The organism is Pectobacterium araliae (genome assembly GCF_037076465.1).
GTDB classification, from domain to species: Bacteria; Pseudomonadota; Gammaproteobacteria; order Enterobacterales; family Enterobacteriaceae; genus Pectobacterium; species Pectobacterium araliae.
On sequence record NZ_AP028908.1, the window covers coordinates 4,379,103 to 4,436,773 of the forward strand.

General features: G+C 53.2%; 39 protein-coding genes and 1 pseudogene (1 of these 40 only partly in view). 26 read left to right on the top strand and 14 right to left on the bottom strand.

Going from position 1 to position 57,671, the window contains the following annotated elements:
- The first annotated feature begins 199 nt into the window (after nt 1-199).
- Genes tssI through AACH44_RS19960 form a run of 6 tightly spaced genes read left to right on the top strand, consistent with a single transcriptional unit; the run spans nt 200 to nt 7,219 of the window.
- On the top strand, nt 200-2,227 hold the full coding sequence (gene tssI / locus AACH44_RS19935; RefSeq protein ID WP_261849641.1) for a type VI secretion system tip protein TssI/VgrG: 2,028 nt from the start codon (nt 200-202) through the stop codon (nt 2,225-2,227).
- A complete protein-coding gene (locus tag AACH44_RS19940; protein ID WP_261849640.1) occupies nt 2,224-3,021 on the top strand; it encodes a DUF4123 domain-containing protein in 798 nt (265 codons plus the stop codon). The genes tssI and AACH44_RS19940 overlap by 4 nt, the downstream gene beginning before the upstream one ends.
- Nucleotides 3,021-5,015, top strand: a complete 1,995-nt coding sequence (locus tag AACH44_RS19945; protein ID WP_261849639.1) for a T6SS phospholipase effector Tle1-like catalytic domain-containing protein — start codon at nt 3,021-3,023, stop codon at nt 5,013-5,015. Before AACH44_RS19940 ends, AACH44_RS19945 begins: the two co-directional genes overlap by 1 nt.
- Nucleotides 5,015-5,722 carry a DUF2931 family protein gene (locus tag AACH44_RS19950; protein ID WP_425606663.1) on the top strand — a complete coding sequence of 236 codons (708 nt, stop codon included), beginning with the start codon at nt 5,015-5,017 and terminating at the stop codon, nt 5,720-5,722. The genes AACH44_RS19945 and AACH44_RS19950 overlap by 1 nt, the downstream gene beginning before the upstream one ends.
- Before the next feature lie 39 nt (nt 5,723-5,761).
- Nucleotides 5,762-6,469, top strand: a complete 708-nt coding sequence (locus AACH44_RS19955; RefSeq protein WP_261849637.1) for a DUF2931 family protein — start codon at nt 5,762-5,764, stop codon at nt 6,467-6,469.
- Between the two features lie 39 nt (nt 6,470-6,508).
- On the top strand, nt 6,509-7,219 hold the full coding sequence (locus tag AACH44_RS19960) for a DUF2931 family protein (RefSeq protein ID WP_261849636.1): 711 nt from the start codon (nt 6,509-6,511) through the stop codon (nt 7,217-7,219).
- An 85-nt stretch (nt 7,220-7,304) separates the two neighbouring features.
- Here AACH44_RS19960 and AACH44_RS19965 read toward each other — a convergent pair whose 3' ends face one another.
- Entirely contained in the window at nt 7,305-8,513 is a 1,209-nt protein-coding gene (locus AACH44_RS19965; RefSeq protein ID WP_261849635.1) for an MFS transporter, read from the bottom strand.
- Nucleotides 8,514-8,641: 128 nt separating this feature from the next.
- On the opposite strand from AACH44_RS19965, the gene yhjD reads away from it, so the two are divergent.
- From yhjD to AACH44_RS19980, 3 genes are all read left to right on the top strand, one after another.
- The gene (yhjD, locus tag AACH44_RS19970; protein ID WP_261849634.1) at nt 8,642-9,658 is read left to right on the top strand and encodes an inner membrane protein YhjD; all 1,017 of its coding nucleotides are present in this window, start codon (nt 8,642-8,644) and stop codon (nt 9,656-9,658) included.
- A gap of 166 nt (nt 9,659-9,824) precedes the next feature.
- Nucleotides 9,825-10,757 carry a sugar kinase gene (locus AACH44_RS19975; RefSeq protein ID WP_261849633.1) on the top strand — a complete coding sequence of 311 codons (933 nt, stop codon included), beginning with the start codon at nt 9,825-9,827 and terminating at the stop codon, nt 10,755-10,757.
- 360 nt (nt 10,758-11,117) lie between these two features.
- Nucleotides 11,118-12,698 (top strand): methyl-accepting chemotaxis protein, encoded by a 1,581-nt coding sequence (locus tag AACH44_RS19980; protein ID WP_261849632.1) that lies wholly within the window; start codon nt 11,118-11,120, stop codon nt 12,696-12,698.
- 154 nt (nt 12,699-12,852) lie between these two features.
- Here AACH44_RS19980 and AACH44_RS19985 read toward each other — a convergent pair whose 3' ends face one another.
- From AACH44_RS19985 to bcsE, 6 genes are all read right to left on the bottom strand, one after another.
- Complete coding sequence (locus AACH44_RS19985; protein ID WP_261849631.1) at nt 12,853-14,358, bottom strand: M16 family metallopeptidase; 1,506 nt, start codon at nt 14,356-14,358, stop codon at nt 12,853-12,855.
- Nucleotides 14,359-14,716: 358 nt separating this feature from the next.
- A complete protein-coding gene (locus AACH44_RS19990) occupies nt 14,717-16,009 on the bottom strand; it encodes a dicarboxylate/amino acid:cation symporter (protein WP_261849630.1) in 1,293 nt (430 codons plus the stop codon).
- Nucleotides 16,010-16,327: 318 nt separating this feature from the next.
- Complete coding sequence (locus tag AACH44_RS19995; protein ID WP_261849629.1) at nt 16,328-17,476, bottom strand: adenylate/guanylate cyclase domain-containing protein; 1,149 nt, start codon at nt 17,474-17,476, stop codon at nt 16,328-16,330.
- Between the two features lie 357 nt (nt 17,477-17,833).
- Entirely contained in the window at nt 17,834-19,495 is a 1,662-nt protein-coding gene (bcsG, locus tag AACH44_RS20000) for a cellulose biosynthesis protein BcsG (RefSeq protein ID WP_261849628.1), read from the bottom strand.
- A 1-nt stretch (nt 19,496) separates the two neighbouring features.
- Nucleotides 19,497-19,715 (bottom strand): cellulose biosynthesis protein BcsF, encoded by a 219-nt coding sequence (bcsF, locus tag AACH44_RS20005; RefSeq protein ID WP_425606664.1) that lies wholly within the window; start codon nt 19,713-19,715, stop codon nt 19,497-19,499.
- On the bottom strand, nt 19,715-21,319 hold the full coding sequence (gene bcsE / locus AACH44_RS20010) for a cellulose biosynthesis protein BcsE (protein ID WP_261849626.1): 1,605 nt from the start codon (nt 21,317-21,319) through the stop codon (nt 19,715-19,717). Before bcsE ends, bcsF begins: the two co-directional genes overlap by 1 nt.
- Before the next feature lie 331 nt (nt 21,320-21,650).
- Here bcsE and bcsR point away from each other — a divergent pair, with 331 nt between their 5' ends.
- The 7 genes from bcsR to AACH44_RS20050 all read left to right on the top strand — a co-directional run bounded on the left by bcsR (nt 21,651) and on the right by AACH44_RS20050 (nt 33,899).
- Nucleotides 21,651-21,860 carry a cellulose biosynthesis protein BcsR gene (gene bcsR, locus AACH44_RS20015; RefSeq protein WP_261849625.1) on the top strand — a complete coding sequence of 70 codons (210 nt, stop codon included), beginning with the start codon at nt 21,651-21,653 and terminating at the stop codon, nt 21,858-21,860.
- Between the two features lie 2 nt (nt 21,861-21,862).
- Complete coding sequence (bcsQ, locus tag AACH44_RS20020) at nt 21,863-22,600, top strand: cellulose biosynthesis protein BcsQ (protein WP_261849624.1); 738 nt, start codon at nt 21,863-21,865, stop codon at nt 22,598-22,600.
- Nucleotides 22,597-25,296, top strand: coding sequence for a UDP-forming cellulose synthase catalytic subunit (gene bcsA / locus AACH44_RS20025; protein ID WP_261849623.1), 2,700 nt, complete (start codon nt 22,597-22,599; stop codon nt 25,294-25,296). Before bcsQ ends, bcsA begins: the two co-directional genes overlap by 4 nt.
- Nucleotides 25,297-25,370: 74 nt before the next feature.
- Nucleotides 25,371-27,728: a cellulose biosynthesis cyclic di-GMP-binding regulatory protein BcsB gene (bcsB, locus tag AACH44_RS20030; RefSeq protein WP_261849622.1), complete on the top strand. Its 2,358-nt coding sequence runs from the start codon at nt 25,371-25,373 to the stop codon at nt 27,726-27,728.
- A 6-nt stretch (nt 27,729-27,734) separates the two neighbouring features.
- Nucleotides 27,735-28,847: a cellulose synthase complex periplasmic endoglucanase BcsZ gene (gene bcsZ, locus AACH44_RS20035; protein ID WP_261849621.1), complete on the top strand. Its 1,113-nt coding sequence runs from the start codon at nt 27,735-27,737 to the stop codon at nt 28,845-28,847.
- On the top strand, nt 28,829-32,308 hold the full coding sequence (gene bcsC, locus AACH44_RS20040) for a cellulose synthase complex outer membrane protein BcsC (RefSeq protein WP_261849620.1): 3,480 nt from the start codon (nt 28,829-28,831) through the stop codon (nt 32,306-32,308). The genes bcsZ and bcsC overlap by 19 nt, the downstream gene beginning before the upstream one ends.
- 598 nt (nt 32,309-32,906) lie before the next feature.
- Nucleotides 32,907-33,899 carry a hypothetical protein gene (locus AACH44_RS20050; protein ID WP_338659418.1) on the top strand — a complete coding sequence of 331 codons (993 nt, stop codon included), beginning with the start codon at nt 32,907-32,909 and terminating at the stop codon, nt 33,897-33,899.
- Nucleotides 33,900-34,024: 125 nt separating this feature from the next.
- Here the strand turns inward: AACH44_RS20050 and ggt are convergent, their stop codons facing one another.
- From ggt to AACH44_RS20065, 3 genes are all read right to left on the bottom strand, one after another.
- Nucleotides 34,025-35,761, bottom strand: a complete 1,737-nt coding sequence (ggt, locus tag AACH44_RS20055; RefSeq protein ID WP_261849651.1) for a gamma-glutamyltransferase — start codon at nt 35,759-35,761, stop codon at nt 34,025-34,027.
- Nucleotides 35,762-36,084: 323 nt separating this feature from the next.
- A complete protein-coding gene (locus tag AACH44_RS20060; protein WP_103943619.1) occupies nt 36,085-37,434 on the bottom strand; it encodes an MFS transporter in 1,350 nt (449 codons plus the stop codon).
- 213 nt (nt 37,435-37,647) lie between these two features.
- Nucleotides 37,648-38,562 carry a GntR family transcriptional regulator gene (locus tag AACH44_RS20065; RefSeq protein WP_261849617.1) on the bottom strand — a complete coding sequence of 305 codons (915 nt, stop codon included), beginning with the start codon at nt 38,560-38,562 and terminating at the stop codon, nt 37,648-37,650.
- A gap of 141 nt (nt 38,563-38,703) precedes the next feature.
- On the opposite strand from AACH44_RS20065, the gene AACH44_RS20070 reads away from it, so the two are divergent.
- Entirely contained in the window at nt 38,704-39,726 is a 1,023-nt protein-coding gene (locus AACH44_RS20070; RefSeq protein ID WP_261849616.1) for a zinc-binding alcohol dehydrogenase family protein, read from the top strand.
- Between the two features lie 13 nt (nt 39,727-39,739).
- Nucleotides 39,740-41,185 carry a tagaturonate reductase gene (locus AACH44_RS20075; RefSeq protein ID WP_261849615.1) on the top strand — a complete coding sequence of 482 codons (1,446 nt, stop codon included), beginning with the start codon at nt 39,740-39,742 and terminating at the stop codon, nt 41,183-41,185.
- A gap of 56 nt (nt 41,186-41,241) precedes the next feature.
- Here AACH44_RS20075 and AACH44_RS20080 read toward each other — a convergent pair whose 3' ends face one another.
- Both AACH44_RS20080 and AACH44_RS20085 read right to left on the bottom strand, forming a co-directional pair.
- Nucleotides 41,242-42,153 (bottom strand): EamA family transporter, encoded by a 912-nt coding sequence (locus AACH44_RS20080; protein WP_261849614.1) that lies wholly within the window; start codon nt 42,151-42,153, stop codon nt 41,242-41,244.
- Nucleotides 42,154-42,315: 162 nt separating this feature from the next.
- Complete coding sequence (locus AACH44_RS20085) at nt 42,316-43,524, bottom strand: aldose 1-epimerase family protein (protein ID WP_261849613.1); 1,209 nt, start codon at nt 43,522-43,524, stop codon at nt 42,316-42,318.
- 392 nt (nt 43,525-43,916) lie between these two features.
- Here AACH44_RS20085 and AACH44_RS20090 point away from each other — a divergent pair, with 392 nt between their 5' ends.
- From AACH44_RS20090 to AACH44_RS20115, 6 genes and pseudogenes are all read left to right on the top strand, one after another.
- Nucleotides 43,917-45,167, top strand: a complete 1,251-nt coding sequence (locus AACH44_RS20090; protein ID WP_261849612.1) for a valine--pyruvate transaminase — start codon at nt 43,917-43,919, stop codon at nt 45,165-45,167.
- Between the two features lie 544 nt (nt 45,168-45,711).
- Nucleotides 45,712-46,230 carry an Hcp family type VI secretion system effector gene (locus tag AACH44_RS20095; RefSeq protein ID WP_338659294.1) on the top strand — a complete coding sequence of 173 codons (519 nt, stop codon included), beginning with the start codon at nt 45,712-45,714 and terminating at the stop codon, nt 46,228-46,230.
- A 118-nt stretch (nt 46,231-46,348) separates the two neighbouring features.
- Nucleotides 46,349-48,203, top strand: a pseudogene (locus AACH44_RS20100) (type VI secretion system tip protein VgrG).
- Between the two features lie 63 nt (nt 48,204-48,266).
- Nucleotides 48,267-48,707, top strand: coding sequence for a DUF1795 domain-containing protein (locus AACH44_RS20105; RefSeq protein ID WP_261849310.1), 441 nt, complete (start codon nt 48,267-48,269; stop codon nt 48,705-48,707).
- Nucleotides 48,708-48,724: 17 nt separating this feature from the next.
- Nucleotides 48,725-52,867 (top strand): RHS repeat-associated core domain-containing protein, encoded by a 4,143-nt coding sequence (locus AACH44_RS20110; RefSeq protein WP_338659419.1) that lies wholly within the window; start codon nt 48,725-48,727, stop codon nt 52,865-52,867.
- On the top strand, nt 52,864-53,235 hold the full coding sequence (locus AACH44_RS20115; protein ID WP_338659314.1) for a hypothetical protein: 372 nt from the start codon (nt 52,864-52,866) through the stop codon (nt 53,233-53,235). The genes AACH44_RS20110 and AACH44_RS20115 overlap by 4 nt, the downstream gene beginning before the upstream one ends.
- Nucleotides 53,236-53,295: 60 nt before the next feature.
- Here AACH44_RS20115 and AACH44_RS20120 read toward each other — a convergent pair whose 3' ends face one another.
- Entirely contained in the window at nt 53,296-53,520 is a 225-nt protein-coding gene (locus tag AACH44_RS20120; RefSeq protein ID WP_129709937.1) for a SymE family type I addiction module toxin, read from the bottom strand.
- A 78-nt stretch (nt 53,521-53,598) separates the two neighbouring features.
- Nucleotides 53,599-53,970: a helix-turn-helix domain-containing protein gene (locus AACH44_RS20125; protein ID WP_261850223.1), complete on the bottom strand. Its 372-nt coding sequence runs from the start codon at nt 53,968-53,970 to the stop codon at nt 53,599-53,601.
- Between the two features lie 152 nt (nt 53,971-54,122).
- On the opposite strand from AACH44_RS20125, the gene AACH44_RS20130 reads away from it, so the two are divergent.
- Entirely contained in the window at nt 54,123-57,017 is a 2,895-nt protein-coding gene (locus tag AACH44_RS20130; protein WP_338659313.1) for a DNA primase, read from the top strand.
- A 44-nt stretch (nt 57,018-57,061) separates the two neighbouring features.
- Nucleotides 57,062-57,671, top strand: the 5' portion of a protein-coding gene (gene xerC, locus AACH44_RS20135; protein WP_338659312.1) for a site-specific tyrosine recombinase XerC. It continues 434 nt past the right edge of the window; the window shows 610 of its 1,044 coding nt (coding positions 1-610); the start codon lies at nt 57,062-57,064; its stop codon lies off the right edge, out of view.

A 57,671-nucleotide genomic window follows, 5' to 3' on the forward strand; every position in this document is an offset into this window, starting at 1 on the left:
GGAACATTTTCATTATTCTGCCTACTGCTCCCCTTCCATCATACGTTTGCCCACTGCGACGTGAACCCCTCTTTTAAACGTAATTCTCATCCCACTTAGGTTTGCTAGGTATTTCATTTTTCATCAGGGTAGCGGCGGAACGCGTCGGCACGTGCGGCACCGTGGCAGCAGGATAAGAATAACAATAAGGAGAAAGCCAGTGGCAAACAGTACAGGATTACAGTTCACCGTAAAGGTCGGTGCGTTAGAGGCAGGCACCTTTGCGGTGGTGGATTTCAGGCTGGATGAGGGACTGAACCGGCCCTTCAGCCTGGCGCTAAGTCTGGCGAGCGCGTTGCCAGATGTGGATTTTGGCGCGGTGCTGGATCAGCCGTGCGAGCTGATGATTTGGTATGAAGGTGAACTGAAGCGCCGGGTCAGCGGAATTGTCAGCGGCTTCACGCAGGGCGACACCGGATTCCGGCGCACGCGCTATCAGATGGACGTCCGCCCGGCGCTGTGGCGATTGGGATTACGTACCAACGCCCGTATCTTTCAGGCACACAAACCAGAAGCGATTATCAGCATTCTGCTGGAAGAGGCGGGCATTAGCGACTACGCCTTTGCGCTGCGCCATGAACACGCGCCACGGGAATACTGCGTGCAGTATCGGGAAAGCGATTTGGCGTTTGTCACCCGTCTGGCGGCGGAAGAAGGACTGTATTTCTTCCTCGAATACGAAGAAGGAAAACATCGGCTGGTGTTTGCCGACGATGCGGGGGCGCTGACCAAAGGCCCCGAGCTGTTCTTCAATCTGGCGACACAGGGGCTGAGCGAAGGCGAATATGTCCGGCGTTTCCACTACGCGGAACGGGTAAGCACAGCCGAAGTCGAGCTGAAGGATTACAGCTTCAAGACGCCGGCTTACGGGCTGTCGCACAAGAAGATGAGCGGTGAGCTGGCGCACCAGCGTGAAAGCTATCAGCACTACGACTATCCGGGTCGTTATAAGCACGACCCGAGCGGCAAGGCGTTCAGTGGCTATCGGCTGGATGCGCTGCGGGCTGGGGCGGTGACGAGCGAAGGGGAATCCAACTGCGCCGGGCTGATGCCCGGCAACACCTTTACCCTGACGGAGCACCCGAATGCGACGCTGAATACGGTATGGCAGACGGTAAGCGTGACGCACGTCGGGCAGCAGCCGCAGGCGCTGGAAGAGGAAAGCGGCGGCGAACCGACCACCATGAGCAACAGCTTTGCGGTAGTGAAAGGCACAACAACGTGGCGCGCGGCCATGCCCTACAAACCGATGGTGGACGGCCCGCAAATCGCGACGGTGGTTGGCCCGGCAGGGGAAGAGATTTATTGCGACCAGTATGGTCGGGTAAAACTGCAATTCCCGTGGGACCGCTATGGCGCGAGCAACGACCAGAGCTCGTGCTGGGTGCGGGTCAGTCAGGGCTGGGCAGGTGGCCAGTACGGCATGATCGCTATTCCGCGCATCAGCCATGAAGTGATTGTCAGTTTCCTTGAAGGCGACCCGGATCAGCCGATTGTGACCGGGCGTACCTTCCATGCCACTAACCGCCCTCCTTACGACCTGCCAGCGCACAAGACGCGTACCGTACTGCGCACGGAAACGCATCAGGGAGAAGGATTCAACGAGCTGCGTTTTGAAGATCAGGCCGGGCAGGAAGAGATTTACATTCACGGGCAGAAAGATCTCAACGCGCTGATTGAAAATGACGTCGTCTGGCACATCAAACACGATGCGCATACGGATATTGATAATGAGCGCGTGACCCGCGTCAAAGCCAACGATCATCTGACGGTTGAAAACGAGAAACGTGACCATGTTAAAGGGGATCTCTCACTGACCGTCGATGCCTCAATGCACCAGAAACTGGGGCAGGCTTTGCTGGTTGAGGCGGGTCAGGAAGTACATGCGAAAGCCGGCGCTAAGATAGTACTTGAGGCTGGCGCGGAGTTGACGCTGAAAGTTGGGGGAAGCTTCATCAAGATCGATCCCAGCGGCGTGAGCATCATTGGTCCGGCTATCAATATTAACTCTGGCGGCAGTGCTGGCAGTGGCTCAGGGTGGGCAGGTCAGATACCTGCGCTACCGGGTGGCGTGGCAGTACCTCCGGCCCCACCCGCAACGCTACCTGCCCCTGCCATTCATAAAAGCATGGAATCAATGTCTCCGCTTGTTAAGCCTTGCCCGCTCGCAACGGGAGGTAAAGCATGAGCCTGAATACCTGGCGAGCAGAGCATGAAGGGACACTCTTTGCGATCGTCGATGGGGCGGCGGATGACTCGGCGGTGGCGCGTTTCTATGAACTCAGCGAGGGGGAAGCTTTTCCGCTCTTTGCTGGTACGTCGTTTAGTGATCAAGCTGCGCTCGGTCCTTGGCTGCTCGCGAATCCGTCTTCCGCATTCGTGGCGAATTCCGCCGCGCTGAGTGGTTTTTATCTGGTCAGCGAACAGCCAGCTGACGTGGTTCGCCGTCACTGGCAAAGCCTGATACAGGTGATCCGTGAAGGGGAAGTCGTCTGGTTCCGTTTCTCTGAACCTCGTATCTTCCTGCCGATGTTCTGTGCCATGAGCCCAGCAGAGCAAGATGCCGTTCTGGGGCCGTGCAATGGACTCTGGATCAACGGCAGCGGGTTTACGCGTAATCCTGATACCCCATTTTCCCCCTCGTTAGAAATGCCCTGGTTTCATATTCGTCCGCATCATCTGGCGCCGCTGTATGACGACGAACGCCACGCCTATATTCTTCGTCGGCGTCTGTGGCAGGTCATGACAAGCATGATGGAGCGCCATGCAGATCCGGCAGGCACGATTTTGCCGGTTCTCAGGCAAGCCAATGCGGAAAAGCTTCAGGAAGATGTGCTTGATGGCGTAGTGGCGGGAGTCTTGGCCTTGCAGGTCGGGCTTTCTCTGGAGAGTATTCGTGCGCCGCTGATGCTGACTGAAGCAGAATTCGCTCAGGTCAACCACTGGATGGTGCAGCATGATGAGTTGATAGGAGTTAACTGATGGCAGCCGATCCTTACTGTATTCCCTGCGAACGCTACGATAACTGGATAGAAATTGATATTCGTGATGAGCATAACCGTTCGTTTAAGGGGCTGAAAGCGACACTGACTGACGAGACAGGAAAGTCCAAAACGGTGACGCTCAACGACAGGCCGACGCTGGTTCACGGTTTTGCGGTTGGCCCGATAACCGTGAAACTGGAGACGCGACCCTGGCTCAAGGCGGCGCAATCGCGTGAGGTATTGAAGGAAGGGCAAAGTGCCGTGCCTGGCTATGTGGCAGAGAAACTCGGGCATGAGGAAACCCCACGTGAACATGTTAAGGCCACCACGGGCGACCTGTGCCTGACCGCACCTGAACGGCCATTGCCAGAAGCGCATCAGGAAGGAAAAGCAGGCGGTGTCCGTTTCTTTACCAAACATTCCTATGTTGTCGAGGTTAAAGGCTACCAGATCAATGTGCTGCGCATTGGCGTGTTCTTTGATGGCACGGGAAATAACACCTATAACGCCGAGTCCGGCCTTAAAAAAGTGGAGCAGTGGCTGGCAGAAACCTGTTCCGATCCGGCACAGCGGGAGAAAGAACTGCGGGGCTGCCAGATGGGGCAACTCCCGGTGAGTGACAGTGCGGCGAATGACATTACTAATGTGGGGAAACTGTACGAACAATATATTTTTGGGGCAAAGACATTAAGTGCCCATAGCTATATCAGTGGTATTGGTACCCGCGATCCGGTAGCCGGAAAGGATGGTATGGAATACCAAACGGACGATATGCTGACAAAGGCGGTAGATATCGATTTTGGTGGTGAAAATACCTCCATCGTTGGCAAGGTGAACCTGGCCTGTGAACAAAAGATTGTTGCTGCGATTAAACGTGATTTAAGGGAGATATTACCTAATATTGATTGCATCCATCGTATCGTGTTCGATGTGTTTGGTTTTAGCCGTGGGGCAGCCGCGGCGCGGCATTTTGTTAACGTCATCGACCAAAAGGCCGATCACCCGCTGGTGCGGGCAGTGGCAAGTACACCCACAATCCGTCTTAAAGCCGGGTTTGACTGGGCGGATCGGGATGATGTGCGCATCGCCTTTGTCGGGATTTTTGATACGGTTGCCTCATCGTATCATCCCAGCGTCAACATCCGTTTACGTGACGATTGTGCCGAACGGGTCGTGCATTTAACCGCGCTGGATGAGGTGCGAAAGCACTTCCCCTTAACTCGCGTCACGCCTACCGCGATTGGTACCAGTATTCCCCCGCACTTTACCGAACTGGCACTACCGGGTGCGCACTCCGATCTTGGCGGCGGGTATTACAGCCGCTGGAGCCTGCCGAATCCAAACAGCGATCCGGCTCTGACGGAGTGCCTTGAACTGGAACGCTTTATGTGTGAAGAACTGGTTTCTACGCCGGATACAGAAAGCCGCGCCTATCGTCAGGCACGCGCCTATGCCGAAGAGAAAATTGCGCAGGGCTGGGTTGATCGGCTTCATCCGCATTTGCAGCGTGCGGCCATTCCCCCTGTAGGGGCAATCAGCTTGATCCCCTATTCGTTTATTCGACTGAGTAGGAACGGTAATGTAGGGCATAAAAAGTCTGTGTATGTAGAGGTCATGATGAGCCGCGTGGTGGAAGGGGAATATTCCCGCATTCCGCTCCATATGATGATGGAAGCGGGGCGTGCCGTTGGTGTGCCGTTTAAGGCGTGGGACCCCACAATAAGTGGACATACTCTTGAGTCTGGAGCCATCAAATTGCCAGCGGTAAATCTGGCTAAATTGGATGAGATCTGGGCGTTAGCCGCAGCGGAAAAAGGCGTGATAAAGAACCTGGGCCAGCAACTCTCTGCGGCGGTTTATCGGGCGTTGCGCCATGACTATATACACCGCAGCGCTAGCAATCAGGGCATCGCCAGCCCGGCGAAGACCAACAAACAAGAAACCACCGTGAGCAAGGAACGGCGGCATATCATCGGCAATCAGGAGGCATGATGCTTAGATATTTTATTATGGCGGTGGGGCTTTGTGTTTCATTGGCTGCCTGTGCGACAACACCTGCGATCTCGGCTTTTGCATGGAGTTATGGTTCAGGTAGCAATGTCGATAGTTTTTGTACGACGAAAGCTACTTTTTATCATAACGGGAAAATCGTATTCAGTTATCCCGGTGGGGGATGTAACGCTGGTGCACCGTACAAAGATATCATTGATAGAAAATATTACTGGGCGGGAGGAGGGGGTCTACCTACTGATGGCGTACCTATCCCTGACAAGGCTTCAATAGAGATGGTGTCCTTCTACGATCGCAAGCGTTACCGCATCACAGTGAATTTACCGGCAGATTTAGCCCAACAAATGCAGCAGCGCTATCAGGTTGGTGAGCGAATAGACCAACGCAACTGGCTCTATTTTGGCCTGGCACCCGGAGGCTATTATGAGGTGCTATTGTTTGGAGATTTACTTGGCGTCAGCCCAGATCTCTTGCTCGCCCGTGGCATCGCCGAAGAGGTCACTGATAATTGGTACGATAAAAAATTCCCAATAGGCGTAAGCCAATACACGGTGACGCTCCAAGATTTCGACAAAGAATACGGCGAGCTATTTAAACAGCACCCTATCCCATTAGGCATGGACTGGGCACCGATCATGGATGCCTACCGTGCCAAGCAACCCAAAACGGATCAGCAGCCGGTGAAGTAATAGCAAGGAACGGCGGCATATCATCGGCAATCAGGAGGCATGATGCTTAAACAATTTATTATATTGCTGGGGCTATGTGTCTCATTGGCCGCCAGTGCGACAACACCTGCGATCTCGGCTTTTGCATGGCGATATGGTTCAGGTAGCAATATCGATAGTTTTTGTACGACGAAAGCTACTTTTTATCATAACGGGAAAATCGTATTCAGTTATCCCGGTGGGGGATGTAACGCAGGTGCACCGTACAAAGATATCATTGATAGAAAATATTACTGGGCGGGAGGAGGAGGTCTACCTACTGATGGCGTACCTATCCCTGACAAGGCTTCAATAGAGATGGTGTCCTTCTACGATCGCAAGCGTTACCGTATCACGGTGAATTTACCTGCTGATTTAGAACAGCAGATGAGGTCGGTTTATCAAATTCAGGAACGCTACGATCGCCGCAATCGCCTGTATTTTGGTCTGGCACCCGGCGGTTATTATGAGGTGGTCTTGATGGGGCGCGGACTTGGCGTCAGTCCCGACCTATTGCTTGCCCGTGGCATTGCCGAAGAGGTCACCGATGACTGGAGAGATAAAGTAATACCTTTAGAAAAACAATATGAAAAGCGTTGGGCTGATTTCGACAAGGAATACGGCGAGCTATTTAAACAGCATCCCATCCCATTAGGCATGGACTGGGCACCGATTATGGATGCCTACCGTGCCAAGCAACCTAAAACGGATCAGCATCCGGTGAAGTAATAGCAAGGAACGGCGGCATGTGATCGGCAATCAGGAGGCATGATGTTTAGATCCATTATTATGGCCGTAGCGCTATGCATTTCGCTGGCAGCTTATTCAACCCCGAGTCCAAGGGATGCGGTTAGCTGGAGTTATGGTACTGGCAGTAATATCGATATCACTAGCAATACTCGAACAGAGTTTTATCGTGATGGGAAACTCGTTTACGCCGATCGTGAGGCTGGTGGCGGGGCTGGTGGACAGTTGAGTGACCGGATCACTGGCAAGCGCTACTACTGGGCGGGAGGAGGAGGATTGCCTACCGAGGGCGTCGTTGTTCCTGACCGAGCATTGATAGAGATGGTGTCCTTCTACGATCGCAAACGTTACCGTATCACAGTGAATTTACCGGCAGATTTAGCCCAACAAATGCAGCAGCGCTATCAGGTTGGTGAGCGAATAGACCAACGCAACTGGCTCTATTTTGGCCTGGCACCCGGTGGCTATTATGAGGTGCTCTTATTCGGGGATTTACTTGGCGTCAGTCCCGACCTATTGCTTGCCCGAGGCATTGCCGAAGAGGTTAACGATGATTGGAGAGATAAAGTAATACCTTTAGAAAAACAATATGAAAAGCGTTGGGCTGATTTCGACAAAAAATACGGCGAGCTATTTAAACAGCATCCCATCCCATTAGGCATGGACTGGGCACCGATCATGGATGCCTACCGTGCCAAGCAACCCAAGACGGATCAGCAGCCGATTAAATAACACGATATCACTGGTGCAACAGACTCGACGAGGGTCTGTTGCGTTGCCTTCTGGCGATCGGGAGGCATGATGTTCAGATATTTTATTATGGCCGCCCTCCGCCTTCTGCCGTGCGCTGCATCAGTCTCCACGTCAGCGCCAGACCGCCTAGCCCTAATAGCGCCGCTGCCAGATAAATAGAAGCAATACCGGTATAGGCCATCAGTACGCCCGCCACCGGTCCGACGATACCCAGCGATAAATCGAGGAATATCGTATAGGTTGCCAACGCGCTGCCCTGATTCTGCGGTGATACCGCCTTGACGGCGACAACGCCTAATGCCGGGAATACCAGAGAGAAACCCGCCCCTGCGAGGAACGCACCGACTTCTGCCATCAGCGGCTGCGTCGCTCCCCAGACCAGTAGCAACCCGACAATCTCAACCACAAAGCACGCCATCGCCACGCGCAATCCGCCAAATCGCTGAATACTGTTAGGAAACACCAGCCGTGCGCCGACAAAGGCACAACTGAAAATGGTCAGCGTCAGCGCCGCACCTTCCCAATTCCGATCGGCATAAAACAACGTGATGAAGGTGGCGATCACACCAAAACCCGCAGAGGCAATCGCCAGAATAATCCCGTAAACCCAGACTTTCCCCAGCACTTCGCGGAAGGGAATCTTTTTCCCCGGTGCGACCTGCACTGCGGGGCGCGGCAGCGCGAAGATAATTGCCACCGCTGCGATCAGAATAATGCTCACAGAGAGCAGTTTTAACCCACCAATATGGTTGAGCCAGACGCCGAGCGGTGCGCCAATTGCCATCGCGCCGTAAGTCGCAATGCCGTTCCATGAAATCACGCGGCCGATGTGCCGGGAACCGACTACGCCAACCCCCCAGAGCGTTGCGCCTGTACCGGCAAAGCTCTGTCCGGCGCCTAGCACAACGCGCCCGAGGCACAACAGCAGCAGCGTGATGGCGGGAAAGCCGTCACTAAAAGCAGCGAGCAGGTAAAATACCCCGCTCAGCATGACGCCGACCAATCCCCAAACGACGATGTTCTTCGGCCCTTTTTCATCCGCGCTGCGGCCCGCATGAGGGCGGCTCACTAGTGTGGAGAAATATTGCAGGCTGATGACCAACCCAGCCCAGAATGCGCTATAGCCGAGGTGGTCATGCACATACCCCGGCAGTACCGCCAGCGGCAGGCCAATATTCAGATAGCTGGCAAAGTTGAAGGCCACAATCGAAACGATGCGTAAATTGAGGCGCAAACCGTTCAGCGCCGGTTCGGATGGGGAAGGTGTTGGCATGGAAAATTCACTCGCTTAACGTCCGTGTATGACGCACGTTCAGAAAATATCGAAAAGTAACATTCTTATATTGTTGGTTATAATCAACCCTATGCTACTAAATTAATCCCGAACACAGGAGAAACGCAATGCCTGTACCGGCAGACCCGGAACGTCAATCAACATCGTCAACCCCAGAAGGGGATACATCGCCACAGAAGCCCCTCTCGTTTCTGGGCAAAAGCAAACGTCTGGCCGCACGAATTCAGGCGATCCCCAGCGTGGCACACCTGATTCGCGCAGGCGAACGTTTCAACGATCGGATGGGCAACCAGTTTGGCGCGGCGATTACCTATTTTTCCTTTCTGTCGCTGATCCCTATTCTCATGGTGTCTTTTGCCGCCGTGGGCTTCGTGTTGGCCTCCAACCCCGACCTGCTGACGGGGCTGATTAACCGAATCGTCAACAGTATCAGCGATCCCAATCTGGCCAATACGCTGAAAAGTACCGTCAACACCGCCGTGCAACAGCGTACCACCGTCGGGCTGACCGGGTTGCTGATCGCACTCTATTCCGGTATCAGTTGGATGGGAAACCTGCGTGAAGCGATTCGCGCCCAATCGCGCGACGTATGGGAACGGAACCCGAAAGATGAAGAGAAGATTTACTTTCAGTACACGCGAGATTTCCTGTCGCTGACCGGTCTGGTCATTGCGCTTATCATCACGCTTTTCCTGACCTCCGTTGCGGGTACCGCGCAAAATATGATCGTCACCGCGTTGGGGTTGGATGGCATCGAGTGGCTACGCCCCGCGTTAACGTTGATTGCCTTGTCAATCTCCATCTTTGCCAACTACCTGTTATTCCTATGGATATTTTTTGTTTTACCGCGTCATAAGCCCAAGCGAAAAGCGCTCTTTCGCGGCACGCTGATTGCCGCCGTGGGTTTTGAAGCCATCAAATTCGCGATGACCGTCGCGCTGCCTAAACTGGCCAGTTCTCCTTCAGGAGCCGCGTTCGGGTCGGTCATTGGCCTGATGGCGTTCTTCTATTTCTTCGCGCGCCTAACGCTGTTCTGTGCTGCGTGGATCGCAACGGCGAACTACCAAGGCGATATTTCGACAGACCAGAACGAGCAAGAGAAAGAACCGCCCTCTCCTCGCTAAAAACAGCGGGAAAGCGCTGGTTTTCCGATCTGCGTCATGAAAAAATAAAACATCGTTTTAAGGCTATTGACTCAGTCTCACGTAATGTTGAGACTGAGGTTAATTTCGCGTTTTTATACCCTAATAATTCGCGTCCCAGGGTACCTTTTCAAACAGGCCAAAAGTGATGACAACAACTAACATTGCCGTAATCGGCGAATGCATGATCGAACTGTCGCAGAAGGGCACGGATCTTAACCGTGGATTTGGCGGCGATACGCTGAACACTGCCGTTTACATTGCCCGTCAGGTAAACGCTGAGAAACTGGGCGTGCATTACGTGACCGCACTCGGTACCGATAGCTTCAGTACCGAGATGGTTGCCGCCTGGCAAAACGAAGGGGTGAAAACCGACCTGATTCAGCGGCTGGACAACAAACTGCCCGGTTTATACTTCATTGAAACCGACGATAGCGGCGAGCGTACATTCTACTATTGGCGCAACGATGCCGCTGCTCGCTACTGGCTGGACAGCCCGGAAGCAGAAAAAATCGGTCAGGCGCTGGCTCAATTTGACTATCTCTACCTGAGCGGCATCAGTCTGGCGATTCTGAACGCCGAAAGCCGTCAGCGTCTACTCGCCCTACTGCGCGCCTGCCGCGCCAACGGCGGTAAAGTGATTTTTGATAACAACTACCGCCCACGCTTGTGGCAGAGCAAGGAAGAAACGCAACAGGCCTACACCGACATCCTGTCCTGTACGGATATTGCCTTCCTGACGCTGGATGACGAAGACATGCTGTGGGGTACGAAGCCGCTGGAAGCCGTGCTGGAACGGACGCACGGTTTGGGCGTTAGCGAAGTGGTCATCAAGCGCGGTGCCGATTCCTGCATCGTGTCAGAGCGCGGACAAGAGTTGGTTGATGTCCCTGCAATAAAATTGCCAAAAGAGAAAGTGGTCGATACCACCGCAGCGGGCGACTCCTTCAGCGCGGGCTATCTGTCAGTACGCCTGAACGGCGGCAGCACGCAGGAAGCGGCACAGCGCGGTCACCTGACGGCCAGCACAGTCATTCAATACCGTGGCGCGATCATCCCGCTTGACGCGATGCCTGCGTAAACGGTACGAAATAGAGTACATTCACTCTCATCATGATAGAAGCAACCATGATGAGAGGATTACCGATAATCTGAAGCGAGCATAAGGCTCGCTTTTTTTATCTTTCTACTTCGTCCGTTTCCATTGCCAGAGGGCGGTTTTATTCCCGCCAATTTCCCGCTGCAACAACTCAACACGCGGATTAATTTTTCATTACAATTCATACACAATATTTTTAACATTCATGCATTTTTGCATTCAAGAGCACTCTGCCACTTGTCGATATTCTTCATGTACGAGGTTAATTTCGTCATATTGCAGATCATGCCGCAAGGCCATCTGTGTTTACAGCATCAGGCGGTTATAATTTGAGAGCAATCTATGAATAGATGGAGTGTTAAAAAAAAGCTGGCAATGATGATCGCGGCAATCATTATCTCTTTTATGATATTGGCTGCATTTTTGCTTTCCCGCCAGACTGCCACCACGGCAGAATTACAACGTTTGTATGAAAAAGACTATCAAGCTGCATCCATCATCGGCCAGATTGATGGTCTGCTTACTCGTGTGGATATCAATATCCTCCGAATGATCGCTATTGGCGATCCGGCATCAATTGCTGCCTGGAAAAACCAAAACACCGAGAATTTTACCAAGGTAGAAGCCCTGCTAAATAAGCTAAAACCCATTATTGATAGCAGTATGACGTCATCTTTTGACGGATTAATATCATCGTATACGTTAATGCGTAAAGGGATGGAGCATCAGGTACAGGCCGTTGAGTCTGGCGATATAAAAAGTGCCAGCGAAATTAATAAAAATGAAGTTAAAACACCTGCGGATAAAACATTTGGTGAATTGTCTGCATTGAAAAAATCTCAGGACGAATTAGCAAACGAGAAGGTTGTTGAGCAACAACATATTGATGTTACTACTCGTATCATCTCACTACTCGCTGCTGGCATCGTTACGCTAGCATCGGTTGTGCTGGGTGCTGTGATTCTACGCAGCTTGCTTCGTCAACTGGGAGGAGAACCTCTAACAGCGTCACAGGCCGTCAACCTGATGGCACAAGGCGATCTTTCGAACCCGATCCCAGTGAAGGAGCACGACCATGTAAGCCTGCTAGCCCAGTTGAAAGAGATGCAATCGTCCTTATCAGGGATAGTCACCAGTGTTCGCAGCAATGCTGAAAGTCTGGCGACCGCCAGTATCCAGATCTCTCAGGGCAACCAAGACTTAAGTCAGCGTACGGAAGAACAGGCCAGCGCACTGCAACAAACCTCCGCCACAATGGAACAGTTAGGCTCCACAGTCAGCAATAACGCCGAAAACGCACGTCAGGCTAATCAGTTGGCATCTGGTGCATCAACACTGGCAGCGGAAGGTGGCCAGATGGTCGAACGCGTGATAGCAACCATGAAAGACATCAACGATAGTTCGAAAAAAATCTCGGACATCATCAATGTGATTGACAGCATCGCCTTCCAGACGAATATTCTGGCGCTGAACGCGGCAGTTGAAGCCGCACGTGCAGGTGAACAAGGGCGTGGATTTGCGGTTGTCGCATCCGAAGTGCGCAATTTGGCACAACGCAGTGCCAATGCCGCCAAAGAGATCAGCACATTAATTACCAACAGCGTCGGACAGGTTGAGCAAGGCAGTCGATTAGTGGATGAAACGGGAGCAACCATGACGCGGATTATGACTGCTATCAATCAAGTGACTGATATCGTGTCCGAAATCAGTGCATCAAGTCTGGAACAGAGTTCAGGGGTGAAACAGGTGGGACAAGCCATCACCCAGATCGATACCGTCACGCAGCAAAACGCCGCACTGGTGGAAGAGAGTGCCGCCGCAGCGGAAAACCTGAAAGAACAAGCCCAGCAACTTGTACAAGCGGTCGCCGTATTTCAGGTGACACAAACCGCCACTCAACCGCGTTTGTATTTGGGAATGTAATCACCGCCAACACGATAATCACTGACGTTCACGGATGTCAGTACCATCCGTGTTAACAAACTGCGGCGGCGCCAAGTCGTGTAGAAAAACGTGGCGCCGCCGAATAAACTGGCCTGAGAATCATACGGAAAAAATCGTTCCCACGGCCTTCGTTTTACTGTGCTACAGGCGGTACGGGATCCTGCGGTTTTCTTTCTTCAGACGCTGCCGCAGACGCGCTGGCAACAGGTTCGACGGCTGGCGTCATAATCTGATCGTAGGTTTCCTGCAACGCCTTCATATTCGCTTCGGGTTCACCCGGCTGTTGGATCAACATCATCGTCGTATCTTGTACCAGTTGCTGGTGCAGTTCCTGATTCAGGATATCGAGCGTTAAGGCTGACAGATAACTCTGGCGCAGTTTCTGATACTGCTCAGGCGCAATATCCACCACACCATTTTGCTGGGATCGCAAGCGCTGATCCATCAGGATGTCCGTGCTGGTACGCGCATAGGTGGCAAACAGCTTGTTCAGCTCGTCCGTCTTGCGCGCGATCAACGCGTCAAACTCTGGTTGTGTCAGCCCTTTTTCACGCAGCGCCGCCAGCTCACGTGCCATAAACGTCACACCCGGCTCAACGCTCTCACTATTCGGTACATCCATATGAATTGCACACTGAGAACGGGTATAAAACACGTTGCAGTCGAAACGGAGGTTGTTACCCTTCAGCGGGCTCTTCTCCAACACCTGCTGTAGATGCCAGAACATCGCTTCCCGCGTCATATCGCCCAGCCAGTAGCGAACCAGCGCCTGCGATTCACGAATCGGATGCCACGGCGCATCCCACATCAGCGACAGCGTATCCTGCTGGGCATTGTTATTCATCAGGCTGATCGCCTGTGGTGGCAGCGGGCTTAGTGTCGGCAGTGGCGCGGGTACTTCGCGTTTTCCTTCCAACGGGGAAAAGGCTTTACCGATCTGTTCGAGCACGCTGCGGTTATCCACATGCCCAACGATGTAAAGCGTCATCACATCTGGCGTATACCAGGTTTTATAAAATTGCTGAAGTTGCTCGCCATTCAGCGGCGGTTTGACGTCTTGAGCAGGATCGTGCGCCAACAGGGCTGACCCTTTCAGGCGATAACGCCAGCTCGGATCTTGCGGGTTAATCGGAAAGGTGGTCACCTGATCGGGAACCTTCAGCGCAGCTTGTAGCCTTTTTTCGTCGAACGTCATCTGCCCTGCGCTTTCCGCTAGCCACGTCAACGCTTCTTTCAGCAGCTCAGGACGATTATTCGGCAAGCTCAGGTTATATGACGTGAAATCGTACGAAACAATAACCGGGGGCAGGACGCGTGAGCCGTTAGCGTCACGCATCCACATGGAAGGTAACTGGGCAGCAGACAGCTTATCGCCGGGCGCGAGAGCCAGACGGGGAAGAAAATGGGCAAAGCCCACCTGCTGGGCGTTTTCCAGCAACGATCCGGCATTAACAACCAGACGCAGCTCAACCCGATCGCCGGGGCGCTGTGGCGTGGTTAATAACTGCCAGGTAAAACCATTGTCCAGTTTACCCTGCTGCCAGGCAGGATCGGGCTGTAGTGCTTCAGCCTGCACGCTGCCGCTGACCATGGCCAGCAACATACCACCAACGAAAAGCGCCTTTTTGGTGCCCTGCATGTGAACCCCTACTTATCGCTATCCAACATAATAATGTGGTTATTGTTGATCATTATGGTGACCTTGCGTCTGCCACCGCACACTCTCGTGGATATATCACGGAAAAAATTGAAGACGCGAAGTGTACCATTCCCTTGGACAGCGCGCTTTTGTCTATGTCACTTCAGGAGGAGAAATAATCTGCAAAAAAGGTAGAAATAGTCATATTTAACAATATTTTTACGTTTGGGGATGTGCAAAAAAGGAGGGGAGACCGCTGGGTTGGTGCCGCTTGCTTACAAACCAAAAATTTACAGACAAAAAAATTCCCTACGGAGCAGAACGCCGTAGGGAATTGATTTAGAAAACGATGCTGAAATTACGACTGTGCCGTCGGCGTGGCCGCATTATCGTTCTTATTGTTACCGGACAGCACCGCGTCCAGTTTCTTCTCATCCAGCTCGCGGCAGTATTTTGCTACCACGATAGTCGCCACACCGTTACCAATCAGGTTGGTCAGCGCACGAGCTTCTGACATGAAGCGGTCAATACCCAGAATCAACGCCAGACCGGCAACAGGCAGATGGCCTACGGCAGACAGCGTTGCTGCCAGCACGATAAATCCACTTCCCGTCACGCCTGCTGCGCCTTTAGAGGACAGCAGCAGCACCACCAGCAGGGTAATCTGATGCCAGATATCCATGTGGCTGTTGGTTGCCTGAGCAATAAACACGGCTGCCATCGTCAGATAGATCGAGGTGCCATCAAGGTTGAACGAATAGCCCGTAGGAATCACCAAACCGACGACCGATTTTTTACAACCGACCTTTTCCATCTTCTCCAGCATACGTGGCAGTACGGATTCAGAAGAGGACGTACCCAGTACGATCAGCAGTTCTTCACGGATGTAGCGAATGAATTTGAAGATACTGAAGCCCGTCGCTTTCGCAATGCTGCCCAACACCAGGAAGACAAACAGAACACAGGTGATGTAGAAGCAGAGGATCAGTTGCCCTAACTGCACCAGCGTACCCACACCATATTTACCGATGGTAAAGGCCATCGCACCGAACGCACCCAAAGGCGCCAATTTCATGATCATGTTAATGACGCCGAAAATGACCTTGGAGAAGCTGTCGATCACATCAAAAATGACTTTGCCCTTTGGCCCCAGACGGTGCAGCGCAAAGCCAAACATCACAGCAAACAGCAGAACCTGCAAGATATTACCGCTGGCAAACGCCCCGACCACGCTCGCCGGGATCACATCCATCAGGAATGGAATCAGCCCCTGTTGCGAAGCCTGTTGGGTATAGACCGCCACCGCAGACGCATCAAGCGTACTCGGGTCGATATTCATACCCGCGCCAGGTTGTACGACGTTGACCACGACCAGACCGATAATCAGCGCAATCGTACTCACAATTTCAAAATACAGCAGAGCGGCCGCACCAGTACGACCGACCGACTTCATACTTTCCATGCCTGCGATACCGGTGACGACCGTACAGAAGATGACCGGCGCAATAATCATTTTAATTAATTTAACAAACCCATCGCCCAGCGGCTTCATTTGCTCACCAAGCTGAGGGTAGAAATGTCCCAACAGTATCCCTATCGTAATGGCGGCAAGAACCTGAAAATAAAGACTTTTAAAAATTGATGTTTTCATACATACGTCCTATGGTGGGGAAAACACAGGAGGGGAATAGGGTACGAAAATGCCGCCTGTGATTGCGCCGAAAAGTAACATTGCAATAACAAGCTGAGAATGTTTTATAAGTTTAGTTTGTGAACGACAGGTTAAAAACAAGAGCTGAATCACGTCAGCAAAAGTTATAAAGAAACATCAATGCAATTTATTTGTAACAGATACCCGTTTTTACAGCAGAAAAAGTCCGTAAAAAGCCCTCAAATCCCCGCAATACGGGGAAGGTGCCATTCAGGAAACATCGCCATGAAAAGTAACATTTCCGTTACCTCTTGATACTCAGGACGACGCGATGAGAAAATGAATACCGCATTTTTTATCACGCCGCGCCAGTTGCATGGCAAAACGCGCCTGTGACAAACGCAGCGCCGCCTCCTCGGGTCGAGGGTCGGTAATCGTTAGGATACCGGCGCTGACAGCCCGAGCAGGATGCGCTCCCGTAGGTAAAAAGGGAGCATTGAGCGCCAGCATCACGTGTTGCGCCCAATCTTGCGTTTGCCTGGCAGATTCCAGCGTCTTCCCGATGATGGCAAACTCATCACAATCAAGACGTGCCAGATAAAGGCTCCCGACCTCATGTTGTTCTTCTATCACCACGCGGAGTTGCTCAGCCAACGCAACCACATCGCCCTGGCTGGCGGAGGCATCAAGCCCAAAAACGAGCAGGCTAAACGGGGTGGCCTCCGCCAGACGCTGTTCAAGGCGTCGTATAAACTGCGCGTTGTCCGGCAAACCCGCCCCTTCCGTTTCGGCAGAAAGTGACTGCGCCAGCAGTTGTTGATTACGGTTGTAACTGCGCACCAGCGCGCCTAGCTCATCATCCTGATGCCAAGGGGGCAGCGTGAGGGGTCGGTGAAGCATCGCGTCCGGCGGTAGACTCTGTAACTCGACAATAATCCCACGCAGCGGGTGTATCAGCAGACGGTTAATACACCAGGTAATCGCGATCGACATAATCAACGCCAGCAGCAGATATGTCGCCAACATGGTTGAAAAAGTGCTGACGATAAATTGATACATCCGATAGGAATCTGCCTGCAAGACCAGATGCGCCAGCGGTGCCGAATATTGCGTCTGCGGCGGCGAATAAAGCGGAATAGAGATACGGATCGGCAGCTTAAAGACCCGCGCGATCCAGTCCGGCACCGGGCGTTCTCTCGGGAAATTGGCGTGTAGCGTCTGAAAATCATCCGGCAGCAATACATCTGCCCGGCTAAGAAAAGCAACCGGCAGCAAGCTATCCAGAATATTGCCAGCACGTTGCACCTCCCCTTGTAGCACCGCATCCGTCAGAGGTTGGCGCACAGAATAGGCGATGCTCTCCAACTGTTTGGCATAATCTTCACGGCGCTGATGAACGAAGTGAAAGAGCTGTATGACGATGAACAGGCTGATCGTCACCAGTGCCACGGCAGACACGGCTGTCATCTGTTTAATCGTTAATGAACGTCTGAGCCGCAAGCGCTTTCTCCGTCAACCTTTTATGTCGATCTGAATATCTGACCAATACACAGCGCGAAAAACGCACCGCCACGCGCACCAGTAATGTGCGGCAACAGTATAAGGCAGCTTACCGCCGCCTCAACGCTGTTTTCTGCTGGTGCTCAGGGGATTTCATCTTAATCCTAGGCTCCCGTAACGCGGCCTCAGAATAGGGGATATCCCCTGCATAAGCCAGCATGGCTATTCAGAGGCAGAGTGCAGAGTGAAAATAACGGGCGATGAAGAAAGGCGGGCGGCAGCAACTTCGCTGCCGCCCAATAGGACGTGTTCTGACAGTAAGCGCTATTGCGGGTATGGCACCCAGTCTCCGCCGTTCAAACGAATGTAGGGTTTTCCCTGATATTGCATCACGATCGCGTTCTCATTCTCCGAAATTGCTTCCGTTTGCGGCAGTGTGCTCGCCAGCGTTTGCCAATCCACAGAAGGCGCGGTGAACACTTTGCCGTCCACCATCCGCGCGACCAGTTCCGAAATCGCCAGATAGCTACTCGGTGACGTAATTTCCAGCGCGTCGCCCTGATGCGGGGCCTGCAAACCAAACAATTTCACGCCGACAGGAATATGTGTGATGCTTGGGCTGGGAATATCACGTAGCCCAGACATTTGCATCTTATCACCAGCCAGCGCCGCGCCATGCTCTGGTACAACCACCACCATGACTTTGCGACCCGATTTCTGCAACACGTCAAAAAAAGCATCCAGTTGATCAAACAGAATCTTCGCCCGTGGCGCATAGTCCGCCGACTGATTGGTGCCCACGAAGCGGTTACCATCATGCAGCGGAATCAGGTTAAAGAAGGTCGCGTTACGCGTCGTCGTCGCTTTATTTCGCTCACCCAGCCAACGAGTTAACAACTCCAAATCGTTATAAATCGGCTCGCCGTCGAACGAGCTAATCTGGTGGCTGATGCCTTCCTGCGACAGCATCGGAATCTGAATGTCACCCTCTTCACGCACCTCACGCAGGTAATTCCCAAAGGTGCCGGAATGATCGAGCATCAGTTGCTCTTCAAAACCCAGCTTCACCAAATTACTGAACAAGAAGCACTGCTGGTTCACTGGCTGGTACAAGTCAGTGTGAGACTGTTGACCACAGCTTGCCCGCAGCAGGCGAATGGACGCCGGTCCGCTATATGCGGTAGCAGAGTTAAACTGCCGGAACAGGATATCGAACTTCTTCCACAGCGGATGATTGTCCAACTGCGCCACTTCTATATCCGACCATGCCAGCGAACAGATATTGATAATCAGGAGATCAAAGGGCTGTGCATCCTGTGGCAACGCGGCAGGAAATGCCGTAGTGCGCGCCTTTTCTCGCGTATAAAACTGGTTCAGATAAGCGGTGAGGTTCGCGTTTGTTGGCGGTAACGTTGCCTCAGGCAACGCGGTGTCTCCGCCCGTTGGGGAAGCCGCTGCCGAGGATGTGGGCGTCGTCGAAGCCGCAGGCATCAGCGAAACAGCAGGACCGGCCAGATTGACAACGTTTAGCCACGCCAGCGCCGCCACGGTAAACACCGTAATACGAATCCACTGCGCGAAGAACAGGTAGGCCACAATAATGACCACCGCCGCACCGACCATTTGCCAATTAATGAAACGATTTAACAGCTCCAATAAATAGGTGGCGCTAAAGCCAGCAACCTGCGTCCCTTGGCTGAGAATACTGTTGAATCCCGGCAGCCAGGTATCGTGGTAAAAAAGCCCGATACCAAGCGGAATGGCAATAATATGACGCCAGCGGTGCAGCGTGGCATTGGGGATCGGGAACAGCAAAAATGCCAGAAATACCAGGTTAAGCAACGGATGAAAATTCAGGTATCCAAACCATAGCAGGGCAAATTTCAGCAAGAAATACACATTCCAGGCACCGAGCCCACGCCAGTAGCGCCACATATCCTGCTGTTTTTTCGCATCCTGTTGTTGCTTACGTGTTTTTTCGCCCATTTTATTTTTTAGTCTCTGCTGAAGTCGGCGTGGTTGAGACCGTCTTGGTTGAAGAAGGGCTGCGCATCCAGACACTGGCGGGCTTCAGGTAGCGCGGCGACAGTAGCCTGTTTTTCCAATACTGAAGCCAGTGGGGAATCACACGGTGCGCCAGATAGCCAAGTGTAAAGAAGATGATTGCGCTTAATAGCACCAGTTGTACGATATCAATCAGATTCATCATGAGGATTCTCCCGGTACACGGGTCGGTAAATCGGGAGCCAGTAAATCATGATCCCGTAAATCAATAGCAATAGGCTCACGCCGCGGCGTCTGGCTGCGAGGTGCAGATTCGGTCTGCTGCAATTGGACGTAATCATTAATCTGCTGTTCCTTCCCGGAAGTGCTGTCCTGCACCAACGATTTGATTTCCGCTAAAATCTGTAAATCTTGTGACCACACAATCCGATTGCTGAACACTTCATCCACTGGCAGACGGAAGATGGATTTCAACGCGATATCCAATTCATTCAGACGACAATTGGACAGAAATAAAAACAGCCGACCTTGCGCAATCGTAACGACATCACCAAAACGCCGCAGCGTGCACAGCGTCAGTACCTGCGCCGCGCGTACCCCCGGAACAGGGCGTAATGCCACCAGCACGCCTTTGCTGCCTTCAGGCATCAACGTACTATTAATCAACATCTGCACAGACTGCCGAAAAGTCTCAGGCGGCTGATAGCCCTTAATCTGCAACGGCCGCATGGTGGTCAGCAGAACGTCGACATCGACAGGAACATGTTTAGTAAAGCGCTGCCCTTGCACGCTTTCAATCCGCGTCAGGAAGCGAGATAGCGGTTCTGAATGGGAGACAATAAGATTGGTACCACACGCCAATAACAGGCGTTCGTCGCTGGCGCGCAGGCAGGGCTTCATTTCCCGCACGACAATCTTCAGCAATTCACCACGCTGCCGCCGCAGGCTATGAACCTGTTTGACGAGTGTATCCACCTGACTGGTTTGGCTAAGTGCAAAAACGAGGGTTGCAGCATGTGTCAGCATGCCGGTCTGAACCAAAATGGTGTTGTCGTCCATTAACTGCCAGTTTTCCGACAGCGCAGGGGCGCCTTCCATCACACTCTTTTCCATTAGGAACAGCCCATCATCATCCAGAGACGGCATGAAGGCAGGTCCTTCTTCCGTCAGCATGTGCCATCCGTCGTTATCGGATTGCAGCATTTGCACCTGATTCGCCCGCACGCCCCTTTCCGTTGCCCACCATGACACCAGATATTGTGCGCGATCCTGTTGCCATTGCAGACTGGCCAAACCGTAAAGCCCGCGGTGTTGGGAGATCAGCATATTCCTCAAGCGGGTGACGCCGCTGCTGTGACTGATGACCACCAGCGTACACTGACGCTGGTGTAGCCATGCCGCCGTGTCATCCACCCAACGCTGGAGCCTTTCCGGCGAAATATCCCGCCACAAGCTGGCAGGAGCATAAAGCACTAACAGGCGATGTTTCGGACGTAATGCACGCATCACGTCGTCGGTTAGACTCAGCAATGCAGCTTTATTTTCAGGTAGTATGTAGCAAGATAATTGTTTTGATTTAGTCGTCTTTGTTTCGTCAGTAGATAACGCCGTCAACAGCGCATCAGATCGTTCTCCACAGCCGATTAACGCCAGTTTCGCATCATTATTTTGGCTGTGCATAACCTGCCGACAAAATAATGCGGCATCAACCTGTCGGTCAATATTAACCCAATAAAATCCCGCCAGTTGGAGCGTAGCCAGTTCATCCCAAAGGTGACGGATACCTAATGAAAAGTTCTGTTTCATAGATTGATTTCTTTTCCGTTAATGGCGGAGGGCTGCCAATCAAAATAAACTCTAGCAGCCCCCAGAGGGATCACAACTGTCCGTTATGAATTATTCCTATCCTCTGATAAATCATCTCCATGACTATTTTTCCCGCTGCACATTGCAATCGTGAATTCGTTGCTATAGTTAATTGGCACACCTGATTACATTATTAAAGACAGCAGAGGCGTGAACTTTCGTCGGCCTGACTATTCGTTATGGGTGCAATAAAAGAACCACTCTATCTACCACGCAGATGTTTCCTTTTATCGCGATCAAGATAGTGGATAGCCTATTTCAGAGGCATGGAATGAATAACGAACCGACTCGTATAGATACCTGCGCACGCGCCAATTTAACCGAAAACGCAAGAGCCGATGACGATCTCCGGGTCCTCAGTCAGGCTTTTTCTTTGCCTGAAATAAGCTATATCGATATTTCCCGTCAGGCGCGTCTGAGCCAAATGATGGCTCGCTGGCCGCTGCTGGATGAATTAAAAGAACCGGCTGGGAGCAACTGACAATGCCCGTTATTGCATTGCAAGGAATCCGCGGAGGCGTAGGCACCACCTCGATAACCGCCGCACTGGGATGGGCCTTCCAACGGCTAGGCGAATCCGCACTGGTGATTGATTTCTCACCGGACAATTTGCTACGCATTAACTTTAATATGCCGTTTGAGCAGCGTCGCGGCTGGGCGCGGGCGGAGGCCGACGGTGCACCGTGGCAAACCGGTGCCATGCAGTATCTCCCCGGCCTGGATTTTCTGCCGTTTGGTCGCCTGAACATGCAGGAAGTCGCCACGCTTCAACAGCATTACCACCAGCACGCCGCGATCTGGCAAAACAATCTGGCTCAGCTCAACGCGGCGGGTCGTCATCGCTGGATACTGATCGACGTGCCAGCCGACAATAGCCCGCTCACGCGACAGGCCTTAGCCACCGCAAACACCGTTTTCCAGGTGGTGGTAGCCGATGCCAACTGCCATTCACGCTTACATCAGCAGGCGTTACCGCGTCAGTGTCATTTTCTGGTCAATCAATTTTCTACCCTCAGTACACTCCAGCAGGATTTACACCAGCTCTGGCTGCACACGCTGTCACACCTGCTACCGCTGGTGGTACACCGTGACGAAGCCTTGTCAGAATCACTGATGCTAAAACAACCGCTGGGCGAATGCCGCCCGGACAGCGTGGCGGCGGAAGAGATCATGACGCTGGCAAACTGGTGCCTGATTCACGTGAAGGAAAGCGGCGTATGAGCGGCATCCTGCGCGTATTCCTCGTTCCGCCCGCCAGACAGGCGATACAGCAGCGCTATCGCGGCTATCGTCAGCAGGGAGCTTCCGCCTTTGCTGCCTTTCTCGCCACGCTGTTTGCAATACTCGGCTGGATCTTCCTGCGGCTAGAGTCTGACAGTTGGCAACAAATTCGCGTACAGCGAACCTATTGGTTCCCGCACATTTCACCTCAGCGCCCGCGTCCAGCCGATGTGCTTCGCTATCTGACACAGGGCATTTGGCTGTTGACCATCAAAAACGGCCAGTTGCCGACATCACAGCGCAATGTCTTCTCCGCGCTACCGCGCTGGCGGCAACGCTACATGAACGCGCAGCAAAAGCTGTTTACCCGCTTTAGCCACGCCCATACTGACGATCGTGAAGACCATGAGTCAGGCTCCGCCAAGACGAGCCGCGTACAAAGGCTGGTGACGGTAGTGCTGAGCCTGATGTGCGCAGCGTTGGCGCTGCTGTGCATCACGCAGCCGTTTGATTTGCTATCGCAGTTTATTTTTATGGCGCTGCTGTGGGGCATCGCCATGCTCGTTCGCAACATGCCAGGGCGCATGCCGACGCTCATGATGATCGCACTCTCTTTCACGGTGTCGTGTCGTTACCTGTGGTGGCGCTATACCGAAACCCTGAACTGGGACGACCCCGTCAGCCTGGTATGCGGCCTGTTGCTGCTCGCCGCAGAAACCTACGCCTGGGTCGTATTGGTTCTGGGTTATTTTCAGACGATCTGGCCGCTGAACCGTCATCCCGTTTCGCTGCCGGAAGACAGCAATACGTGGCCGACCGTCGACCTGATGATCCCGACCTACAATGAACCCTTGAGCGTGGTGAAACCGACGGTGTATGCCGCACTCGGTATCGACTGGCCTAAAGATAAGCTCAATATTTATATTCTGGATGACGGCGGCCGCGCCGAATTTAACGCCTTCGCAGAAGAAGTCGGCGTTCATTACATCGCCCGCACCACGCACGAACATGCCAAAGCCGGTAACATCAACAATGCCCTAAAGCAGGCGAAAGGCGAGTTCGTCGCCATTTTCGACTGCGACCACGTCCCTACCCGCTCCTTTTTGCAGTTAACCATGGGGTGGTTTTTCAAAGACAAAAAGCTGGCGATGTTACAAACACCGCACCATTTCTTCTCGCCCGATCCGTTCGAGCGTAATCTGGGACGCTTCCGCCGCACGCCCAATGAAGGTACGCTGTTCTACGGGCTGGTTCAGGACGGTAACGACATGTGGGACGCCACGTTCTTCTGCGGCTCCTGCGCCATCCTGCGGCGTAAACCGCTGGATGAGATCGGTGGCATTGCGGTCGAAACGGTAACAGAAGATGCTCACACCTCACTGCGCCTGCATCGCCGTGGCTACAGCTCGGCCTATATCCGCATTCCACAGGCGGCGGGGCTGGCGACCGAAAGCCTCTCGGCTCACATCGGTCAACGTATTCGCTGGGCGCGCGGGATGGTGCAAATCTTCCGGTTGGATAACCCGCTATTCGGCAAAGGGCTGAAGCTCGGACAGCGGCTATGCTATGCCAACGCCATGATGCACTTTCTGTCCGGTATTCCCCGACTGATCTTCCTGACCGCGCCGCTGGCGTTTCTGCTGATGCACGCTTACATCATTTTCGCCCCGGCGTTAGCCATCGCACTCTACGTGCTGCCACACATGGTGCACGCCAGCCTGACCAACTCGCGTATTCAGGGTCGCTATCGCCACTCGTTCTGGAGCGAGATCTATGAAACCGTGCTGGCGTGGTACATCGCTCGTCCCACTACCGTAGCCTTGTTTAACCCACACAAGGGGAAATTCAACGTCACGGCCAAGGGTGGGCTGGTTGAAGAGCAGCATGTCGATTGGGTGATCACGCGGCCTTATCTGGTACTGGTGCTGTTGAATATTGCTGGCGTGCTGTATGGCATCTGGCGCCTGGTTTATGGATCGTCTGAAGAGATGATGACCGTGCTCATTAGCCTGCTCTGGGTCATGTATAACATGACCATTTTAGGCGGTGCTGTCGCGGTGGCAGTGGAGGCCAAGCAGGTACGTCAGGCACACCGGGTGGAGATGTCGATGTCCGCCGCACTCTTGCGCTCTGATGGTCATCTGTTCCCCTGCGTCCTACGTGACTACTCTGATGGCGGTGTCGGCGTTGAAGCCCGTGAATCAGGCATTCTTCAGGTCGGGGACAACGTCTCGCTGTTGCTAAAACGCGGTCAGCAAGAGTACGCCTTCCCATTCAGCGTCACTCGCGCATTCGACAACAAGATTGGCCTGCGCATGACCAACCTGACCATTCGCCAGCATATCGATTTCATTCAATGTACCTTTGCCCGTGCCGATACATGGGCGCTCTGGCAAGACAGCTTCCCGCAGGATAAACCGGTCGAAAGTCTGATTGATGTACTGGCTCTTGGCTTTCGCGGTTACTTGCGTCTGGCAGATTACGCGCCGCCAGTGATACGCAATATCATCCTGGCCTTCCTCAACATCGTGGCCTGGGTAGTGTCATTTATCCCACGCTATGTAGGAAGGCGCACCGTAACCGACCCGCCGGGCGCTGCGCTGGCGGAAAAAGTCGTACATCAGGGCAATATGCCGCCTGCCCATGAAATCCGATTTGCACAAGAGAACCTGTTTACAGAAAAGACAGTGGCTTGATTGCCATTCACAGGCCGTGACCAACGGTCTTTCTCCCGACAACGAGAAAGACCCTTAACATTGATGATGACACGATGACGAAAAAAATAATCTGGTTAACCGCATTGGCTTTAGGCGTCAGCTCATTATCTCAGGCTGTCACCGCACCGCAGGCACCCCCCCCGGCTGCGGGAGGCTCCGCCCAGCCGCCCGTCAATGCTGCCACAGCAACGCCAGCGACGGCCAATGCCGCGATGGATATGTCTACAACAAGCACACCGACGACCCCACTGGTGCCGCCGTCGGCCAACGCCGCTGTGCGCAATATGGTGCTGCCGTTTGCGCAAATCGCGCCTGCACCAGGTACGTTCGCGCTACGCGGTATCAATCCCGACGGACAGATTGAATTCGGCGTTCGCAGCGATGAAGTCGTGACACAAGCCTCGCTCGATCTCGAGTTTACGCCGTCGCCCGCGCTGATCCCTACCGAATCTCATATCAAGGTTTACCTGAATAATGAGTTGATGGGCGTCACCGCAATTAGCAAGGAGCAGATGGGTAAGTCCAACCGCGTGCGTATTCCTCTCGATCCGCGCTACATCACGGACTTCAACCGCCTGCAACTGGTGTTCGTCGGCCATTATCAAAACATCTGTGAAAACCCAGCCAGTACCAGCCTGTGGTTAGATATCAGCAAAGCCAGCGCGCTCAATCTGCAATTCCAGAAGCTGACGCTGAAGGACGACCTGTCGCCGTTCCCCGCACCGTTTTTTGACAGCCGCGATACCCGTCCGCTGACATTGCCCATCGTCTTTGCTGGCCAACCAGATCTGGTGCAACAGCGTGCTGCCGCCATGCTCACTTCCTGGTTTGGCAGCAAAGCACAGTGGCGCGGACAGTCCTTCCCTGCTCTTTTCAACCAGTTGCCCGATCGCCACGGCATTGTTTTCGCTACCAACGACAAGCGCCCTGATTTCCTGCGCGATGCCCCTGCCGTGAACGGCCCAACGGTGTCTATCATCAGCCACCCTGACGATCCTCACGTTAAGCTGTTGTTGGTGCAGGGTCGTGATGATAATGAATTGATCACTGCCGTGCAGGGCATTGCACAAGGGAACACGCTGTTCCGTGGGCAAAGCGTTACCATCGATAAGGTCGAACAGCTCGCCCCACGCCAGCCGTATGATGCGCCAAACTGGGTACGCACCGACCGCCCGATGACCTTCGCCGAACTTCAGCAATATAACGAGCAACTGCAAACCGACGGTATCGTGCCTCGGCCGATTTCGCTGACGATGAACCTGCCGCCTGACCTGTTTCTTATCCGCAGTCAGGGCATCGATATGCGCCTGAAATATCGCTACACCGCACCGCAGGTTCAGGACGGTTCACGTCTGAGCATCAATCTAAACAACCAGTTTGTACAAGCTTTCTCGCTGGCAGCGGAACACGACCAGAATTCACTGTTGATGCGCTTGCCACTCACACAGGGATTATGGGATTCCAACAAAAGCCTGACTATCCCTGCGTTGAAACTGGGCACCGTCAACCAGCTGCGCTTTGATTTCAATTACACCACGCTGCTCTCCAGCGGCGCGGCTGACCGCTGTGAAACCTATACACCCGTCGTGAATCACGCCGTCATCGATAGCAATTCAACCATTAACTTCTCTGGCTATCGCCACTTTATGGCCATGCCGGATCTGCGTGCCTTTGCCAATGCGGGCTACCCGTTCAGCCGACTGGCTGACCTGTCACAAACGCTGGTACTGGTGAACAAACAGCCGCAACCCGCTCAGGTCAGCGCGATGCTGAACGCTATCGGTAACATTGGGGCGCAAACGGGCTACCCGGCGTTGGCGGTGCAGCTCAGCGATGACTGGACACAGGTCGACAAGCAGGACCGCGATATTTTGATGATCGGCGCGATCCCGCCTGAACTGCATGACGACGGCAAGATCAACTTATTAGTTGAACAAACACAAAGCTGGATTAAGCAACCGATACGCCAGACCGCTATCCCAGACACCGGCTCGCCCGACTCTGATGCGAAACCAGACAGTAAAACCACCGTCAGCGGCGCTGGCGCTATGTCGGCGATTATTGGCTTTCAATCTCCGTATCACGATCAACGCAGCGTTGTCGCGCTACTGGCCGATAGTCCACAAGGCTATACGCTACTTAACAACACGCTGATCGACAGCGAGAAAAGAGCGTCGCTGTTCGGTTCCGTTTCCGTCATTCGCGAATCAGGCATCAATAATCTGCGTGTCGGAGACGTTTATTACGTCGGCCATCTGCCATGGTGGGAACGTATCTGGAACGTATTGGCACAACATCCCATCTGGCTCGCGGTCATCTCGACGCTCACCGTGATTATTGTTGCCTGGCTGCTGTGGCGTGGCCTGAAATTCTTCAGCCGCCGCCGTCTGTCACCCGATGAAAGGGATTAACGCACCATGCTACGCGTGTTGCGCTACCTGATCCCAATGCTGTTGTGGCTATGGGCTTCCCTCGCCACAGCGGCCGTCTGTGACTGGCCCGCCTGGGAACAGTACAAACAGTATTACATCAGCGAGCAAGGGCGGGTGATTGATACCTCCGCCCCCAATAAAATCACCACGTCTGAAGGGCAAAGTTACGCCATGTTCTTTGCCCTGGTCGCCAACGATCGGGACATGTTTGCTCGGCTGCTGCAATGGACGGAAAACAACCTATCCGCAGGCGATTTAAGTGCCAACCTGCCCGCCTGGCTGTGGGGAGAAAAAGATAAACAGTGGACGGTACTGGATCCTAACTCCGCGTCCGACGCCGATCTGTGGATCGCCTATAACCTGCTTGAAGCGGGTCGCCTGTGGCAAGATGCGCGCTACAACGCGCTGGGCACCGCATTACTTAAACGTATTGCCAAGGAAGAGGTCGTGACGATCCCGGGGCTGGGCATGATGCTATTGCCTGGCAAAGTAGGCTTCGCAGAAAAAGAAAGCTGGCGCGTAAATCCCAGCTATCTGCCGCCGCAGTTGCTGGCACGTTTTGCCCCGCTGGGTAAAACGTGGAAGAACTTACAGCGCACCACGCAGCGCCTGCTGCTAGAAACCGCGCCGAAAGGGTTCTCACCTGATTGGGTCATCTGGCAAAAAGGCAAAGGCTGGCAGCCCGATACCACCAAACCCAATATCGGCAGCTATGACGCCATTCGCGTCTATCTGTGGGCGGGGATGATGGCCGATAGCAGCAGAGGAAAAGCCGACTTGATCAAACAGTTCCAGCCCATGATTCAACAGACGATCCGACAAGGGCTGCCACCGGAAAAAACGGACACCCTGACAGGGGCTGTGACTGGGCAGGGATCGGTCGGGTTTTCCGCTTCACTGCTTCCGATGCTGTCCCGCCAGCCGGATGCGCTAACCGCCCAGCGACAGCGGCTTGCCGCTAATCCACCGGGCGACGATGCCTATTTCTCTGCTTCTCTGACGCTCTTTGGTCAGGGATGGGATGAGAAACGCTACCGCTTCACGTCACAAGGCCAACTTTTACCGTCCCGAGGCAGCCAATGCACAACAACCCCTTAAACTGGCTGCGCCTCCTCTGGTTATTGTTGATTATGGCACCGCAGACCTACGGCGCAGAAACCGTATCACCAGAGCAGTTCCTGATGGAGCAGGTGCGTTTGGGAGAAGCCAGCAATAAAGACGATCTCGTGCGCCAGTCGCTCTATCGACTGGAACTGATCGACCCGGATAATCCCGCTGTTATCGCCGCCAGATTACGGCTCGTATTGCGTCAAGGCGATCAGGTTCAGGCTCGCCAACAGTTGGAAAAATTGAAGGCGGTGGCACCCGACTCCGCACTCTACCGCCAGTCAGCAATAACACTGTCGCTGACGCAAGAAGAGCCGCGTAAACAATTGCAGCAGGCGCGCTTGTTATCCACCGCCGGGCGCTATGCGGAAGCCAAAGTGCAGTACGACGCACTCTTTCACGGCGATCCACCCACGCTCGATCTTGCCGTGGAGTATTGGCGGCTGGTTTCACGTTTGCCAAACCAGCAAGCTCTCGCCATTAAGCAACTGGAAACGTTGGATCAGGTCTACCCTAATAATGTGCCGTTACGCATGGCGCTGGCGCGTTTGTTGTTTAGCCAGAATCGTAACGAACAAGCCTATCCCCTACTGAAGCAGCTTTCTAACGATCCCGTCGGACGTGGACAGGCGGCTTCGCTGTGGCTGGAAATTATTGGCCGGATGCTGGTCACGCCACAAAGTGTGGCTGAATTTAACCGTTTTCTGACCGTGTTTAATGAAGGTGAGCAGGCAGAAACCGCACGTAAAGAGCTCAACCGCCAGCAGGGAATGATGGCCGATCCCACCTATCAGGCGCGTCTTCGCGGTCTGGCACAGGTTGAAAGCGGCGGCGGCAATAGCGCCACGCTTAACGAGTTAAATAAAGCGCTGGTCGCCACACCAAAGGATCCTGATCTGATCGGGGCAATTGGTTTGGTTTACCTGCGTGCAGGCGATCGGGTAAAAGCACTGACGCAGTTCCAGAAAGCATTACAGGCGGACGTGAACCGCCTGAACAGCGGCAAATGGGAAGGGCTCATCCAAAGCACACAGTATTGGATCACCATCGCGGAAGGCGACAATGCGCTGAAGGCCAACAATCTAGCGCTGGCGCGGCAGAAATATCAGCAGGCCCGCCAGATGGACAGCACCAACGCCTATGCGCTGATTGGTCTGGGCGACGTAGCCGTTGCCAGCCAAAACGATACCGCCGCACAACAACTCTATCAGCAGGCTTTACAGCTCGAGCCCAACAACGATACTGTCCTACGCGATCTGGTTGGTACTTATCAACGGCAGTCGCCGGAAAAAGCGCTCGCTTACCTCAACAGCCTGCCGCGCAGCCAGCAGAATACCATGCGGGAAACACTTGCGGCACTGCAACTCGACACCTTGAAACAGCAGGCGGATCAGTTAGTGGAACAGCAGCAATGGGCGCAGGCGGAGGAGAAATACCGTCAGGCGAACCAGCAAGACCCAAATGACGTCTGGCTGGCCTATCACTATGCTCAGGTACTGCGTCAGCAAGGGAAAACGCAGCAGGCGGACAGCGTGGTACAACGTGCGACTGCTGTGCCACCCGCCAGTGCGGAGAAGAACTACGTTTACTCGCTTTACCTGTCGTCGACCAATCGTGATGAGCAAGCACTCGCTCACCTGAACACGCTACCTACTGCGCAATGGAGCGATGACATGCGCGATTTATCCCAGCGTCTGACAATGCAGACCCGGCTTGCGAAAGCGGAAGTGATGCGCGATTCAGGTAACGAACCCGCTGCCATTGCATTCCTGCGTCAGCAACCGACAGACACCCGTATCGATCTGCTGTTGGCAGACTGGGCGCTGGCACGGGGTGAATACGCGACGGCGCTGACGGAATATCAACGTATCCGCACACGAGAACCACAGAACCCTGACGCACAACTGGGCGAGATCGATGCGTTTATCGCACAGAGTCGGCAAGATGAGGCGCGCCAACGTCTGAACCAACGCCCAGTGCAGGCGATGGATACCCTCAACGGCCAGCGGCGCGTCGCCAATGCCTGGCAAGCGGTAGGGAATCCACAAAAATCGGCCGCGCTTTTCCATCAGCTAAAAATCGACGCCCAGAAAGAACCGATCGGCCAGAGCAAAGCATTGGTCTACCGCGATGCAGCACGGGTTGAACAACAGCAGTCTCAACCGGAGCAGGCAAAGCAGGACTATAAACAGGCCATGGTCGCCAGTGGCATTACCTCCGCGCTGCCACAAAGCAACGACGACTACACTCGACTGACGCGTAATAACCGCAGCGACGACTGGCTGCAACGCAGCATCCGCGCCGATGCCGCAGACCTGTATCGCAAACAGGATATTACCGTCACTCTCGATCATGATTACTCACGTTCGAGCGGCACCGGGGGAATTTCCGACCTGAGCGCCCACAACACCCTGTTGCAGCTAGATATGCCACTGTACGACGGTAGTGCCTTCTTCCGTACCGACACGGTGCAGATGAACGCCGGTTCCTTCTCTACGGACAGCAACGGCGTTTACCGGGAAACCTTCGGCACCTGCGCCACGCGGGACTGTTTCGACGGAAAATCACAGAAAGCCACCGGCACCAGCGTCGCCGCAGGCTGGAAAAACGACCGTTGGTCAGCGGATATCGGCACCACGCCGCTCGGCTTTGACGTGGTCGATGTCGTCGGCGGTGCCAGCTACAGCGGCGACTGGCGGCAAATCGGCTGGACGGCGACCGCCTCACGCCGCCCGATTTCCAGCTCATTATTGGCATTCGGCGGCACCAAAGATCCGGGCACTGGCATCACCTGGGGCGGCGTGCGCGCCACAGGCGTCAGCCTCGGGCTGAGCTACGATCGCGGCGAAGCACACGGCGTCTGGAGCGATTTCAGCGTCCATCAGATTTCCGGTAAAAACGTGGCCGATAACGATCGCGCTCGTGCGATGGCGGGCTACTACTACAAACTGATTAACGAAGATAACCAACGCGTCACGGTCGGCCTGAACAGCATGTGGTGGCGCCACCAGAAAGACTTGAGTGGCTACTCGCTCGGTCAGGGCGGCTACTACAGTCCACAGCAATACTTCTCGCTGGGCGTACCGGTGAACTATCGGCAACGGACGGAAAACTGGTCGTGGGAACTCGGCGGATCGCTGTCATGGTCACGTTCCTCCACCAAAAACCAGCGCCGCTACCCGTTGGTCGGCCTGCTTGGCAACGCCGCGCTCACCGACAGAAACACCGTCGAACAAGGCAGCAGCAGTTCCGGCTTCGGCTATACGGCGCGCGCCCTCATCGAACGCCGCCTCAGCTCACACTGGACGCTGGGTGTCGGTATCGACATTCAGCAAGCAAAGGACTACACCCCAAGCCACGGCCTCCTCTACCTGCGCTACTCCGCCTCTGGCTGGCAAGGCGATCTCGACAGCCCACCGCAGCCGCTTACGCCTTACGCGGACTTTAAGTAGCTGACATCTATCCAGTCCCCCATTACGGTGGGGCTGGATAAGTAATCTCTTTCTTCCCTGAAGAATAACATCAAAAAAACATATTAATGATAAAGTGCCTGATTTAAAATCAGGCACTAAACCAATAGAGCAGCAATCTTATTTATGAAAATAATCAATAAAAACGAAATCTACGTCAAAATGCTTATTCTCGCTATCCCTTATATTAGAAGCATACAGTCACATAAGAGAAGAACCGATCGTTCATGCTATCATGAGGCGGAACTTGTCCATAACTTAGCTTATACTATTTTGACGCCAGATTTTGAAGATCACGATCTCTACTTTCTTAATCATCAAGCAAGATACTACATAGAGAACTGTAGCGACGAAATCTCACCGAATTATAACGGGCATAAAACACTTATCATCTCACTTTTTGACATTGTACCAGAAAATATGAAACACAAACTAGCATGGGACATCTCCGAATAAAGCCCATATGCCTTAGGATAAAATTTAAAAAATAGGTTCGTCATTGGGGAATAACACGAGTATGATTTGCACTCTTGCCAAGTGCTCTCGGCAATAAATACACACATCAATGGAGTGAAATTCGATGTCTTTTTTCATGCAGTTACGTACATTTTTCCTTTTCATCATCACCCTCCTCGCGTTTCCTGTCTTCGCGCAATCCTCCTCTGGGCTAACATGCGGAATTTATACCAATGACAGTGGTGTTAAAGCTTATGTAATAAGCTCAGAAATATTACAAAAGAAATATAAAAATGAATATATTACATCACATTACACTCTGGACAGTGGCAAAGTTAATATAATCTCAATTGACACCCTAAACCCACCAGAAATATATGAGTTAATCGAAGAAAAGGAAGTTAAAGATTTTAATGAAGAATACACACTAACAGAAAGCCAGAGTTGTAAAGAGAATATTGGGATACCGAAAAGCGAAATAGGAAAAAAATGTTGGGACGATATGGAAGCTTGTTCCTGGTTAATCGCGGAAAGTGATGTAAAAACACTGAAGCAATTATGCCAAGACAACTTCTATTTGGCCTGTCAATTTTGGGATAATCGCGTTTTCTTCAAAAATAGCATAAGTAAAATGTCAGAAAATACAGGGAATAGAGATATACCACAGCCATCAGATCCAGAATGGATCGAGACGCTTACTGAGTCATGTCGGTCGGGGCTGTCAGAAAAGATGTGTACTGAGGCAGCCAGATCATTGTGGAATAGTGGACAATATCTTGCCGCGCGAGACGCATTACAACTGGCTTGCAATACGCGTATATGGGATAACTCAGTGTGTCAACAAGCAGATGATTTACGTTCACTCACAGAGAATGATATTTCCTCATCAGTATCCGGTTTACCAGTAGGGCATTATGCAACACGCGGTGGTGACGTTGATTTTATTATCACCAAAAATGGCACGGTAATAATAAAAGGAAGCCCATCGGTGAAGGCGCATATCGATAATGGCCTGATTCGTATCCCTCGCGATCTGCAAGAAGAAGCTATCGACCGCAGAAGTGATTTCCTTTTCCGTCGTGCGGGGGAAAACAAACTGATCAGCCTTGATATTTGAAATACGTTCAAAGTCTACGAATTGCAGGACTGAGCGGCATCATCGTAGAGCCTTTTTCGACTATCTTAATCATTCAGATCTGAACGTCAGGGCAAGCAAATCACTTCCCCTGACATTCGTTCAAATCAATACCCTATCGCTGCACCAGCCGGGCGGCGGATATCATTGGCACCGTACAGGTAACCTTCCCGTACTTTGCCGGATACCGCCGAGTCATTACCCGAATCCGCTGGTGTCACGCCCGCCGCACCCGGTAAGCCGACCAGAATCAGCTCCGCTGCACCCCAAGGCGTTTGTTCCACCATCTTGTAGCCGCGCTGCTTCAGCAGGTTCAGCGTATCGGCAGATAGCCCGCGCTGTTCGTAATACACCTCATCCGGCAACCACTGGTGATGGAGGCGCGGTGCGTCCACCGCTTCCTGCGGCGCCATGCCGTGGTCGATGATATTCAGCGCCGTTTGCAGCGTGATGGTGATTATGCGCGAACCACCGGGCGAACCGAGCACCATAAAGACTTTGCCGTCTTTCGTCACCAATGACGGGCTCATGGACGAAAGTGGGCGCTTACCGGGGGCGATCGAATTACGTTCCCCTTGCACTAATCCGTACAGATTTTTCTCGCCCACTTTAACGGTAAAGTCATCCATTTCGTTATTGAGGAAGAAACCCGTACCCGATGCAATCACCACCGACCCAAAACGCCCGTTCACGGTATAGGTCGTGGATACGGCATTGCCCTGGTTATCCACAATCGAATAGTGCGTGGTTTCCGGTCTTTCATGTGGACCGATCCCCGGCTGAACGTTTTTGGACGGCGTCGCGTTCTCCGGTTCGATTTGTTTACGAATTTCAGCGGCGTAATCCTTACTCAACAGGCGTGCGACAGGGTTACTGACAAACGCCGGATCACCAAGGTACGTGTTGCGATCCATGTAAGCGTGGCGCATCGCTTCCGTCAGCACATGAATGGTGGCTGCCGAGTTAAAGCCCGTCGATTTAATGTCGTAACCTTCGACAATATTGAGAATTTCACACATCGTGACGCCACCAGAGCTGGGCGGTGGCGAAGAGACAAACTGATAGCCGCGATAATTACAGATTACCGGTGCCGTTTCGGTAATGCGGTAATCGGCAAAATCAGCCGCCGTCAGGATGCCACCGCCCTGCTTCGCCGCCTTCTCCACCGCCTGCGGGATCGCCCCCTTGTAGAAGGCATCCGGCCCGCTAGCGGCAATCGCCGCTAGCGTATTCGCCAGATCGGTTTGCACCAGTTTGTCACCCGGTTGCAACGGGCTGCCGTCAGGGCGTAGGAAAATGCGGGCTGCCTCAGGGTCGGCCTTGAAACGTTGGATGGTGGTATCCAGAATATCGGTATCCGCACGCGTGAGTTCAAAGCCTGCACGCGCCAGTTTAATCGCCGGTGCCATTACTTGTTCGCGCGTCAATTTGCCGTATTTTTGCAGCGCAGTATCCAGCCCCAGCACCGTTCCCGGTACGCCCGCGGCCAGATAACCGTACAGGCTCGCATCCTTTTTCACGCTCCCATCCGCGTTTAAATACATGTTGGCGCTGGCCGCCGCGGGTGCCGTTTCACGGAAATTGATAAAGGTATCTTTCCCATCGGCCAGATGCAGCGTCATAAATCCACCACCGCCGATATTGCCACAGCAGGGGTTCACCACCGCCTGCGCATAGCCCACGGCCACGGCGGCATCAATCGCATTGCCGCCCATTTTCATGATATCGACGCCAATCTGCGAAGCCAGATACTGCGAGCTGACCACCATGCCGTTTTTCGCTTCCACCGCAGGAGCCGATGCCGCCTGCACGGTTCCCGTCACCAGCAGCGCCACCGTGCTCATCGACAGCAGCCATTTTCCTGACGCCCTGCATCCCAATACCGTGTTTGTTATTCTCATGAAGACTCCTTTACCCCGTTGATATTACTCACCGTATTTTATGACTAACCCTTTCGGCAAGGTTTTGCAAAGTCCGCGCCAACAAACGGCAGCGGCTGAACAGACTCGCTAACGGCAGTAAAAAGCGTAGGAAAGGCATGAGAAATTGCGAGCATGTCGTGCCACCTTTGCGACCCGGCACAATCTATACGCACCGTCAGAAGGCAACGTGACAAAAACCGCCCCGCAAAAGAAAGGAACAAATAAGGATGCAGGGCGGCGGAGAACTAATCCTTACGGGGATCGCTAATCGGCTGACGAACAAGGAAAACGTAGGCCAGCGCACCCAATACCGTCACACAACCACAGATGATCAGCGCCAGACGGAAGGAATTCGTCGTGTCGACAATAAAACCCGTCACGATCGGGGCAAATGAGGCACAGATGAAACTGGCAAAGTTTTGGATACTGCCGACCGATGCCGTCATACGCGATGCAACAGCAACATGGATCAGCCCCCAGCACGATGTTCCCGCAAAGTGGATGCAGAACAGCGCCATACTAATCAGTGACACCGCTTCGATTGAGGTGGTCGCCTGTGGCACCACAAAAGTAAAAGCCGCAGAACACAACATACCAGCAATGATGCAGATTTTACGGCTCTTGATCGGCTCCATTCCTTTTTTCACTAACCAATCCGTGACATAGCCGTTCACCAGCATTCCGGCGGCACCAAACAGGAAAGGGATCGCCGCCATCAGACCCGTGCTTTTTAAATCCAGATTATAAGCCGTTTGCAGATAGCCGGGCAGCCAGGCCAAATATAACCACGCGGTATAGTTGATGCCGCTAAAACCCAGCATCATGCCCCACATCGTTCGGTTACGAAACAGACTGCGCCATTCAATAAAACTCAACGGATCGCGGCGAGCGTTCACACTGCCCGCGTTCAGGTAATTTTGCTCATCCGCGGTGAGTTCAATCTGCTCACGGTTGCGATACAACATATACCAGCCGATAGCGAGGAAAATGCCGAATAGGCCGATGGTAATGAACATGCCGCGCCAGCCCATGACTAACATCATCGCCGCCAGAATGGGTGGACTTATCGCAACACCAATGGTTGAAGCCGCATTAAAGAATCCCATCGGACGGCCACGTTCTTTGATGTTAAACCAGTCGTTGATCACCTTCACGCCGCATGGGTTCATCGGTGCTTCGCCAATTCCCATACCAATACGAACCAGTACGAACTGAGTGAAACTGTGTACCATGCCAGACAGCGCCTGAAACAGTGACCAGAAAAACATCCCAAGGCCCAGCATAATGCGCGGGCCTTTACGATCCAGCAACGGCCCACAAGGGAGCTGTGCAATCCCATAGGCAAGAGAGAAAACGGAAAGTAATGCCCCGATTTCTGTCGCACTTAGCCCCAATTCCTGACGAATCGTTAAGTTAGCCACCGACAGAGAACTTCGGTCGAGGTAATTAATCACCGCAGCAAAAAATAACAGAATCATTGCGGTAGTTTGAATACGTTTAATTCGACTACTGCGCTGAATTATTCCCTCTGGCGGTGCTGAAGAACGGGTATCAAACGAAGAACGCGGGTCTAGCGTTATATTATTCTTTTCCACGTCTGGCTCCTGGATATTATAATTTTATCTTTCCTCAACGCAGGGTTAAGGAAAGTGTTTTTAAACGGAAAGCAATGAAATATGTCATCACTACTCACGAATTTTTATTAATACAGTCGACTTGTCGTGAGCATAGATAAGAGATATTTCTCAGGCGTTTTTATTTTGATAAAACCGTGCTCTTGATAATGATTTATGGTTTTTAATCGGTTTTTAATCGTCAGCCCGCGCTGTTTGATTAATTGAGCGAATCATCGATTGTTTAGCTGAATTCAAATGGTTACGCAGCGCCAGCGTGGCATCCAGATCGCTCCGGCAGATCAACGCGCTGAGGATGGTCATGTGTTCGTCAATCGCGATGATATTGCGCTGTTTGAGATCGCTTTCATCCCACTGGTAGTGGAAATGGAATATTACAGAGATAATTTCAAGAGACTGATCAAAAAAGACATTTTCAGCAGCAGAGAGTAAAAGCGCATGAAAGCTTCGGTCGAGCTGTGAGAACATGCGAAAGCTGTTACCAATGCTGTCACGTAACATACGGTGGCGTTCCAGTAAGGTTCTGGCCTGTAGCCAACGGGGGTCGTCGTCCGGCAAATTGAGGAAATGTTGCAGAGCATGCGTCTCCAGCATTTCCCGCAATTCAAAGAGCTGTTCCGCATAGGCCTGATCGAACTCTTTCATGCTCCACTGCCCACGTTTTTCGTTCTGAATCAGGTTGTAGCGCCCAAATTTTAACAGATACTCGCGTACTACCACCGGGCTGACACCCGCGTCGCGCGCGAGTTGTAGCTCGGAGAAGACCTCACCGACACGGAGCTGACGCTGGTTGATCATGGTGAAAAATGCCTGCTCGAAAATGCGGTTTTGCTCATCCATCGGCGCGGTAATGCAGGTGAATCCATCGTCGTGGTCAGGTTTTCGGGCAATCACATAATCGCTGCCAACCTGCGTAAGCACACCGCAGTCACGCAGGTGAACCAGAATATGACGCACCGTTGTACGGCTGATGTTATACATCTCCGCCAGCGCATTTTGCGACGGTAGAGGCGACGGAATATGGCCACGGGCCATATCATCGATAATCTGATTAATGACATTGTGACGTAAATTTTGTGAACGGCTCATGAGAGATCTCCTTTTTTGCACACATTAAAAACCGATTTAAAACATTTTTATGAGTCCGTATTCACAATTTACAGATCCTATCTCTCATCAATATTTTTTTTCATCAATATCTGAAAAAACAAAAAACAGGAGAGAATAATCATGCCAACAATGAATACATTAATTTGCCAGGAACCAAAAAAACTTGTCTGGAAAAAACGTGAAATACCTATTCCGGGGGAGAGTGAAACATTAATTAAAATTAAGTCTGTAGGTATTTGTGGAACAGATATTCATGCCTGGGGTGGGAACCAACCCTTTTTTAGCTACCCACGCGTATTAGGTCACGAAATATGTGGTGAGGTTGTTGATACAGGCAAAAACGTACATCAATTTAAAAAAGGCCAGCAGGTTGCCGTCATTCCCTACGTCGCCTGTCAGCAATGTCCCGCCTGCAAGAGCGGCCGAACCAACTGCTGCGAGAAAATTTCCGTCATTGGTGTACATCAGGATGGCGGATTCAGCGAATATCTGGCGGTTCCCGCCACAAACGTACTGCTTGCAGAAGGGATCGATCCACAAGCGGCGGCATTAATCGAGCCATACGCCATCAGTGCACATGCCGTTCGTCGAGCGAAAGTGCTACCTGGTGAACAGGTGCTGGTCGTCGGTGCCGGTCCCATTGGCCTCGGCGCAGCGGCCATCGCCAAAGCAGACGGTGCTCAAGTCGTTGTTGCGGATACCAGCGTTGCCCGCCGCAAACACGTTATTGCTAACCTGAATCTGCCAGTCGTCGATCCCTCTGCCGAGGACTTTGAGGCCCAGCTACGCGCCGAATTTGGTGGTTCATTGGCTGAAAAAGTGATTGATGCCACGGGAAACCAGCATGCGATGAACAACACCATTAACCTGATCCGCCACGGCGGCAGCATCGTGTTTGTCGGTCTATTTAAAGGTGATTTGCAGTTCTCCGACCCTGAATTTCATAAGAAAGAAACCACGATGATGGGCAGCCGTAACGCCACACCGGAGGATTTCGCCAAAGTCGGCCGTCTGATGTCTGAAGGCAAACTCACCGCAGAAATGATGCTGACACACCGTTACCCGTTTGCCACACTGGCTGACGTCTATGAAAAGGATGTCATTAACAACCGTGAGCTGATCAAAGGCGTCATCACATTCTGATGAGGGAATAATCATGAAGACATTGAATCGGAAAAACTTTCCCGGCGCATGCTATCCAACCAAAGTCATTCAGTTTGGTGAAGGCAACTTCTTGCGCGCCTTTGTGGACTGGCAGTTGGATGTGCTGAATGAGAAAACCACTCTTCAGGCGGGCGTAACGATTGTGCGCCCCATTAATACCGATTTTCCGCCGTCACTCAATACGCAAGATGGACTTTACACTACGGTCATTAGGGGGCTAAACGAACAGGGCGAGGCCGTCAGCGATGCGCGCCTGATCCGCTCGGTCAATAACGAGATTAACCCCTATCAGCATTTTGCCGATTATCTGGCATTAGCCCATAACGCCGCTATTCGCTTTGTTTTTTCAAACACCACGGAAGCGGGCATCAGCTATCACGCTGGAGACAGCCTCAACGATACGCCGCCAGTCAGTTTTCCCGCCAAGCTGACACGCCTGTTGCTGGAACGCTTTACGTATTTTAACGGTGAGAGCGATAAAGGCTGGGTCATCATCCCCTGCGAACTGATCGACTATAACGGTGAAGCGCTTAAAGCTCTGGTTCTGCGCTATGCTCAGGAATGGCAGCTCTCACCCGCGTTTATCGACTGGATTGAGACAGCAAATACCTTCTGTTCCACGCTCGTGGACAGAATCGTAACGGGATACCCGCGTGAAGAGTCGTCAGCGCTGGAAGAGAAACTGGGCTACCACGATGCCTTTCTGGATACCGCCGAACATTTTTACCTCTTTGTCATTCAAGGCCCCAACTGGCTAGCGGATGAACTGAAACTTGCAGAATGCCCGCTTAATATCCGCATTGTTGACGACATCAGACCCTATAAAGAACGTAAAGTGGCGATTCTGAATGGTGCACACACCGCTCTGGTTCCAGTTGCCTGGCTCTGCGGGCTAGATACGGTAGGTGAAGCCATGCAGGATGCCGATGTGCGTCGCTTTGTAGAAAATACGCTACATCAAGAAATCATCCCGGTGCTGGATTTACCGGCGAATGAGTTGCGTGAATTTGCCGATGCCGTCACCGGACGTTTTCAGAATCCCTATATTCGCCATCAGTTGCTCTCCATCGCACTCAATGGAATGACTAAATTCCGCACACGTATTCTGCCGCAGTTGCTGGCAGGCCACAGCGACGGGCGCTTTCCGGCACGGTTGACGTTTGCGCTGGCCGCGCTGATTGCCTTCTACCGCGGAGAACGAGCGGGCGAGACTTATCCTTTACAGGATGATGAGCAGTGGCTCACCCGTTACCGCCAGCAGTGGCCACGTGTGGGGACCGATCTCACCGTGCATGAATTGGTCAACGAGGTGCTTGCCGATACCGCGCACTGGGGGGAAGATCTCACCCAACGGCTAGGTTTAGTGGATCAGGTGACGGCCGATCTTAGCGACATTCTGGCGCAAGGGATGCGCCAGGCGTTGCAAGCGCGGGAATAATGATGATCGACAGCGCCCGCCGGGCGCTGTTTTCTCTGGCAAGAGAATACGTTCTGCTACGATTGCCGCGCAGCCCGCCATGCGCGTAGCCGCGCGCCAAACACATTCACCAGCAGACCGACCATGATCAGCAATGCGCCAACGATCTGTAATAGCGAGAGGGATTCACCAAGGAATATGGCGGCACTGACCAGCCCAACCACCGGCACCAACAGGGACAAAGGTGCCACACGCCAGGTTTCATAACGCGCCAGCAGACTTCCCCAAATTCCATAACCGATGATTGTTGCCGCAAACGCCAGATACATCAGAGATAAAATCGTCGGCAGTTGAATAGTCGTTAAACTGTGAACAATCGCGTCCTTTCCCTCAAACAGCCAGGAACTGATGAAAAACGGCACGACAGGCACTAGTGCACCCCACACCACCAACGACATGATGCGTACCTCGTTATTTTTGCTCATGATAATTTTATTAGTGATGTTACCCACAGCCCATGACAGCGCCGCCGCTAGCGTCAGCAACAGCGTAGTGGTGGTCATACCGGATGACATTTGCAGCGCTGTACGCCCTTCTGCCAGCACGACCATCCCAATCGCGGCGACCAGAATGCCGACAACGTGATTCCAGCGCAGCTTTTCCGACAGCAAGACCGCACCGACCAGCAGCGTAAAAAATGCCTGTGCCTGTAACACCAGCGAGGCAATTCCCGCAGGCATACCCAGCTTAATTGCGAGAAACAAGAAGCCAAACTGACCAAAGCTAATCGTCATGCCATAGGCAAGCAGCCATTTCAGGGGAATACGCGGGAAAGGCACAAATAAAATAGCCGGGAGCGCCACCAGCGAAAAACGTAGCCCTGCCAGTAAGAAAGGCGGCATGTCGTTCAGACCAACCTTGATCACCACGAAGTTCACGCCCCATAGCACGACAACACACAGCGCGAGCAGCGCATCTTTCAACGACATCCTCATCCCCTGATCAAATACGTAACAAATACCTTCTTCAAGGTACGCGTAAAATGAAAAAACGGATAAGAAAAGATAATTATGGCGTTATGTGATGATGACAACGCGTAACCATGACGTGAGATGGCCGACCACCACATCAGTGGTCGGCATAGATGGCGGTTACTCGACGGCAATCGGTTTTTCCGTCAACGCCGTTTTGTTGTCGCCCTGAATGGCTTTCACTTTCTGTTCCGTTTTTTGTACCGCATCCGCGCTACTCAACAAGCTGTACGTCAGCTCAAACGTGGTGCTCTGTCCGGGCTGTAACTTTTTGACTCGCCCTTGCTCACGTTCAATCGTGACCGGGTAGGCGTAGTTGGTGCCGGGTTCGATCCCTGTCACGTAGCCTTGTTTTTCCGTATCCGTATTTTTCCACAACGTCAGAAGCGGCAGTTGGTGAGTATCAAAAGCAATCGACACCCCTTTATCTCCTGCCTTGTTTACCAATGCCGCCAGCGTTTTACCCTGCGCATCCGTATACGGGGTAATATTGAACACCATTTCATCAAAGTCTTTGGTTGGCCCCTTGTAGGTTTGCCAGGTTGCCAGACCCGCTTTGGCGTGGTCATTAAACGGAGAAATCTCTTTTACTGGCGCGAGGAAACGCGCGCCTTCTTCAAGAATCGGCGTACCGAAATTGCTGTGGTAGATAATCTGATAGTCACGCGGGTAGTCGGCTTTATTGGTCAGTACATCGTGCACGGTAAACGACTCGCTGCCCGGGACGTAACGCAGCTCGGTCCAGGTTTCCAGATTAGACTTCTTAAAGCTGTTTTCTTTCAGCAGACCTCGTACCGTAATGGTATACGGCGCGCTATCGCTGACTTCCACCACCACTTTTGAGGCAGGTGTATTACCCGCACGCCCATGCAGGGTGTAGATCATGCCATCGCTGACAACCGGGTGCCCCGTCCACTCAAAGCCGCAGCGCACCATCATTTCATTAAAACCTTCCAACCAGCCCAGTCCATTACGGCTTTCCAGATTGATGGTATTCGGATTGACGACTTCATCAACGGGTGAATACCACCCCAAACGAATGTTTTTACCTGCCGCATGCAGTAAGTTCATCCCTCGTGTCGGGCTGAGGGCAATTTTCAGTCCATCCTGACTGGTAATCGTAATCACTTTACTACCTTCCTGACGTCCGCCATGCAGGACTTTTTGCTCAATGCTGAAATGCTGATTTCTGATCTTCAAAGCATCACTGCTGATTTGCCAATTTCCCTTTTCCACACTGCTTTCAGCATCCGTCAGCACAAACGTCTGTGCCGATAATTGCCATGATGTCAACGCCAGTGTAATTCCCATAACCAGTAATTTTTTCATGCTATCACTCCTATTTGCTGAATTGTTTTAGCTAATGCGAGCTAAAGACTACAAATCAGCGGATAGCCAGAATGTGATAACTATCACCAGATGGAAAAATTCAGCATTGATAGGTGATTTATCTGACCTACTTCACCAATAATCTGTAAATAGAAACTATTTTTGCAAAATTATTGAGATATTGATCGTAAATAGCTGACATCGTTTCAGCAACATGACGTATGTCGCCTAAAAAACCTCTTCCTGATAACGAGAACGTCAGCAATTAATGCTTAGATATTTAAGCATTACAGGATAAAAAATTATCAGATTGTTTTTTGACCACATTGCGCCCTATTAGCGCAAGCGCTATGGTTGCCGCTAACCTGTGTACGATCACTGATAAATAAATTATGACCTTTTCTCTTTTCGGCAAGAAATTCACGCGTCACGCTGGCATCACCCAATTAATGGACGATCTGAACGAGGGGCTGCGTACGCCAGGCGCAATCATGCTAGGGGGCGGAAATCCGGCGCACATTCCAGAGATGGATAGCTACTTCCAGCAGTTGTGTCAGGACATGCTGGAACAAGGGAAATTAACGGAAGCGCTGTGTAATTACGATGGGCCGCAAGGTAAGGATACGCTGCTGCATGCGTTGGCCGAACTCCTGAGTAATGAATTAGGCTGGCAGATTGGACCACAGAACATTGCGCTGACAAATGGCAGCCAGAGCGCGTTTTTCTACTTATTTAACCTGTTTGCTGGTCGCCATAGTGATGGCAGTCTGAAAAAAGTGCTGTTTCCGCTGGCACCGGAATATATCGGCTATTCGGATTCCGGGCTGGACGAAGACATGTTCGTTTCTGTTCGTCCCCAGATCGAACTGTTGCCTGAAGGACAATTTAAATATCACGTCGATTTCGATCATCTATCGATTACCGATGATATCGGGCTAGTTTGCGTATCCCGCCCAACCAATCCGACGGGTAACGTGCTGACCGACGACGAGCTGATGCGTCTGGATATTCTGGCACAGCAGCACAAGATCCCCCTGCTGATAGATAACGCCTATGGCGTGCCTTTCCCCGGCATCATCTTCAGCGATGCCACGCCGCTGTGGAATCCAAATATCATCCTGTGCATGAGCTTGTCCAAACTGGGTCTGCCCGGTTCACGCTGCGGTATCGTGATTGCAGATGAAAAGGTGATTTCAGCGATCGGCAACATGAACGGCATTATTAGTCTATCCCCAGGCGCGATCGGCCCAGCGTTGGCACATGAGATGATTCAGCGTGGCGATCTGCTGCGCTTATCTAATGACGTCATACGTCCGTTCTACCAGCAACGCGTGACGGAAACCATCGCCATTATTCGCCGCTACCTGTCACCAGAGCAGTGCCTGATTCATAAACCTGAAGGCGCAATCTTCCTGTGGCTGTGGTTTAAAGATCTGCCCATCACGACAGAAATCCTGTATCAGCGCCTGAAGAAACGCGGCGTCCTCATGGTGCCGGGTCACTATTTCTTCCCCGGTTTGGAGCAGGAATGGCAACACGCTCATCAGTGCATGCGCATGAACTATGTGCCGGAACCGGAAGAAATCGAACGCGGCATTGCAATGCTGGCGGAAGAAGTCGAAAAGGCGATGCAGGAAGGTTAATACGTCGTAAAAATAGACTTGTCATTACACAAAATACGGTTGGGGTAAGGAACACTTGCCCCATTGTTCTATCACCCACTTCCAACCACCGAGTATGACACGGCCAGCGCTAAACATTCTCTCTCTTATTTCTCTCGATTTTCGCCCATTCTTATTACCCATATCATCAGCCGACTCATGATGAATAATGATAATTACTTTTGTCTTTTTAATCGGTAATAGCATTTGTTTAGTCTCGATCAATAGCTAATTCATAAAAAAAGACGGCCATCTCACACCCCTAACTCAAATTTTCAGCATAACTGCGCATTCTGCGCAACTTCTTGCTCACTTTCTGGTGTAAATCACTTTTTGCGCAATGTTTGCAAACGATTCGCGAAGTCTGCGCAACTTTTTGCTCAAATTTGGCTTAGGAAAAATTTGAGTTAAGTGAATTTATAGTAAAAACAATTAGATAAAAATTGGCATGGGAATTGCTATACGGAACGTGAAGTTATTCAATTCGTTTAACAACACAGTCCGTTCAACAACAAGGAGCAAGACTATGCCAACTCCATGCTATATCAGCATCGAAGGGAAAACCCAGGGCAACATCACCGCAGGGGCGTTCACCTCTGATTCCGTCGGCAACATCTACGTGCAGGGCCACGAAGACGAAATGCTGGTACAGGAATTCAAACACGTCGTCACCGTACCGACCGACCCGCAGTCCGGTCAGCCGTCCGGCCAGCGTGTGCATAAACCGTTTAAATTCACCGTGGCGCTGAACAAAGCGGTTCCGCTGCTGTATAACGCGCTGTCTACCGGTGAAATGCTGCCCACTGTGACCCTGAAGTGGTATCGCACCTCCGTGGAAGGCAAGCAGGAGCACTTCTTCTCTACCGTGCTGACCGACGCCACCATCGTGGACATCAACTGCCAGATGCCACACTGTCAGGACCCGTCCAAACTGGACTACACCCAGTTAATCGAAGTGTCGCTGGCTTACCGCAAAATCGACTGGGAACACACCGTTGCCGGCACTTCCGGTTCTGATGACTGGCGTGCGCCGGTCGAAGCGTAATCCTGTTGTATTCAACCCGGGCTTGTCCCGGGTTTTCTGCGTGTACTGTCCTGAGGTCTGATTCTCCAGACCTGAGTGCAGACAACACGGTCTTCATCACGGAAGCGAGGGAATCAACGTGGCAAACAGTACAGGATTACAGTTCACGGTAACGGTCGGCGCCCTGCCTGCCTCGACCTTTGCCGTGGTGGATTTTCAGCTCAGCGAGGCACTGAACCAGCCGTTTGCCCTGTCGCTGAATCTGGCCAGCCCGTTGCCCGGCATCGACTTTGGTGCAGTACTCGACCAGCCGTGTGAGCTGCTGGTGTGGTACGAAGGCGAACTGAAGCGCCGGGTCAGCGGCATGGTCAGCGCCTTTGCCCAGGGCGACACCGGCTTTCGTCGCACCCGCTATCAGGCAGAAGTACGTCCCGCGCTGTGGCGGCTGGGGCTGCGTACCAACGCCCGTATTTTTCAGGCGCAAAAGCCGGAGGCGATTATCGGTACGTTGCTGGAAGAGTCCGGTATCACCGATTACGCCTTTGCACTGCGTCACGACCACGCCCCGCGCGAATACTGCGTGCAGTATCGGGAAAGCGATTTGGCGTTTGTCACCCGACTGGCGGCAGAGGAAGGGCTGTATTTCTTCCATGAGTTTGAAGAGAGTAAACACCGCGTCGTTTTTGCGGATGATGCAGGCGCACTCAGTAAAGGCCCGGAACTGTTCTTCAACCTTGCTACACAGGGCCTGAGCGAAGGCGACTATGTCCGTCGTTTCCGCTATGCCGAGCGTGTCAGTACCGCCGAAGTCGCGCTCAAGGATTACAGCTTCAAAACCCCCGCCTATGGTCTGCTGCACAGCAAGATGGGCAGCGAGCTAGAACACCAGCGCGAAAGTTATCAGCACTTCGACTACCCCGGCCGCTTCAAGCAAGACCCAAGCGGCAAAGCCTTTACCGGCTACCGGCTGGATGCGTTAAGAGCAGGAGCGATGACCGGCTCTGGCGAATCGAATGCCGCGATGCTGATGCCGGGCAGCAGCTTTACCCTGACGGAGCACCCTAACCCGACGCTGAATAGTGGCTGGCAACTGGTGGCGATAACGCACAGCGGGCAACAACCGCAGGCGCTGGAAGAGGAAAGCGGCGGCGAACCCACCACCTACAGCAACAGCTTTGAGGTTATCAGTGCCAAATCGACCTGGCGTGCCGACCTGCCGTACAAACCGATGGTGGACGGCCCGCAGATTGCCACCGTGGTGGGGCCAGCAGGTGAGGAAATCTACTGTGACGAATACGGCCGCATCAAACTGCAATTCCCGTGGGACCGCTACGGCGCCAGTGACGACCAGAGCTCCTGCTGGGTGCGGGTGAGTCAGGGCTGGGCGGGCGGTCAGTACGGGCTGATAGCCATCCCGCGTATCGGCCACGAGGTGATTGTCAGCTTCCTCGAAGGTGACCCGGACCAGCCGATTGTCACCGGCAGAACCTTCCACGCCACCAATCCGTCGCCGTACCCGCTGCCCGCCAACAAGACGCGCACCTCACTGCGCACTTCAACGCACAAGGGGGCCGGGTTCAACGAACTGCGCTTTGAAGACCAGGCCGGGCAGGAAGAAGTGTTCATCCATGCTCAGAAAGACATGAACACAGTAGTGCTGAACAACCGTAAGACCACCGTCACGGCTGACCATGAGGAAAGCGTGGGCGGTAATCAAACGGTGTCAGGTGAAAGACCAGTTCACCAGGATTCAGGGGCAGCAAGCCTTCATCATTTCCAGCCATCGTGGCACCGTCGTCGGTGATGCGGAAGTGCAAGGTGAGGCGCACGACAGCCTACAGGTGAAAAACAACATTGCCGTGACGTCTGTCAATGGCAGCATCACGCTGACAGCAGGGGCAAGTTCGCTAACCCTTTTCAACAACGGCGATATCGAACTCAAAGGTGTGAACGTCAATGTCATTGGCAGTTCACGTATTGATTTGAATAAATAATCTGCATATCCGTCCCTCTCTTCAGTAACGGGGCGTTAGATGGGATGAACTGAGGCTTGTATTGTGGCGACCAACTCTTCTGCCTGCTGTATCTTCACCGAAGGGCGCATTACGCTGCCGGACGGTTATCGTGACCGGACAGTGAACGCGCTGGTACCCGAAAAAGAGGGCGAGCCCGCCTTTACGGTAGCGCGTGACTCGCTGGAAGCAGGTGAATCACGCAGTGATTATATCGAAAGACAGCTGACGCTGATGTCTCAACATCTTAAAGGGTGGAAAACGCTGGCACGCGATGCCATCTGGCTGGGTTCTCACCTCCTTGAAGGTGAAACCATCAGCGCCAGCTATCTGCGCGAGGGTCGGCGTATGTGGCAACAGCAAGCCGTGTTCGCATTAGATAACGCGCAGATTCTGGTTTTCACCCTATCGAAAACCGCGCCACTCTCTGCTACCGATGCATCTCAGCTCAACGCCCTGCTGGGGAGCTTTACGTTTAACTCGTAACAATAAGGAATATTGTTATGTCTGAAGCTGCGCGTGTTGGTGATGGTATTGGGCACTCTAGTGCATTGGCAGGCATGATTGCCGGTACAGTTGTCGGCGGGTTAATCGCGTTCGCTGGCGGTGTTGCTGCGACAGCCTTATTTGTGGCGGGTCTTGGGAGTTGCCTTTTCGGTGGCATACTTTTGATGGGGCTCAGCGTTGCGGTGGGAATGGCGACAGCGGTGCTGGCAGAAAAAGCCCGCGATGGCGTTGCCGGGCTTATCGGTAGCAGCATGTCAAAAGCCGGCGCCATTAATACAGGTTCACACAATGTGTTCATCAACGGTATGAGAGCCGTTCGCGCCATCCTGAGTGTCGTAAAATGTGATAAAGACGGCCCCTCCATGCAGGTGGCAGAAGGGTCCGCGACGGTATACATCAACAACCAGCCAGCTTCCCGCCTAGGCGATAAAATCAACTGTGGTGCCACCATCACGGAAGGGTCGTCCAATGTTTTCATCGGTGGCGAAACCAAACCCATGCTGCCGGTTAAACCGGAAGTTCCCGCCTGGCTCTATAAAGCCTCGGATTTGACGCTGCTGTTCGCCGGGTTGCTTGGTGGGGTCGGCGGTGTGCCAGGCAAGCTCGGAAAGTTGGGACAGCTTTTACAAAAACTTCCCGGCCTCAATAAACTCCAGCGTATTGCCTGCCGTTTTGGTGTACTGATGACCGGCATCGCCGCCGGAGGGATTATTGCCCGCCCCATTGATATCGTCAGTGGCCAGAAATTTCTGGCCGATGAGGATGAACTGGATTTTATCCTGCCCTCCCGTCTGCCCGTGTACTGGCAGCGTTACTGGCGCAGCGGTAATCCCAGCGACAGCGTGCTGGGAACAGGCTGGAGCCTGTTCTGGGAAACGACGCTGACACGCTATCAAGACAATCTGGTCTGGCGTGCGCCATCGGGCGACCTGATTTCCTTCCCTTTCGTTCCCGTCGGCCATCGAACCTACTGCCCGGCGGAGAAATGCTGGCTGGAGCACCATCAGGATGAAAGCTGGTCGGTTTATGGGCTAGACGGCGAAATCTGGCATTACACTCCGCTGCCTTCGCAGGGAAAAGCGGTGCTTGCACGCATTGCCGAGCCCTGTGGCAATGACATGCTTTTTTTCTGGAACGACGACGACACGCTTAACATACTGAAGGACAGTGCCGGGCGACACCTCACCTGCCGATATCAGGATGGCCGACTGGACAGCGTCTGGCTGGATGAATCGACCTGTCTCGTGCACTATACCTACAATAAGCAAAAGCAACTTGTCACCGTCACCGGGCGGGGCGGTAGCGTGCGCCGTCGTTTTACCTGGCAAGATGACGGGCTGATGACAAGCCATGAAGATGCTAACGGCCTACTCAACGAATATCAGTGGCAGGAGATTGCGGATTTACCCCGCGTAGTGGCCTACCGAAATAGTGCGGGTGAACAGCTCACGCTGGAGTACGACTTTGCAGGACTGCGCAGAACCGCACGCCGGGAAGACGGCCTCGTTTCACTGTGGGAGCTTGACGGTAATGACCACGTCGTTCGCTTTACCGATTACGACGGTCGCGAAACTGAACTGCACTATGCCGATGATGAACTGTGTGAAGTCATTCTACCCGGTGGAGCAAGCCGCAAGACCACCTGGGACAGCTATGGTCGCTTACTCAGTGAAAGCGATCCGCTGAGTCGGGAGACACAATACCAGTGGTATCGGCTGACGGGTAACGTTGCGCTGGTAACGTATGCCGACGGCAGCCAGGAGCAGAGGCAGTATGACGACCTTGACCGGCTAATTGAAGAAATTGACGCGCGGGGAAACCCAACACGTTATCACTACCCTCATGCGCAGGAGAATTTGCCAGACAGCGTGACCGATGCGCTGGGCGGCAGCGTGACACTGGAGTGGAACGAACAAGGGCTCCTGACGGCGCGGACGGACTGCTCGGGGCAGTGCAGCACGTTTGCCTATGATCGCTTCGGGCAACTGCTGAGCACGACCGATGCGGAAGGTCACGCTACCCGACGAGAGTGGGATGCCTGCGGGAAATTGGCGGCAATTATCTACCCGGATGATCGTCGGGAAACACTACTCTGGAATGCCCGCGGCCAGTTGCAGACATGGCGTGATACCCAGCGCAGTGAGATACGCTGGCAGTATAACGACCTGGGTCAGCCCGTCTGTGTCACTGACCGGTTACACCGGACAACCCGCTGGCACTACGATGCACGTGGGCAAGTATTACGGCTGGAGAACGGCAACGGCGCAGCCTACCAGTTTGGTTATGATGCCGTCGGTCGCTTGGTTAACGAGCGGCGTGTGGACGGTGTTGAACTGACCTTCCATTACGACGCCGCCGGTCACCTATGCCAGCGGCTACAGCGCGGGAATGCAGCGAATGAGGACGCCATCCCGCACGTTTATCAGCATGATGCCGCCGGACAACTGGTGCGTCGGGCACATGCCCACGCCGTGTTTCACTACCAGCACTGTGACAGAGGGCAACTGGTTTCGCTAAAACGCGAGCCTACCGAAGAAGGCCTTGCACAGGGGCTCACCGCCGATGAGGTCAGGTTGAGCTATGATGCCGCAGGCTATTTGTCGGGTGAGCATGGCAGTGAGGGGAGCATCACCTATACGCGGGATGCATTGGGGAATGTTAGCACGCTGTCGCTGCCGGAGGGAGACACGCTACGCTGGCTGCATTACGGCTCCGGCCACGTCAGCGCGGTAAAATTCAATCATCAGGTGGTCAGCGAGTTTACCCGTGACCGCCTGCATCGGGAAATCACCCGCACTCAGGGACGACGTGAACAGCGGCGGACATATGATCGTTCAGGCCGTCTGGCCTCACAGTGCAGCGGGCTGTGGGAAGTCGCCGCACCAGAGCAGCAGATATTATCCCGGGCACTGAGCTACACCGCCACCGGGGAACTGGCTTCGGTCAGCGACAGCCTGCGGGGAGACGTTCAGTACGATTACGATGCGGAAGGCCGCCTGCTGAAACGTATTGACGTCCACTGGCAGGTGCATCACCGCGCATACGGCTATGATGCCGCTGACAATATACAGGATAACAACCCTTCCGCCTTTCCGTTATTCGATAATCGCCTGCTGAACTGGCGCAATCTGTGGAATCAGTATGACGGTCAGGGCAATCTGATACGGCGACGTGAAGGCGAAACGGAGCAGTTTTACAGCTATGACGCCGACAATCGCCTGCTGGAAGCCAGAGGTCGGGGACCGCTGGGCGAATTTGTCGCCCGCTATGGTTATGACGCGCTGGGCAGACGCACCCGCAAAACGGTTATCTGGGGCGAAGACGGAAAGCAGAACGACACGCATTTCCTGTGGGAAGGCTTCCGGCTGTTGCAGGCCAGACACGCTGACCGGACAGAAAGTTATGTTTATGACCCGAATGTCTGGTGGTCGCCGTTAGCCCGTATCACCCGGCAAGCGGGAGCACACGACGGCGATATCCGCTGGTTCAACACGGACCTGAACGGCGCTCCGCTGGAGATGACCGATGCAGACGGCGCCGTCCGCTGGAGCGGCGATTACGGCACCTTCGGGGCGCTAAAAGGGCAGACGCAGGACAGCGAAGCACTCCGCCACAGCAAACCGGTCGAACCTCAGCCGTTACGCTACGCCGGACAATACGCGGATGACGAAACGGGTTTGCACTACAACCTGTTCCGCTACTATGATCCCACCGTAGGTCGGTTTACGACGCAGGACCCGATAGGTTTACTTGGGGGAATCCGGCCTCAAGGTTATGTTCATAACCCATTAGAATGGGTTGACCCGTTGGGGTTGACGCCGAAAGAAGGCGGGAAAGATAAAACTGACGAGTCTTATAAAAATAGATCCTTACCCAGAGACAAACATGGGAATCCTGTCCCTGATGTTGATGCTCCTCATACTCAGTTGGGAATGAAGAAGGGTAGGAAAGGTGATTATCTTCAAGGTAGGGAATGGGGATACGATGACAATGGAAAACTTGTACCTAAGAGAGATATAGATTTTACAGATCATGGTCGCCCAGGTAATCACCCTAATCCTCACCAGCATGATTTTATCCCTAACCCGACTGGAGGAACACTTCAACATGGGCCAGCTAAGCCACTGGAGTATCCATGATGAGAGTTGAAATGGGTAAAATGTTTTCTCACGAAAATATTAAGTTGCAGCTAAATGATCTAATAAAAAAAATCCCTGATAACAATTGGAATTGGTATCTGTATGAAATCGATGCGATAGGTTGTGCATTCTATGGCTTGTCTATGCCTGACTTTGAAGAGTTGGTTTTATCGAAAGAATACGGACTAGAAATGACGTGGGATGAAGTGAAACTATTAGCTAATCATCTAGATGATATAAAGACATTTTTTATAGTGGCTAGTCCTGATCTATTATCATATGTTGATGTTGATGTTGATAATTTAACTAATTGTTTTGCGATAATTAATGTCTTCGATAGTTCATCTTGGGAAGTTAAAATAAAATAAATAAAAGCCGGAGGCGATCTCACGATCCTTCCGGCTTTTTATTTTATTAGCGGTCAGCCGCTATAAATTAATCTGCGTCTCAATAATAATCCTGCCTCTTTCCACCGTGACGGTAACGGGCATCCCGGTGATAAAGCCGGACTCTTCCAGCCAGCGGCCTTTCAGGTTGATGGCGGAGGGCGGGTTGGGCTTGCCGTTGTGCGATGCGTATCCCACGGTGTAGTAACGCTCTGTTCTGGCGGGTTTATTAAGTGTGACGTCTGACTTAGAATGTGCCTTAGCCATAGTAACTACTCCTGTTAGTTGCTTGTGGTGAGCGGCGTGGGTGAGGTGCGAACTCATCTTCGCCGCGTTATTTATCCGTCAGTTACGCGCCTGAGCAATCAGGGCGCTTAACATCTCCGAAATCATCTTCTGTTTTGCCTTGGGCAAACTGTCTATCTCTTCAATAAGCTGTTGCCATTTTGGCATCGGGCCACGTTTACGGGCGGCCTTCTCCGCTTCCTCGCCGAGTAAATCCTCAAGAGAAACTGATAACACTCTCGCCACGGCTGGGAGTATGGAAATCTGTATGCGTCGCCTTCCTGCTTCCCATGCCTGTACGGCCTGCTGGGAGACGTTCAGCGCCTGTGCAACCTGCGTCTGTGTCATCCCTGCGTCTTTCCTTAGCGAGGTTATCCGCTTACCCAGCTCAGTGATAAATACCTGTTCTTCATTGCTTATCGGTGCGGCCATAGTCGTTTTACCTGAAATCCTTTGTGACCTGATGACCATAATCTACTCCATGTTTTACATTATACTGTTGTAAATACTACTAGCTGATGTATATACTTGTCGAGTTATTTTTACCCAGACCCTATTGACAGGTATTTACAGGAGTTCCCGATATGGCACGCATCCCCGAATCTGAGTTGCAGCACCTGAAAGCCGCCGTGTCACTGGTTGAGGTGGTGCGTGGTCAGGGAAGAAAGGTGGTGAAGCGCGGTAAGGACTATGCGGTGCTGTGTCCGTTCCATCAGGAAAACACGCCATCGTGTGTTATCTCACCGGAGAAGAACCTGTATCACTGCTTCGGCTGTGATGCAGGCGGCTCGGTGCTGGACTGGGTGATGAAGACGGAAGGACTGAGCCTGCCTCATGCGGTCGATAGGCTGCGGGGGGAACTGGGTAGCGTGCCAGTCGCCGCCCCGTTGCCGCCTGTGTCGGATATCGCTAATGAACAGGAAAGGCAGGAGCTGCTTAGCCGCGTGGTTGAGTTCTATCACCATACGTTGCTCAATGCGCCGGAGGCCATCGCCTATCTGGAAAAGCGTCGCCTGAATCATCCTGAGTTAGTCGCTGCCTTTAAACTGGGGTTCGCTAACCGGACGTTGGGCTATCGTCTGCCGTCGAGCAAACTGAAAGACGGGGCCACCGTTCGCAGCCAGTTGCAGGTCATCGGGGTGCTGCGCTCATCCGGGCATGAACATCTGGCGGGGTCGTTAGTCGTTCCGGTTATCGATATGCACGGTCAGGTGCGGGAACTGTACGGGCGCAAAGTGGGTGACCGTCTGCGTGCCGGAACGCCGAATCATCTGTATCTGCCGGGCGCTCATGGCGGGGTGTGGAACGAGCAGGCGTTAGTGGCGAGTAAAACGGTCATCCTGTGTGAATCATTTATCGATGCGATGTCGTTCTGGGTGTCAGGCTACCGCAACGTGACGGCGGCGTATGGGGTGAACGGGTTCACGGAGGAGATGCGCCAAGCGGTTATCCGCCACGGTGTGAAACAGGTGCTTATCGCGTTCGATAACGACGCGGCAGGGGATGAAGGGGCGGTAAAGCTGGCTGCGTCCTTGGTCGCTGAGGGCATCGCGCCGTTCCGCGTGGTGTTCCCGTCGGGGATGGATGCGAACGGCTATCTGTGCAGTGTGGCTGAACCGGAAGCGGCGTTCGGGTTACTGGTTGACGGGGCGTTACCGATGGGGGAAACAGTCAGTGCAGAGCCTGAAAAAGACGCTGAGCCACAGCCTGAAAACCCGTCTCAACCCGCCACCTCTTTAGCCGCCGGGGTTGTGGTTGAAGCGTTGCCGAATAGTGAGGTTGAGATAGCGCTGTCCGGTCAGCAATGGCGCATCCGGGGCATGACGTCAGTGAAAGCGGGCAGCGGCGTGATGAAGGTGAACGCGCAGGTGCTGGACACGGAAAGCGGCGTGGTGTTCGCGGACAGCGTGGATATGATGAGCGCCCGTTCACGGGCGGGGTATGCGCGGCTGGCTGCGTCAGAGCTGGGGCTGGCTGAAAGTGACATCAAACAGCGCTTAGGCCGTGTGCTGCTGGCACTGGAAACGCATCTGAGCCAGCCGGAAACGAGCGGTGAAATCACACAGGATATTACCGATGAACAGCGGGATGCGGCGCTGGCGTTGCTGCGTGACCCGAATCTTATCGGCAGGCTGACGGATGACCTTGCGGCGTGTGGCGTGGTCGGCGAATCAACCAACTTGGTGGCGGGTTATCTGGCGGCGGTGTCGCGCAAGCTGGACAGGCCGTTAGCGGTGTTAATCCAGAGCAGTTCGGCGGCGGGCAAATCCTCGTTGATGGATGCAGTGCTGAACCTTATCCCGCCGGAAGAGCGCTTACAGTACAGCGCGATGACAGGCCAGAGCCTGTTCTATCTGGGTGAAACCAATCTCCAGCATAAAATCCTCGCCATCGCGGAAGAGGAGGGGGTACGGCAGGCGGCGTATGCGCTGAAGCTGTTGCAGAGCGACGGCGAACTGACCATCGCCAGTACGGGTAAGGATGATGCTACAGGCAATCTGGTGACCAAGCAGTACACGGTAAAAGGCCCGGTGATGCTGATGTTAACGACCACGGCCATCGATGTGGATGAAGAGCTGTTAAACCGTTGCCTTGTGCTTACCGTGAACGAATCCCGCGAACAGACGGAAGCAATCCATGCGTTGCAGCGGCACAAGCAGACGCTGGAAGGGCTGCTGATGGAGAACGAGAAAGGCTATCTGACGGAACTGCACCAGAACGCGCAGCGGCTGTTACGTCCGCTTAAAGTGGTCAATCCGTTCGCCAGCCAGTTGACGTTCCTGAGTGATAAAACCCGTACTCGCCGTGACCATATGAAATACCTGACGTTAATCCAGTCTATCGCGCTGTTGCACCAGTACCAGCGGGAAGTGAAGACGGTAGAGCATCGTGGACAGGTTATCGAGTATATCGAGGTTGAGCGGTCAGATATCGTGCTGGCCAATAAACTGGCGCATGAAATCCTTGGTCGCACACTGGACGAGATGCCGCCACAGACGCGGAAGCTGTTGCTGCTGATACAGCAATGGGTAAAAGACAGTTGTCAGCCGAAAGCGGAATACCACTTCACCCGCAAACAGCTACGGGACGCCGTGCAGTGGGGCGATACGCAACTGAAAATCCATCTTGCCCGACTGGTTGAACTGGAATACCTGATGCTGTACAAGCGGGGGCTGACGTTCTGTTATGAACTGCTGTTTGACGGTGATGCACAGGCGGATAACGCGCACCTGTGCGGGCTTATCGACGTGCCGGAAACGCCAGCGAAAACAGTAAAAACGTCAGAGAAAGGTAACTACGACGCCGTCCGGTCGGGGGTAAGTGAAAAACGGTCGGCCTCTGGTCGGGGTGCAGTCGGTGGTCGGTCGGACAAGGCAATCGCTGTTAAAGCCAGTGCTGGCAAGGGGTCTGCGCCATCCGGTCGGGTTAACGGCAAAAGCCCTGTTCCGGCGACACAGGATAAACCCATCGTACCGTAGTTCCCTTATCTGCTTCTTCCCCTCACTCCGCAGGACGCGCCGCCATGACCCGACCCAAACCACCCAGCCCAGAAGCCCTTTATCTTAGCGGCCTGTCACAGACGTTACGCCAGTACACCACGGCGTATCTTGAACACCTGACCGCGACGAACCACAGCCTGCGCACAATCGAATCCTACAGTGAACGGCTGCGCCCGTTCGTGACGTGGTGCGAAGAGCGGGGACTGACGCAGGCGGCACAGGTGAGCCTGTCGGTGCTGGAAGGCTATCAGCGGCATCTTCATGGCTACCGCAAGACGGACGGTAAACCGCTGGCACAGGGTGGGCAGCTTAACCGCCTGACGGCTATCCGTATGCTGTTCCGCTGGCTGCTGCAACGGCATCACATCCTGTACAACCCCGCAGAACAGATGACGCTGCCGAAAGCGGAGAAACGGCTGCCGGCGCAGATACTGAGCGAGGAAGAAACCGAGGCGGTGATGGATGCGCAGGACACCGAGACATTAACCGGACTGCGTAACCGTGCGGTGCTGGAAATGCTGTGGAGCACGGGGCTAAGACGTTCAGAGCTGTCCGGGCTGATGCTGGCCGATGTGGACGTGGGGCGCGGGGTGCTTGTCGTCAGACAAGGCAAGGGGAATAAAGACAGAGTGG

What these genes read in the sequence shown, in the direction of transcription:
- AACH44_RS20050 (WP_338659418.1), top strand. Translation starts at nt 32,907, where the DNA reads ATGTCTTTTTTCATGCAGTTACGTACATTTTTCCTTTTCATCATCACC.
- bcsF (WP_425606664.1), bottom strand. Translation starts at nt 19,715, where the DNA reads ATGAATCTGATTGATATCGTACAACTGGTGCTATTAAGCGCAATCATC.
- AACH44_RS20080 (WP_261849614.1), bottom strand. Translation starts at nt 42,153, where the DNA reads ATGTCGTTGAAAGATGCGCTGCTCGCGCTGTGTGTTGTCGTGCTATGG.
- yhjD (WP_261849634.1), top strand. Translation starts at nt 8,642, where the DNA reads ATGCCTGTACCGGCAGACCCGGAACGTCAATCAACATCGTCAACCCCA.
- AACH44_RS19975 (WP_261849633.1), top strand. Translation starts at nt 9,825, where the DNA reads ATGACAACAACTAACATTGCCGTAATCGGCGAATGCATGATCGAACTG.
- AACH44_RS20070 (WP_261849616.1), top strand. Translation starts at nt 38,704, where the DNA reads ATGCCAACAATGAATACATTAATTTGCCAGGAACCAAAAAAACTTGTC.
- AACH44_RS20115 (WP_338659314.1), top strand. Translation starts at nt 52,864, where the DNA reads ATGATGAGAGTTGAAATGGGTAAAATGTTTTCTCACGAAAATATTAAG.
- AACH44_RS19995 (WP_261849629.1), bottom strand. Translation starts at nt 17,476, where the DNA reads ATGACAGCCGTGTCTGCCGTGGCACTGGTGACGATCAGCCTGTTCATC.
- bcsQ (WP_261849624.1), top strand. Translation starts at nt 21,863, where the DNA reads ATGCCCGTTATTGCATTGCAAGGAATCCGCGGAGGCGTAGGCACCACC.
- AACH44_RS19965 (WP_261849635.1), bottom strand. Translation starts at nt 8,513, where the DNA reads ATGCCAACACCTTCCCCATCCGAACCGGCGCTGAACGGTTTGCGCCTC.
- bcsA (WP_261849623.1), top strand. Translation starts at nt 22,597, where the DNA reads ATGAGCGGCATCCTGCGCGTATTCCTCGTTCCGCCCGCCAGACAGGCG.
- bcsG (WP_261849628.1), bottom strand. Translation starts at nt 19,495, where the DNA reads ATGGGCGAAAAAACACGTAAGCAACAACAGGATGCGAAAAAACAGCAG.
- AACH44_RS20085 (WP_261849613.1), bottom strand. Translation starts at nt 43,524, where the DNA reads ATGAAAAAATTACTGGTTATGGGAATTACACTGGCGTTGACATCATGG.
- AACH44_RS20130 (WP_338659313.1), top strand. Translation starts at nt 54,123, where the DNA reads ATGGCACGCATCCCCGAATCTGAGTTGCAGCACCTGAAAGCCGCCGTG.
- AACH44_RS19940 (WP_261849640.1), top strand. Translation starts at nt 2,224, where the DNA reads ATGAGCCTGAATACCTGGCGAGCAGAGCATGAAGGGACACTCTTTGCG.
- ggt (WP_261849651.1), bottom strand. Translation starts at nt 35,761, where the DNA reads ATGAGCACGGTGGCGCTGCTGGTGACGGGAACCGTGCAGGCGGCATCG.
- bcsB (WP_261849622.1), top strand. Translation starts at nt 25,371, where the DNA reads ATGACGAAAAAAATAATCTGGTTAACCGCATTGGCTTTAGGCGTCAGC.
- AACH44_RS19980 (WP_261849632.1), top strand. Translation starts at nt 11,118, where the DNA reads ATGAATAGATGGAGTGTTAAAAAAAAGCTGGCAATGATGATCGCGGCA.
- AACH44_RS19990 (WP_261849630.1), bottom strand. Translation starts at nt 16,009, where the DNA reads ATGAAAACATCAATTTTTAAAAGTCTTTATTTTCAGGTTCTTGCCGCC.
- AACH44_RS20110 (WP_338659419.1), top strand. Translation starts at nt 48,725, where the DNA reads ATGTCTGAAGCTGCGCGTGTTGGTGATGGTATTGGGCACTCTAGTGCA.
- AACH44_RS19955 (WP_261849637.1), top strand. Translation starts at nt 5,762, where the DNA reads ATGATGCTTAAACAATTTATTATATTGCTGGGGCTATGTGTCTCATTG.
- AACH44_RS20065 (WP_261849617.1), bottom strand. Translation starts at nt 38,562, where the DNA reads ATGAGCCGTTCACAAAATTTACGTCACAATGTCATTAATCAGATTATC.
- AACH44_RS19945 (WP_261849639.1), top strand. Translation starts at nt 3,021, where the DNA reads ATGGCAGCCGATCCTTACTGTATTCCCTGCGAACGCTACGATAACTGG.
- bcsR (WP_261849625.1), top strand. Translation starts at nt 21,651, where the DNA reads ATGAATAACGAACCGACTCGTATAGATACCTGCGCACGCGCCAATTTA.
- bcsZ (WP_261849621.1), top strand. Translation starts at nt 27,735, where the DNA reads ATGCTACGCGTGTTGCGCTACCTGATCCCAATGCTGTTGTGGCTATGG.
- bcsC (WP_261849620.1), top strand. Translation starts at nt 28,829, where the DNA reads ATGCACAACAACCCCTTAAACTGGCTGCGCCTCCTCTGGTTATTGTTG.
- AACH44_RS20075 (WP_261849615.1), top strand. Translation starts at nt 39,740, where the DNA reads ATGAAGACATTGAATCGGAAAAACTTTCCCGGCGCATGCTATCCAACC.
- AACH44_RS20125 (WP_261850223.1), bottom strand. Translation starts at nt 53,970, where the DNA reads ATGGCCGCACCGATAAGCAATGAAGAACAGGTATTTATCACTGAGCTG.
- AACH44_RS20120 (WP_129709937.1), bottom strand. Translation starts at nt 53,520, where the DNA reads ATGGCTAAGGCACATTCTAAGTCAGACGTCACACTTAATAAACCCGCC.
- bcsE (WP_261849626.1), bottom strand. Translation starts at nt 21,319, where the DNA reads ATGAAACAGAACTTTTCATTAGGTATCCGTCACCTTTGGGATGAACTG.
- AACH44_RS19960 (WP_261849636.1), top strand. Translation starts at nt 6,509, where the DNA reads ATGATGTTTAGATCCATTATTATGGCCGTAGCGCTATGCATTTCGCTG.
- AACH44_RS19985 (WP_261849631.1), bottom strand. Translation starts at nt 14,358, where the DNA reads ATGCAGGGCACCAAAAAGGCGCTTTTCGTTGGTGGTATGTTGCTGGCC.
- AACH44_RS20090 (WP_261849612.1), top strand. Translation starts at nt 43,917, where the DNA reads ATGACCTTTTCTCTTTTCGGCAAGAAATTCACGCGTCACGCTGGCATC.
- AACH44_RS19950 (WP_425606663.1), top strand. Translation starts at nt 5,015, where the DNA reads ATGCTTAGATATTTTATTATGGCGGTGGGGCTTTGTGTTTCATTGGCT.
- AACH44_RS20095 (WP_338659294.1), top strand. Translation starts at nt 45,712, where the DNA reads ATGCCAACTCCATGCTATATCAGCATCGAAGGGAAAACCCAGGGCAAC.